Origin of the sequence: Streptomyces sp. NPDC052107 (genome assembly GCF_040680215.1) — a bacterium.
Lineage (GTDB): Bacteria > Actinomycetota > Actinomycetes > Streptomycetales > Streptomycetaceae > Streptomyces.
Window position 1 is genome coordinate 57,322 of sequence record NZ_JBFAWG010000015.1, and the last position, 54,609, is coordinate 111,930.

At 70.5% G+C, this 54,609-nt stretch carries 59 protein-coding genes and 2 pseudogenes (2 of these 61 cut by a window edge); 20 read left to right on the plus strand and 41 right to left on the minus strand.

Features of this window, described 5'->3' with window-relative positions; all coding sequences use genetic code 11:
- The 11 genes in view from nuoK to AB0M27_RS18940 are tightly spaced (at most 20 nt apart) and all read right to left on the minus strand, a layout consistent with a single transcriptional unit that may run on beyond the window.
- A protein-coding gene (gene nuoK, locus AB0M27_RS18890; protein ID WP_023547474.1) for an NADH-quinone oxidoreductase subunit NuoK crosses the window boundary here: on the minus strand, nt 1-212 show its 5' portion. Its footprint begins 88 nt before the window's first position; only the first 212 of its 300 coding nucleotides appear in the window; its start codon is at nt 210-212; the stop codon falls past the left edge of the window.
- Entirely contained in the window at nt 209-1,051 is an 843-nt protein-coding gene (locus AB0M27_RS18895) for an NADH-quinone oxidoreductase subunit J (protein WP_365722987.1), read from the minus strand. The genes nuoK and AB0M27_RS18895 overlap by 4 nt, the downstream gene beginning before the upstream one ends.
- Nucleotides 1,048-1,650: an NADH-quinone oxidoreductase subunit NuoI gene (gene nuoI, locus AB0M27_RS18900; protein ID WP_365722988.1), complete on the minus strand. Its 603-nt coding sequence runs from the start codon at nt 1,648-1,650 to the stop codon at nt 1,048-1,050. The genes AB0M27_RS18895 and nuoI overlap by 4 nt, the downstream gene beginning before the upstream one ends.
- Nucleotides 1,643-3,007, minus strand: coding sequence for an NADH-quinone oxidoreductase subunit NuoH (gene nuoH, locus AB0M27_RS18905; RefSeq protein WP_365722989.1), 1,365 nt, complete (start codon nt 3,005-3,007; stop codon nt 1,643-1,645). Before nuoH ends, nuoI begins: the two co-directional genes overlap by 8 nt.
- Entirely contained in the window at nt 3,004-5,508 is a 2,505-nt protein-coding gene (locus tag AB0M27_RS18910) for an NADH-quinone oxidoreductase subunit G (protein ID WP_365722990.1), read from the minus strand. The genes nuoH and AB0M27_RS18910 overlap by 4 nt, the downstream gene beginning before the upstream one ends.
- The gene (gene nuoF / locus AB0M27_RS18915) at nt 5,505-6,854 is read right to left on the minus strand and encodes an NADH-quinone oxidoreductase subunit NuoF (RefSeq protein WP_365722991.1); all 1,350 of its coding nucleotides are present in this window, start codon (nt 6,852-6,854) and stop codon (nt 5,505-5,507) included. Before nuoF ends, AB0M27_RS18910 begins: the two co-directional genes overlap by 4 nt.
- A complete protein-coding gene (gene nuoE / locus AB0M27_RS18920; RefSeq protein ID WP_365722992.1) occupies nt 6,851-7,717 on the minus strand; it encodes an NADH-quinone oxidoreductase subunit NuoE in 867 nt (288 codons plus the stop codon). The genes nuoF and nuoE overlap by 4 nt, the downstream gene beginning before the upstream one ends.
- Nucleotides 7,714-9,039 carry an NADH-quinone oxidoreductase subunit D gene (locus AB0M27_RS18925; RefSeq protein WP_365722993.1) on the minus strand — a complete coding sequence of 442 codons (1,326 nt, stop codon included), beginning with the start codon at nt 9,037-9,039 and terminating at the stop codon, nt 7,714-7,716. Before AB0M27_RS18925 ends, nuoE begins: the two co-directional genes overlap by 4 nt.
- Nucleotides 9,036-9,782 carry an NADH-quinone oxidoreductase subunit C gene (locus tag AB0M27_RS18930; protein ID WP_365723095.1) on the minus strand — a complete coding sequence of 249 codons (747 nt, stop codon included), beginning with the start codon at nt 9,780-9,782 and terminating at the stop codon, nt 9,036-9,038. The genes AB0M27_RS18925 and AB0M27_RS18930 overlap by 4 nt, the downstream gene beginning before the upstream one ends.
- Before the next feature lie 20 nt (nt 9,783-9,802).
- Entirely contained in the window at nt 9,803-10,357 is a 555-nt protein-coding gene (locus tag AB0M27_RS18935) for an NADH-quinone oxidoreductase subunit B family protein (protein WP_143628055.1), read from the minus strand.
- Nucleotides 10,358-10,370: 13 nt separating this feature from the next.
- Complete coding sequence (locus AB0M27_RS18940; RefSeq protein ID WP_003992243.1) at nt 10,371-10,730, minus strand: NADH-quinone oxidoreductase subunit A; 360 nt, start codon at nt 10,728-10,730, stop codon at nt 10,371-10,373.
- A gap of 752 nt (nt 10,731-11,482) precedes the next feature.
- On the opposite strand from AB0M27_RS18940, the gene AB0M27_RS18945 reads away from it, so the two are divergent.
- Nucleotides 11,483-12,286: a C40 family peptidase gene (locus AB0M27_RS18945; RefSeq protein ID WP_365722994.1), complete on the plus strand. Its 804-nt coding sequence runs from the start codon at nt 11,483-11,485 to the stop codon at nt 12,284-12,286.
- Between the two features lie 151 nt (nt 12,287-12,437).
- Nucleotides 12,438-13,064, plus strand: a complete 627-nt coding sequence (gene def / locus AB0M27_RS18950) for a peptide deformylase (protein ID WP_365722995.1) — start codon at nt 12,438-12,440, stop codon at nt 13,062-13,064.
- A 7-nt stretch (nt 13,065-13,071) separates the two neighbouring features.
- Here the strand turns inward: def and AB0M27_RS18955 are convergent, their stop codons facing one another.
- Entirely contained in the window at nt 13,072-14,364 is a 1,293-nt protein-coding gene (locus AB0M27_RS18955) for a geranylgeranyl reductase family protein (RefSeq protein WP_365722996.1), read from the minus strand.
- A 97-nt stretch (nt 14,365-14,461) separates the two neighbouring features.
- Between AB0M27_RS18955 and AB0M27_RS18960 the strand changes: the two genes are divergently transcribed.
- The gene (locus AB0M27_RS18960; protein ID WP_365722997.1) at nt 14,462-14,980 is read left to right on the plus strand and encodes a GNAT family N-acetyltransferase; all 519 of its coding nucleotides are present in this window, start codon (nt 14,462-14,464) and stop codon (nt 14,978-14,980) included.
- A gap of 109 nt (nt 14,981-15,089) precedes the next feature.
- Complete coding sequence (locus tag AB0M27_RS18965; protein WP_365723096.1) at nt 15,090-15,398, plus strand: PASTA domain-containing protein; 309 nt, start codon at nt 15,090-15,092, stop codon at nt 15,396-15,398.
- A gap of 15 nt (nt 15,399-15,413) precedes the next feature.
- On the opposite strand, the gene AB0M27_RS18970 is transcribed toward AB0M27_RS18965, so the two are convergent.
- The 4 genes from AB0M27_RS18970 to AB0M27_RS18985 are packed head-to-tail and all read right to left on the minus strand — an operon-like array spanning nt 15,414 to nt 19,779.
- Complete coding sequence (locus tag AB0M27_RS18970; protein WP_365722998.1) at nt 15,414-16,109, minus strand: demethylmenaquinone methyltransferase; 696 nt, start codon at nt 16,107-16,109, stop codon at nt 15,414-15,416.
- A 23-nt stretch (nt 16,110-16,132) separates the two neighbouring features.
- Nucleotides 16,133-17,224 (minus strand): acyltransferase, encoded by a 1,092-nt coding sequence (locus tag AB0M27_RS18975; protein WP_365722999.1) that lies wholly within the window; start codon nt 17,222-17,224, stop codon nt 16,133-16,135.
- Nucleotide 17,225: 1 nt separating this feature from the next.
- On the minus strand, nt 17,226-19,475 hold the full coding sequence (locus AB0M27_RS18980) for a glycosyltransferase (RefSeq protein WP_365723000.1): 2,250 nt from the start codon (nt 19,473-19,475) through the stop codon (nt 17,226-17,228).
- A 19-nt stretch (nt 19,476-19,494) separates the two neighbouring features.
- A complete protein-coding gene (locus tag AB0M27_RS18985) occupies nt 19,495-19,779 on the minus strand; it encodes a hypothetical protein (protein WP_365723001.1) in 285 nt (94 codons plus the stop codon).
- Nucleotides 19,780-20,009: 230 nt separating this feature from the next.
- Here AB0M27_RS18985 and AB0M27_RS18990 point away from each other — a divergent pair, with 230 nt between their 5' ends.
- Nucleotides 20,010-20,978, plus strand: a complete 969-nt coding sequence (locus AB0M27_RS18990) for a chitinase (RefSeq protein ID WP_365723002.1) — start codon at nt 20,010-20,012, stop codon at nt 20,976-20,978.
- A gap of 95 nt (nt 20,979-21,073) precedes the next feature.
- On the opposite strand, the gene AB0M27_RS18995 is transcribed toward AB0M27_RS18990, so the two are convergent.
- The 5 genes from AB0M27_RS18995 to AB0M27_RS19015 all read right to left on the minus strand — a co-directional run bounded on the left by AB0M27_RS18995 (nt 21,074) and on the right by AB0M27_RS19015 (nt 26,521).
- Nucleotides 21,074-21,727, minus strand: coding sequence for a hypothetical protein (locus tag AB0M27_RS18995; protein ID WP_365723003.1), 654 nt, complete (start codon nt 21,725-21,727; stop codon nt 21,074-21,076).
- Between the two features lie 7 nt (nt 21,728-21,734).
- Complete coding sequence (gene mqnC / locus AB0M27_RS19000; protein WP_365723004.1) at nt 21,735-22,934, minus strand: cyclic dehypoxanthinyl futalosine synthase; 1,200 nt, start codon at nt 22,932-22,934, stop codon at nt 21,735-21,737.
- A 71-nt stretch (nt 22,935-23,005) separates the two neighbouring features.
- Nucleotides 23,006-23,749: an A24 family peptidase gene (locus AB0M27_RS19005; protein ID WP_365723005.1), complete on the minus strand. Its 744-nt coding sequence runs from the start codon at nt 23,747-23,749 to the stop codon at nt 23,006-23,008.
- A gap of 34 nt (nt 23,750-23,783) precedes the next feature.
- On the minus strand, nt 23,784-25,583 hold the full coding sequence (locus tag AB0M27_RS19010; RefSeq protein ID WP_365723006.1) for a serine/threonine-protein kinase: 1,800 nt from the start codon (nt 25,581-25,583) through the stop codon (nt 23,784-23,786).
- A gap of 89 nt (nt 25,584-25,672) precedes the next feature.
- The gene (locus AB0M27_RS19015; RefSeq protein ID WP_365723007.1) at nt 25,673-26,521 is read right to left on the minus strand and encodes a menaquinone biosynthesis protein; all 849 of its coding nucleotides are present in this window, start codon (nt 26,519-26,521) and stop codon (nt 25,673-25,675) included.
- Between the two features lie 298 nt (nt 26,522-26,819).
- Between AB0M27_RS19015 and AB0M27_RS19020 the strand changes: the two genes are divergently transcribed.
- Nucleotides 26,820-27,023 carry a cold-shock protein gene (locus AB0M27_RS19020; RefSeq protein ID WP_004984723.1) on the plus strand — a complete coding sequence of 68 codons (204 nt, stop codon included), beginning with the start codon at nt 26,820-26,822 and terminating at the stop codon, nt 27,021-27,023.
- A gap of 124 nt (nt 27,024-27,147) precedes the next feature.
- Here the strand turns inward: AB0M27_RS19020 and AB0M27_RS19025 are convergent, their stop codons facing one another.
- A complete protein-coding gene (locus AB0M27_RS19025; protein WP_365723008.1) occupies nt 27,148-27,735 on the minus strand; it encodes an XRE family transcriptional regulator in 588 nt (195 codons plus the stop codon).
- Between the two features lie 68 nt (nt 27,736-27,803).
- On the opposite strand from AB0M27_RS19025, the gene AB0M27_RS19030 reads away from it, so the two are divergent.
- Entirely contained in the window at nt 27,804-28,493 is a 690-nt protein-coding gene (locus AB0M27_RS19030; RefSeq protein ID WP_365723009.1) for an AzlC family ABC transporter permease, read from the plus strand.
- A complete protein-coding gene (locus tag AB0M27_RS19035; protein WP_365723010.1) occupies nt 28,490-28,804 on the plus strand; it encodes an AzlD domain-containing protein in 315 nt (104 codons plus the stop codon). The genes AB0M27_RS19030 and AB0M27_RS19035 overlap by 4 nt, the downstream gene beginning before the upstream one ends.
- A gap of 10 nt (nt 28,805-28,814) precedes the next feature.
- Here AB0M27_RS19035 and AB0M27_RS19040 read toward each other — a convergent pair whose 3' ends face one another.
- Nucleotides 28,815-30,467, minus strand: coding sequence for a serine/threonine-protein kinase (locus tag AB0M27_RS19040; protein WP_365723011.1), 1,653 nt, complete (start codon nt 30,465-30,467; stop codon nt 28,815-28,817).
- Nucleotides 30,468-30,552: 85 nt separating this feature from the next.
- Here AB0M27_RS19040 and AB0M27_RS19045 point away from each other — a divergent pair, with 85 nt between their 5' ends.
- Nucleotides 30,553-31,203 (plus strand): class I SAM-dependent methyltransferase, encoded by a 651-nt coding sequence (locus tag AB0M27_RS19045; RefSeq protein ID WP_365723012.1) that lies wholly within the window; start codon nt 30,553-30,555, stop codon nt 31,201-31,203.
- Here the strand turns inward: AB0M27_RS19045 and AB0M27_RS19050 are convergent.
- A complete protein-coding gene (locus AB0M27_RS19050) occupies nt 31,162-31,416 on the minus strand; it encodes a DUF397 domain-containing protein (RefSeq protein ID WP_365723013.1) in 255 nt (84 codons plus the stop codon). The genes AB0M27_RS19045 and AB0M27_RS19050 overlap by 42 nt on opposite strands.
- Nucleotides 31,413-31,819: pseudogene (locus AB0M27_RS19055) on the minus strand (DUF5753 domain-containing protein); the annotation flags it as partial. The gene AB0M27_RS19050 and the pseudogene AB0M27_RS19055, both read right to left, overlap by 4 nt.
- On the opposite strand from AB0M27_RS19055, the gene AB0M27_RS19060 reads away from it, so the two are divergent.
- The gene (locus AB0M27_RS19060; protein ID WP_365723014.1) at nt 31,746-31,928 is read left to right on the plus strand and encodes a hypothetical protein; all 183 of its coding nucleotides are present in this window, start codon (nt 31,746-31,748) and stop codon (nt 31,926-31,928) included. The pseudogene AB0M27_RS19055 and the gene AB0M27_RS19060 sit on opposite strands and share 74 nt — an antisense overlap.
- Nucleotides 31,929-31,967: 39 nt before the next feature.
- Here AB0M27_RS19060 and AB0M27_RS19065 read toward each other — a convergent pair whose 3' ends face one another.
- Nucleotides 31,968-33,866, minus strand: a complete 1,899-nt coding sequence (locus tag AB0M27_RS19065; protein ID WP_365723097.1) for a long-chain fatty acid--CoA ligase — start codon at nt 33,864-33,866, stop codon at nt 31,968-31,970.
- A gap of 399 nt (nt 33,867-34,265) precedes the next feature.
- Here AB0M27_RS19065 and AB0M27_RS19070 point away from each other — a divergent pair, with 399 nt between their 5' ends.
- Together AB0M27_RS19070 and AB0M27_RS19075 are read left to right on the plus strand one after the other, a co-directional pair.
- Complete coding sequence (locus AB0M27_RS19070; RefSeq protein ID WP_365723015.1) at nt 34,266-35,108, plus strand: MaoC/PaaZ C-terminal domain-containing protein; 843 nt, start codon at nt 34,266-34,268, stop codon at nt 35,106-35,108.
- 116 nt (nt 35,109-35,224) lie between these two features.
- Entirely contained in the window at nt 35,225-36,520 is a 1,296-nt protein-coding gene (locus tag AB0M27_RS19075) for a DUF6716 putative glycosyltransferase (protein WP_365723016.1), read from the plus strand.
- Nucleotides 36,521-36,617: 97 nt separating this feature from the next.
- Here AB0M27_RS19075 and AB0M27_RS19080 read toward each other — a convergent pair whose 3' ends face one another.
- From AB0M27_RS19080 to AB0M27_RS19120, 9 genes are all read right to left on the minus strand, one after another.
- Nucleotides 36,618-37,268 (minus strand): TetR/AcrR family transcriptional regulator, encoded by a 651-nt coding sequence (locus AB0M27_RS19080; protein ID WP_365723017.1) that lies wholly within the window; start codon nt 37,266-37,268, stop codon nt 36,618-36,620.
- Between the two features lie 10 nt (nt 37,269-37,278).
- Nucleotides 37,279-37,587, minus strand: a complete 309-nt coding sequence (locus tag AB0M27_RS19085) for a DUF4229 domain-containing protein (protein WP_365723018.1) — start codon at nt 37,585-37,587, stop codon at nt 37,279-37,281.
- Nucleotides 37,588-37,662: 75 nt separating this feature from the next.
- Complete coding sequence (locus tag AB0M27_RS19090) at nt 37,663-38,187, minus strand: GNAT family N-acetyltransferase (protein ID WP_365723019.1); 525 nt, start codon at nt 38,185-38,187, stop codon at nt 37,663-37,665.
- Between the two features lie 16 nt (nt 38,188-38,203).
- Nucleotides 38,204-38,866: a UdgX family uracil-DNA binding protein gene (locus AB0M27_RS19095; RefSeq protein ID WP_365723020.1), complete on the minus strand. Its 663-nt coding sequence runs from the start codon at nt 38,864-38,866 to the stop codon at nt 38,204-38,206.
- Between the two features lie 94 nt (nt 38,867-38,960).
- Entirely contained in the window at nt 38,961-40,124 is a 1,164-nt protein-coding gene (gene mqnE, locus AB0M27_RS19100) for an aminofutalosine synthase MqnE (protein WP_356307734.1), read from the minus strand.
- A gap of 41 nt (nt 40,125-40,165) precedes the next feature.
- Complete coding sequence (locus AB0M27_RS19105; protein WP_365723021.1) at nt 40,166-40,621, minus strand: Lrp/AsnC family transcriptional regulator; 456 nt, start codon at nt 40,619-40,621, stop codon at nt 40,166-40,168.
- Nucleotides 40,622-40,720: 99 nt separating this feature from the next.
- The gene (locus AB0M27_RS19110) at nt 40,721-41,368 is read right to left on the minus strand and encodes a UbiX family flavin prenyltransferase (RefSeq protein WP_365723022.1); all 648 of its coding nucleotides are present in this window, start codon (nt 41,366-41,368) and stop codon (nt 40,721-40,723) included.
- A 52-nt stretch (nt 41,369-41,420) separates the two neighbouring features.
- Nucleotides 41,421-42,323: a menaquinone biosynthesis prenyltransferase MqnP gene (gene mqnP, locus AB0M27_RS19115; RefSeq protein ID WP_365723023.1), complete on the minus strand. Its 903-nt coding sequence runs from the start codon at nt 42,321-42,323 to the stop codon at nt 41,421-41,423.
- A complete protein-coding gene (locus AB0M27_RS19120) occupies nt 42,320-43,777 on the minus strand; it encodes a menaquinone biosynthesis decarboxylase (protein WP_365723024.1) in 1,458 nt (485 codons plus the stop codon). The genes mqnP and AB0M27_RS19120 overlap by 4 nt, the downstream gene beginning before the upstream one ends.
- 88 nt (nt 43,778-43,865) lie before the next feature.
- Between AB0M27_RS19120 and AB0M27_RS19125 the strand changes: the two genes are divergently transcribed.
- Complete coding sequence (locus tag AB0M27_RS19125) at nt 43,866-44,420, plus strand: TlpA disulfide reductase family protein (RefSeq protein WP_365723025.1); 555 nt, start codon at nt 43,866-43,868, stop codon at nt 44,418-44,420.
- 7 nt (nt 44,421-44,427) lie between these two features.
- On the opposite strand, the gene AB0M27_RS19130 is transcribed toward AB0M27_RS19125, so the two are convergent.
- The gene (locus AB0M27_RS19130) at nt 44,428-44,916 is read right to left on the minus strand and encodes a DUF3515 family protein (RefSeq protein WP_365723026.1); all 489 of its coding nucleotides are present in this window, start codon (nt 44,914-44,916) and stop codon (nt 44,428-44,430) included.
- Nucleotides 44,917-45,030: 114 nt separating this feature from the next.
- Between AB0M27_RS19130 and AB0M27_RS19135 the strand changes: the two are divergent.
- Together AB0M27_RS19135 and AB0M27_RS19140 are read left to right on the plus strand one after the other, a co-directional pair.
- A pseudogene (locus AB0M27_RS19135) lies at nt 45,031-45,291 on the plus strand (PLD nuclease N-terminal domain-containing protein); the annotation flags it as partial.
- 26 nt (nt 45,292-45,317) lie between these two features.
- The gene (locus AB0M27_RS19140; protein WP_365723027.1) at nt 45,318-46,208 is read left to right on the plus strand and encodes a LysR family transcriptional regulator; all 891 of its coding nucleotides are present in this window, start codon (nt 45,318-45,320) and stop codon (nt 46,206-46,208) included.
- On the opposite strand, the gene AB0M27_RS19145 is transcribed toward AB0M27_RS19140, so the two are convergent.
- The 5 genes from AB0M27_RS19145 to AB0M27_RS19165 all read right to left on the minus strand — a co-directional run bounded on the left by AB0M27_RS19145 (nt 46,096) and on the right by AB0M27_RS19165 (nt 51,293).
- The gene (locus tag AB0M27_RS19145) at nt 46,096-47,052 is read right to left on the minus strand and encodes a DMT family transporter (protein ID WP_365723028.1); all 957 of its coding nucleotides are present in this window, start codon (nt 47,050-47,052) and stop codon (nt 46,096-46,098) included. The two genes, AB0M27_RS19140 and AB0M27_RS19145, sit on opposite strands and share 113 nt — an antisense overlap.
- Before the next feature lie 92 nt (nt 47,053-47,144).
- Nucleotides 47,145-47,900, minus strand: a complete 756-nt coding sequence (locus AB0M27_RS19150; RefSeq protein WP_365723029.1) for a hypothetical protein — start codon at nt 47,898-47,900, stop codon at nt 47,145-47,147.
- On the minus strand, nt 47,887-49,512 hold the full coding sequence (locus tag AB0M27_RS19155) for a VWA domain-containing protein (RefSeq protein ID WP_365723030.1): 1,626 nt from the start codon (nt 49,510-49,512) through the stop codon (nt 47,887-47,889). The genes AB0M27_RS19150 and AB0M27_RS19155 overlap by 14 nt, the downstream gene beginning before the upstream one ends.
- Nucleotides 49,509-50,810 (minus strand): hypothetical protein, encoded by a 1,302-nt coding sequence (locus AB0M27_RS19160; RefSeq protein ID WP_365723031.1) that lies wholly within the window; start codon nt 50,808-50,810, stop codon nt 49,509-49,511. Before AB0M27_RS19160 ends, AB0M27_RS19155 begins: the two co-directional genes overlap by 4 nt.
- Before the next feature lie 99 nt (nt 50,811-50,909).
- Nucleotides 50,910-51,293 (minus strand): transcriptional regulator, encoded by a 384-nt coding sequence (locus AB0M27_RS19165; protein ID WP_365723032.1) that lies wholly within the window; start codon nt 51,291-51,293, stop codon nt 50,910-50,912.
- A gap of 55 nt (nt 51,294-51,348) precedes the next feature.
- On the opposite strand from AB0M27_RS19165, the gene AB0M27_RS19170 reads away from it, so the two are divergent.
- The 5 genes from AB0M27_RS19170 to AB0M27_RS19190 all read left to right on the plus strand — a co-directional run.
- Nucleotides 51,349-52,323, plus strand: a complete 975-nt coding sequence (locus tag AB0M27_RS19170) for a zinc-binding dehydrogenase (protein ID WP_365723033.1) — start codon at nt 51,349-51,351, stop codon at nt 52,321-52,323.
- Nucleotides 52,324-52,565: 242 nt separating this feature from the next.
- Nucleotides 52,566-53,141, plus strand: a complete 576-nt coding sequence (locus AB0M27_RS19175; protein WP_365723034.1) for a DUF6232 family protein — start codon at nt 52,566-52,568, stop codon at nt 53,139-53,141.
- Nucleotides 53,138-53,488: a hypothetical protein gene (locus tag AB0M27_RS19180; protein WP_365723035.1), complete on the plus strand. Its 351-nt coding sequence runs from the start codon at nt 53,138-53,140 to the stop codon at nt 53,486-53,488. Before AB0M27_RS19175 ends, AB0M27_RS19180 begins: the two co-directional genes overlap by 4 nt.
- 175 nt (nt 53,489-53,663) lie before the next feature.
- Entirely contained in the window at nt 53,664-54,113 is a 450-nt protein-coding gene (locus AB0M27_RS19185; RefSeq protein WP_365723036.1) for a nucleoside deaminase, read from the plus strand.
- Nucleotides 54,106-54,609, plus strand: partial view of a 2-oxoglutarate and iron-dependent oxygenase domain-containing protein gene (locus tag AB0M27_RS19190; protein WP_365723037.1) — the 5' portion only. 462 nt of this gene lie beyond the right edge of the window; only the first 504 of its 966 coding nucleotides appear in the window; it begins with the start codon at nt 54,106-54,108; its stop codon lies off the right edge, out of view. The genes AB0M27_RS19185 and AB0M27_RS19190 overlap by 8 nt, the downstream gene beginning before the upstream one ends.

Consider the following 54,609-nt stretch of genomic DNA (forward strand, 5'->3'; position numbering starts at 1 on the left):
TCCGCGGCGGCGACGACCATCGTGAAGAAGGCGATGATCTGGCCGTCGAGGTTGCCGTGCATCCGGGAGAAGGTGACGAACGCGAGGTTGCAGGCGTTCAGCATCAGCTCGATGCACATGAAGACCACGATGGCGTTGCGCCGGATCAGTACGCCGGTCGCGCCGATCGTGAACAACAGGGCGGCGAGGTAGAGGTAGTTGACCGGGTTCACTTCGACGCCTCCTCGGGCCGCTTGAACGTCGCCGGTTCGATCCCCGTGCGCTCCAGGCGTTCCTCCGCGCGCTGCTCCAGCGCCCGCAGGTCGTTGAGTGCCTCCGCGGACACGTCACGGATCTGGCCGCGCTCGCGCAGCGTCTTGCTGACGGTCAGCTCGGACGGGGTGCCGTCGGGGAGCAGGCCCGCGATGTCGACGGCGTTGTGCCGGGCGTAGACACCGGGGGCGGGCAGCGGCGGCACGTACGTGCCCTCGCGGACGCGCTGTTCGGACAGCTCGCGCTGGGTCTTGGCACGCTCGGTGCGCTCGCGGTGGGTGAGCACCATGGCACCGACGGCGGCCGTGATCAGCAGGGCGCCGGTGATTTCGAAGGCGAAGACGTACTTGGTGAAGATGAGGGAGGCGAGGCCCTCCACATTGCCGTTCGCGTTCGCCCGGCCGGTGCCGGCGAACTCCTTCAGGGAGGCGTTCCCGATGCCGGCGAGCAGCAGGACGCCGAAGCCGACCCCACACAGAAGGGCGAGCCAGCGCTGGCCCTTGATGGTCTCCTTCAGCGAGTCCGCGGCCGTGACGCCGACGAGCATCACCACGAACAGGAACAGCATCATGATCGCGCCGGTGTAGACGACGATCTGCACGATGCCCAGGAAGTAGGCGCCGTTGGCGAGGTAGAACACCGCCAGGACGATCATGGTCCCGGCCAGGCAGAGCGCGCTGTGCACGGCCTTCTTCATGAAGACGGTGCCCAGGGCGCCGATCACCGCGACGGTGCCGAGGACCCAGAACTGGAAGGCCTCACCGGTGGAGGTGGTGTAGGCGGCGAGCTGTGGGCTCATGCGTCCACCTCCTGGTCTTCCGGCTTATCGCCCTTGGAGACGGCGGTCTGGCGGACCGTGCCGGGCGCGGCCTGGGTCACCAGGCCCCGGTAGTAGTCCTGCTCGTCGGTCCCCGGGAAGATCGCGTGCGGTGTGTCGACCATGCCCTCTTCGAGGCCGGCGAGGAGCTGTTCCTTGGTGTAGATGAGGTTGGCGCGGCTGGAGTCGGCAAGTTCGAACTCGTTGGTCATCGTCAGCGCGCGCGTGGGGCACGCCTCGATGCACAGGCCGCACAGGATGCAGCGGGCGTAGTTGATCTGGTAGACGCGACCGTACCGCTCGCCCGGCGAGTAGCGTTCCTCGTCGGTGTTGTCGGCGCCCTCCACGTAGATGGCGTCGGCGGGGCAGGCCCAGGCGCACAGCTCGCAGCCGACGCACTTCTCCAGGCCGTCCGGATGGCGGTTGAGCTGGTGCCGTCCGTGGAACCGCGGAGCCGTGGTCTTCTTCTGCTCCGGGTACTGCTCGGTCAGCCGCTTCTTGAACATGGCCTTGAAGGTCACGCCGAAGCCGGCCACGGGATTCTGGAAACCGGGCTTGGTCTCCTTGGGCTCCTCAGCCATCGGACGCCTCCTTTCCATCCGAAGATCCGTCACTGACGGTGTCCGACCCACCACTGACAATCAGCTCCCGCTCACGGCGCGAGCGGCGCCTGGGCACCGGCGGCAACTCCTGTCCGGGCAGCGGCGGTACGGGGAATCCGCCCGCCATCGCGTCGAATCCGGCCTCCTCGGCGGCGGGCTGCTCGGCCGCCTTGGCCTTCTCCCGGAACATGTCGACGACGAAGGAGATCACCGGCAGGGCGAGAACCGCGCCGACGACCGGTAGTGCGATGCTCGGGAAGTCGTAGTGCTCGTTACGCAGGACCCGTACGGTCGCCACGAGCATCAGCCAGGTCACGGAGACCGGGATGAGGACCTTCCAGCCGAGCTTCATCAGCTGGTCGTAGCGGACGCGAGGGAGCGTGCCGCGCAGCCAGATGAAGAAGAACAGCAGCAGCTGGACCTTGATCACGAACCAGAGCAGCGGCCACCAGCCGTGGTTCGCGCCCTCCCAGACGGAGCTGATCGGCCAGGGGGCGCGCCAGCCGCCGAGGAACAGCGTGGTCGACACGGCCGACACCGTCACCATGTTCACGTACTCGGCGAGCATGAACATCGCGAACTTGATGGACGAGTACTCGGTGTTGAAGCCGCCGACCAGGTCGCCCTCGGACTCCGGCATGTCGAAGGGGGCGCGGTTGGTCTCGCCGACCATCGTGACGATGTAGAGGATGAACGAGACCGGCAGCAGCAGGATGTACCAGCGGTCGTGCTGCTGCTCGACGATCGTGGACGTCGACATCGACCCCGAGTACAGGAACACGGAGGCGAACGCGGCGCCCATGGCGATCTCGTAGGAGATCATCTGCGCGCAGGAGCGCAGGCCGCCGAGGAGCGGGTAGGTGGATCCGGAACTCCAGCCCGCAAGGACGATGCCGTAGATGCCGACGGAGGCGATCGCGAGGATGTAGAGCATCGCGATCGGCAGGTCGGTCAGCTGCATCGTGGTGCGGGTGCCGAAGATCGAGATCTCGTTGTCGGCCGGGCCGAAGGGGATCACCGCGATCGCCATGAAGGCCGGGATGGCCGCGACGATCGGCGCCAGGACGTAGACCACCTTGTCGGCGCGCTTGACGATGATGTCTTCCTTGAGCATCAGCTTCACGCCGTCGGCGAGCGACTGGAGCATGCCCCAGGGGCCGTGCCGGTTCGGGCCGATGCGCAGCTGCATCCAGGCGACGACCTTGCGCTCCCAGACGATGGAGAACAGCACGGTCACCATCAGGAAGGCGAAGCAGAACACGGCCTTGATGACGACCAGCCACCAGGGGTCGCGGCCGAACATCGAGAGGTCTTCAGCTGCGAGGTACGGGCTCATGCCTCCACCTCCTTGGGGGCCTGTTCGGCGGATGCCGCCGGGCCGATGCGGACGAGTGAGCCGGGCCGTGCCCCGGTGTCGGAGGCGACGCCGGCGCCGACGGAGTTCAGCGGAAGCCAGACCACCCGGTCGGGCATCTCGGTGATCCGCAGCGGCAGTTCGACGGTGCCGGCGGGGCCGGTGACGGCGAGGGCGCCGCCTTCCTTGACGCCCGCCTCGGCCGCCGTCGCCGCCGACACGCGCGCGTGTGCGGCGTGCCGGGTTCCGGCGAGCGCGTCGTCGCCCTCCTGGAGGACGCCCTGGTCGAGGAGGAGCCGGTGCCCGGCGAGTACGGCCTCGCCGGCGGCGGGGCGGGGCAGCGCGCCCGCGGACTCCTGGGGGGCGGAGGCGCGCGGGCCGTCCCAGGAGCCGAGCCGGTCGATCTCCGCACGCGTGGTGCGCAGATCCGGCAGGCCCAGGTGGACATCCATGGCGTCGGCCAGCATCTGCAGCACGCGCGCGTCGGTCGGTGCCAGGCGACGGGTCATCTGGTCGGGCTTGAGGGCGGCGTCGAAGAACCGCACCCTGCCTTCCCAGTTGAGGAAGGTGCCCGCCTTCTCGGCGACCGCGGCCACCGGCAGGACGACATGGGCGTGCTCGGTGATCTCGCTGGGCCGCAGCTCCAGCGACACCAGGAAGCCGACGCTGTCGAGTGCCTCCCGCGCGCGTGCCGGGTCGGGCAGGTCGGCGACCTCCACTCCGGCGACCACGAGGGCCGACAGTTCGCCGGTGGCGGCGGCCTCGACGATGTGGTGGGTGTCGCGGCCGTAGCGCAGCGGGAGTTCGGCGAGCCCCCAGACGGCGGCGACCTCCTCCCGCGCACGCGGGTCGGTCGCCGGACGGCCGCCCGGCAGCAGCGACGGCAGCGCGCCCACCTCGACGGCACCGCGCTCACCGGCCCGGCGCGGGATCCACACCAGCTGGGCGCCGGTCGCGGCGGCGGCGCGTACGGCGGCGGTGAGGCCGCCGGCCACCGCGGCGAGCCGCTCACCGACGGCGATGACCGCGCCCTCGGTGCGCAGCGCCTCGGCGGCACGGGTGCCGGGCTCCTCCAGGCCGACGCCGCTCGCGAGGGCGTCCAGCCACTCGGTCTCGGTGCCGGGCGCGGCCGGCAGCAGGGTGCCGCCCGCCTTCTGCAGGCCCCGGGTGGCGTGTGTGGCCAGCGCGAACACCTTCTGCTTGCGCTTGCGCCAGGCCTTGCGCAGTCGCAGGAAGACGCCGGGCGCCTCCTCCTCCGACTCGAAGCCGACCAGCAGGACTGCGGGCGCCTTCTCCAGGGAGGTGTAGGTGACGCCCGTACCGTCGAGGTCCCGGCCGCGGCCTGCCACCCGGGAGGCCAGGAAGTCTGCCTCCTCGCCGCTGTGCACGCGCGCGCGGAAGTCGATGTCGTTGGTGTCGAGCGCCACGCGCGCGAACTTGCTGTACGCGTAGGCGTCCTCGACCGTCAGCCGGCCGCCGATGAGGACGCCGGCCCGGGAACGAGCGGCGGTCAGGCCCTGGGCGGCCGCCTCCAGGGCTTCCGGCCAGGACGCGGGTTCCAGGACGCCGTCGGCGTTTCGGACGAGCGGGGTGTCCAGGCGGTCCTTCATCTGCGCGTACCGGAACGCGAAGCGTCCCTTGTCGCAGATCCACTCCTCGTTGACCTCGGGGTCGTTCTCGGCGAGCCGGCGCATGACCTTGCCGCGCCGGTGGTCGGTGCGGGTGGCACAGCCGCCGGAGCAGTGCTCGCAGACCGACGGCGAGGAGACGAGGTCGAAGGGGCGGGAGCGGAACCGGTAGGCCGCCGAGGTGAGCGCGCCGACCGGGCAGATCTGGATGGTGTTGCCGGAGAAGTACGACTCGAACGGGTCGCCCTCGCCGGTGCCGACCTGCTGGAGTGCGCCCCGCTCGATCAGCTCGATCATCGGGTCGCCCGCGATCTGGTTGGAGAAGCGGGTGCAGCGGGCGCACAGCACGCACCGCTCGCGGTCGAGCAGCACCTGCGTGGAGATCGGTACGGGCTTTTCGTAGGTGCGCTTCTTGCCTTCGAAGCGGGACTCGGCGTTGCCGTGCGACATGGCCTGGTTCTGCAGCGGGCACTCGCCGCCCTTGTCGCAGACCGGGCAGTCCAACGGGTGGTTGATGAGCAGCAGCTCCATCACACCCTGCTGGGCCTTCTCGGCGACCGGCGAGGTGAGCTGGGTCTTCACCACCATGCCGTCGGTGCAGGTGATGGTGCAGGACGCCATCGGCTTGCGCTGGCCCTCGACCTCGACGATGCACTGACGGCAGGCGCCGGCGGGATCGAGCAGGGGGTGGTCGCAGAACCGGGGAACCTCGATGCCGAGCTGCTCGGCGGCCCGGATGACCAGGGTGCCCTTGGGCACGCTGATCTCGATGCCGTCGATCGTCAGCGTGACGAGGTCTTCCGGCGGGACCGCCGCCTGTCCCCCACCCGTGGGAGCACTGGTGGTCACGGTCATGCGTTCACCTCCGGGCGGTCCGCCCAGGCCGTCGACTTGTCCGGGTCGAAGGGACAGCCCCGGCCCGTGATGTGCTGCTCGTACTCCTCGCGGAAGTACTTCAGCGAGGAGAAGATCGGGGACGCGGCGCCGTCACCGAGGGCGCAGAACGACTTGCCGTTGATGTTGTCGGCGATGTCGGCGAGCTTGTCGAGGTCGGGCATGGTGCCCTTGCCTGCCTCGATGTCCCGCAGCAACTGCACCAGCCAGTACGTCCCTTCGCGGCAGGGCGTGCACTTGCCGCAGGACTCGTGGGCGTAGAACTCGGTCCAGCGGGTCACCGCCCGCACCACGCAGGTCGTCTCGTCGAAGCACTGCAGGGCTTTCGTGCCGAGCATGGAACCCGCGGCGCCCACTCCTTCGTAATCAAGAGGGACGTCGAGGTGCTCGTCGGTGAACATCGGCGTCGAGGAGCCGCCCGGCGTCCAGAACTTCAGGCGGTGCCCGGTCCGCATGCCGCCGCTCATGTCGAGGAGTTGGCGGAGCGTGATACCGAGCGGGGCCTCGTACTGGCCGGGGCTGGCGACATGGCCGCTGAGCGAGTAGAGCGTGAAGCCCGGGGACTTCTCGCTGCCCATCGACCTGAACCAGTCTTTCCCGTTTTTCAGGATCGCGGGAACCGACGCGATCGACTCGACGTTGTTCACAACAGTCGGACAGGCGTAGAGGCCTTCCACCGCAGGGAAGGGGGGACGGAGCCGCGGTTGACCACGGCGGCCTTCGAGCGAGTCCAGCAGTGCGGTCTCCTCACCGCAGATGTACGCGCCGGCGCCCGCGTGCACGGTGAGCTTCAGGTCCAGCCCGCTGCCCAGGATGTTCTCGCCGAGGTAGCCCGCCGCGTAGGCCTCGCGCACGGCCTCGTGCAACCGCCGCAGGACGGGGACGACTTCACCACGCAGATAGATGAAGGCATGCGACGACCTGATGGCATAACACGCGATCACAATGCCCTCGATGAGGCTGTGCGGGTTCGCGAAGAGGAGCGGGATGTCCTTGCAGGTCCCGGGCTCCGATTCGTCGGCGTTGACAACTAGATAGTGCGGTTTTCCATCACCCTGCGGAATGAACTGCCACTTCATTCCGGTCGGGAACCCCGCGCCGCCGCGGCCGCGCAGACCGGACTCCTTGACGTACGCGATCACGTCGTCCGGTGACATGGCGAGCGCCTTGCGGAGCCCCTCGTACCCCTCGTGCCTCTGGTAGACGTCCAGAGTCCAGGACCGGTCCTCGTCCCAGAAGGCCGACAGCACGGGTGCGAGCAGCTTCTCGGGGCTCGTGTCCTTGACCTCGGGTACCACGGTCATCACTCCCCCTCCTCGGCGGTAGGCCCTGCCGGATGGGCCGGGTCGGAGGCCGATGTATCCAGCGGCGCGTCATGGGAACTGAGGTGTTCGGCCGGCGACGGCTCGTGCACCTTGCCCTGCGGTTCCTCGTGGGGACCTCCGCGCGGATGGACCACGCGCGCGGGTGCGGCCTCTCCCCTTGCCAGGCGAAGGCCCACCAGCGACGCCGGTCCCGCACCTCCGCCCTCCTCGACGGCCCCGGGCCGCTCGTCGGGGAAGCCGGCCAGGATCCGCGCGGTCTCCTTGAACGTGCACAGCCGCGCCCCGCGCGTGGGCTGTACGGGCCGTCCCGCGCGCAGGTCGTCGACCAGGCGCTTGGCGCTGCCCGGCGTCTGGTTGTCGAAGAACTCCCAGTTGACCATCACGACCGGCGCGTAGTCGCAGGCCGCGTTGCACTCGATGTGCTCCAGCGTGACCTTGCCGTCGTCGGTGGTCTCGCCGTTGCCGACGCCCAGGTGCTCCTGAAGGGTCTCGAAGATCGCGTCTCCGCCCATCACCGCGCACAGCGTGTTGGTGCACACGCCCACCTGGTAGTCGCCGGACGGCTTGCGCCGGTACATGGTGTAGAAGGTGGCGACGGCGGTGACCTCGGCCGTGGTCAGGTCCAGCATGTCCGCGCAGAACTGCATTCCGGTGCGCGTGACATGGCCCTCCTCCGACTGCACGAGGTGAAGCAGCGGAAGCAGGGCGGACCGGGAGTCCGGGTAGCGCGCGATGACCTCGCGCGCGTCCGCCTCCAGCCGGGCCCGGACGTCGTCCGGGTAGGCGGGCGCGGGCAGTTCGGGCATGCCCAGGCTGACGCCCCGCTCCGAAGAAGAGGTGGTCACCGGTCGACGCCTCCCATCACGGGGTCGATGGACGCGACGGCGACGATGACGTCGGCGACCTGGCCGCCCTCGCACATCGCCGCCATGGCCTGCAGGTTGGTGAAGGACGGGTCGCGGAAGTGGACCCGGTAGGGGCGGGTGCCGCCGTCGGAGACGGCGTGCACGCCGAGTTCGCCCTTGGGGGATTCGACGGCCGCGTACGCCTGTCCCGGCGGGACGCGGAAGCCCTCGGTGACGAGCTTGAAGTGGTGGATCAGGGCCTCCATGGAGGTACCCATGATCTTCTTGATGTGGTCGAGGGAGTTGCCGAGTCCGTCCGGTCCGAGAGCGAGCTGGGCGGGCCAGGCGATCTTCTTGTCGGCGACCATGACCGGGCCGGGCTGGAGCCGGTCCAGGCACTGCTCGACGATCCTGAGCGACTGGCGCATCTCCTCCAGGCGGACCAGGAAGCGGCCGTAGGCGTCGCAGCTGTCGGCGGTCGGGATCTCGAAGTCGTACGTCTCGTAGTCGCAGTACGGCTGGGTCTTGCGCAGGTCGTGCGGCAGGCCTGTGGAGCGCAGGATGGGGCCGGTGGCGCCGAGGGCCATGCAGCCGGCCAGGTCGAGGTAGCCGATGTCCTGCATGCGGGCCTTGAAGATGGGGTTGCCGGTGGCGAGCTTGTCGTACTCCGGGAGGTTCTTCTTCATCTTCTTCACGAACTCGCGGATCTGGTCCACCGCGCCGGGCGGCAGGTCCTGGGCGAGTCCGCCGGGGCGGATGTACGCGTGGTTCATCCTCAGGCCCGTGATGAGCTCGTAGAGGTCGAGAATCATTTCACGATCACGGAAGCCGTAGATCATGATCGTGGTGGCCCCGAGCTCCATGCCGCCGGTGGCGATGCACACCAGGTGGGAGGACATCCGGTTCAGCTCCATCAGGAGCACTCGGATGATCTTGGCGCGCTCGGTGATGTCGTCCTCGATGCCGAGGAGTTTCTCGACGGCGAGGCAGTAGGCGGTCTCGTTGAAGAACGACGTCAGGTAGTCCATGCGCGTGACGAAGGTGGTGCCCTGCGTCCACGTGCGGTACTCGAGGTTCTTCTCGATGCCGGTGTGCAGATAGCCGATGCCGCAACGGGCCTCGGTGACCGTCTCGCCCTCGATCTCCAGGATCAGGCGGAGCACTCCATGGGTGGAGGGGTGCTGGGGACCCATGTTGACGACGATGCGTTCGTCGTCCGCGCGGGTCGCGGACTGGACGACCTCGTCCCAGTCGCCACCGGTGACCGTGTAGACGGTGCCCTCGGTGGTTTCCCGGGCGGCTGCTGACTGGGTGCTGCTCACGAGTACGACCTCCGCTGGTCCGGAGCCGGGATCTGGGCGCCCTTGTACTCGACGGGGATGCCGCCGAGGGGGTAGTCCTTGCGCTGCGGGTGGCCCTGCCAGTCGTCCGGCATCATGATCCGCGTCAGGGCCGGGTGACCGTCGAAGACGATTCCGAAGAAGTCGTAGGTCTCGCGCTCGTGCCAGTCGTTCGTCGGATAGACCGAGACGAGGGACGGGATGCGCGGGTCGGCGTCGGGGGCGCTGACTTCGAGGCGGATCAGCCGGTTGTGGGTGATCGAGCGCAGGTGGTAGACGGCGTGCAGCTCGCGGCCCTTGTCGTGCGGGTAGTGGACGCCGCTGACGCCGGTGCACAGTTCGAAGCGCAGGGCCGGGTCGTCGCGCAGGGTGCGCGCGACACGGAGCAGGTGCTCACGCTCGATGTGGAAGGTGAGCTCGCCGCGGTCGACGACCGTCTTCTCGATGGCGTTCTCCGGGAGGAGTCCCTGTTCCTCCAGGGCGCCCTCCAGCTCATCGGCGACCTCGTCGAACCAGCCGCCGTAGGGGCGGGCCGCCGGCCCCGGGAGTCGGACCGAGCGGACCAGGCCGCCGTAGCCGGAGGTGTCGCCGCCGTTGTTGGCGCCGAACATGCCGCGCTGGACGCGGATCTCCTCGCCGCCCTGGCCGCGCTGGCCGGGGAGGTTGGAGGCGGAGAGGTCCTTCTCGGGGTTCACCCCGTTCGCGGACCCGTTCACGCCGCCCATGCCGTTGCCGTTCGCGTCGCTCACCGCAGCAGCCCCTTCATCTCGATCGTGGGCAGGGCCTTGAGCGCCGCTTCCTCCGCCTCGCGGGCGGCCTCCTCGGCGTTGACGCCGAGCTTGGCGGACTGGATCTTCTGGTGGAGCTTGAGGATCGCGTCCATCAGCATCTCGGGGCGGGGCGGGCAGCCCGGCAGGTAGATGTCCACCGGGACGATGTGGTCGACGCCCTGGACGATCGCGTAGTTGTTGAACATGCCGCCCGAGGAGGCGCAGACGCCCATGGAGATCACCCATTTCGGGTTGGGCATCTGGTCGTAGACCTGCCGGAGCACCGGCGCCATCTTCTGACTGACCCGGCCGGCGACGATCATCAGGTCGGCCTGGCGCGGTGAGCCGCGGAAGACCTCCATGCCGAAGCGCGCCAGGTCGTACCGGCCGGCGCCGGTGGTCATCATCTCGATGGCGCAGCAGGCGAGGCCGAAGGTGGCCGGGAAGACGGACGCCTTGCGCACCCAGCCCGCGGCCTGCTCGACGGTGGTCAGCAGGAAGCCGCTCGGCAGCTTTTCTTCGAGTCCCATGTCCTAAGGCCCCTCAGTCCCATTCCAGGCCGCCGCGCCGCCATACGTACGCGTACGCGACGAAGACGGTGAGCACGAAGAGCAGCATCTCCACGAGCCCGAAGATCCCCAGGGCGTCGAACGTGACGGCCCAGGGGTAGAGGAAGACGATCTCGATGTCGAAGACGATGAAGAGCATCGCCGTCAGGTAGTACTTGATGGGGAAGCGCCCGCCGCCGGCCGGCGTGGGGGTCGGCTCGATACCGCACTCGTAGGCCTCGAGCTTGGCGCGGTTGTACCGCTTCGGACCGATCAGCGTGGCCATGACCACGGAGAAGATCGCAAAGCCTGCCCCGAGGGCTCCCAGTACGAGGATGGGCGCATACGCGTTCACCGCTCCTCGCTCCTCTCAGTCGGCACTGACTGCTGGCGGTTGCACTGGTGCACTGCGCTCACTTCCGCCTCACAGGCCCCACGAGCCCCGCCGTCCCGGGCGAAGATCGAGAACATGTGAAGCAGGTCACAAGCCCAGTTGCCACGCATCTTATGCCCGTCACTCTGTGATCTGCGACACGGGGTATTGCACGAGCTTTGTGATCTCCACCACCTGACGAAGGATCATGAAGTCGGATTATGAGTGATCTTCATACGCGAAGCGTTCAGTTGATCACGAGAAGTGACATTCTTGCTCGTCATCGCAGGCCGGAGGGTGCGTCTCCATATCAAGAGGGTTCCGGCGCATGCAAATTGGTGCTGGACGTGGGTGCCTGATAGAGGGACGCGTTCACACATCAGGGGGAGGTGCGGGACGCGATGTGGACGCGGGTCCGGACGCGTGCACGCGTTCACGAGCTCCTCGCGCACGGGACGCCGCGTTTCCGGTGACCGTTCCGTGACCTCCGCCACATCAATGAGAGGCACCTGAGAACCGGGCTTGGCCAACAACCCCAACCAGTGGTAGGCGGGGGGCAATTCGGACGTAATGATCAAAGACCGTGATCAAGCCCTTGATCACGGGCGTCCGCAATGTCCGTTACGGCGTCAATAAAGAGCGACGCACCCGGGATTTCAGGTCTCGATTGAGCAACTGTGGCGCAGCACACGTTTCTTGAAGATATGAAGGAGCCCCTGATACCGGTTGTTCCCATGTCCCACACCGCTCACATACGCAGCCACCGGAAGCCCCGCCGCAGCGCGTCCACTCTCGCGATGCGGGCCGGAGTTGCCGGTGGCGTCCTCAGCACCCTGGCAGTCGCCGGCGCGTCCGGCTCGGCGAACGCTGCCGAGCCGGTGACGCAGACCCTCGAACTGCCCACCCTGACGGCCGACCTGGCCGCTCAGGCCGCCAAGTCCGCGGACGCCACCCAGCAGGCCGCCGCGAACTACCAGCTGCAGGCCGAGCGTGACGCGGCCGCCGCAAAGGCCGCGAAGCAGGCCAAGGCGGACCTCGCGGAGGCGAAGCAGAAGGCCGCCGAGGCCAAGAAGAAGGCCGAGGAGGCCGCCCGCAAGGCCGCCGCCGAGCGTGCCTCGCGCACCGCGGCGCGGACGACGCTCGCCGCCACGGACAGCGGCAGCACCTCCACGAGCACGGCCACCGGTTCCGCCGCGGCCGTCATCTCCTTCGTGAAGGCGCAGATCGGCAAGTCCTACGTCCTGGGCGCCTCCGGCCCGAGCGCCTACGACTGCTCCGGCCTGGTGCAGGCCGCCTTCAAGCAGATCGGCGTCAGCCTGCCGCGCGTCTCCCAGGACCAGTCGACCGCCGGCACGCAGGTCTCGCTGAGCAACCTGCAGCCGGGCGACATCCTCTACTGGGGCAGCGCGGGCAGCGCGTACCACGTGGCGGTGTATGTCGGCGACGGTATGTTCGTCGGCGCGCAGAACCCCTCCACCGGCATCGTCGAGAAGCCGCTGTCGTACGACCCGCCGACCGGCGCCGTGCGGGTGCTCTGACCGCACCACGCACCTCTCACGCGCGATAGGGCCGCAGCCGCTCGGGGGCAGCGGCCCTTGCGTCGTTCCCGGCGCCACGGAGCGCCGCTCCTGACATGCTCTGCTCGGGCCGCCGTCCGGCGGTCCGGCCATGAGCGAAGGAGACCACGGCATGCCACGCGTGTTCGTACAGGGAAGGCCCGCCGACTACTACCCCCGCCACGCCCCCGAGGCCGGGCGCGGCGCGGTGCGCCGGATCACCGAGGTCGGCGAGGAGGTCCTGCACAAGCCGTGCCGGGACGTCACGGAGTTCGGACCCGACCTCGCCGCACTCGTCGACGACATGTTCCTCACCCTGTATGTCGCCGAAGGAGCGGGGCTCGCGGCGAATCAGGTGGGGGTCGATCTGCGGCTTTTCGTGTACGACTGCCCCGATGATGAGGGAGTCCGGCATGTCGGGCACATCGTCAACCCGGTGCTCGAAACGCCCACGAGCGGGCGCCGGTTGCTGGACGAGGGCGAAGGCTGTCTGTCGGTTCCGGGTGCCGTGATGGCCGTACCGCGGCCGGACCGGGCCGTCGTGCGCGGGCAGGACAAGGACGGCAACCCCGTTGTCATCGAGGGCACGGGGTACGTCGCGCGCTGCCTCATCCACGAGACCGACCACACCAACGGGTACATCTACCTGGATCGGCTCTCCAAGCGGGAGAAAAAGGACGCGCTGCGGCAGATGGCGGACCGACGGGACGAGGTGTTCGCCCGCCGGGCCGCCCGCGCCAAGGAGCTGAGCCGGGCCTAGAAAGGGCTCACGCCTTCGGGGCCACCTTGCTCAGGCCGTTGATGATGCGGTCCATCGCGTCGCCGCCCGTGGGGTCGGTGAGGTTCGCGAGGAGCTTGAGGGTGAACTTCATCAGCATCGGGTGGGTGAGGCCGCGCTGGGCCGCGATCTGCATGACCTTCGGGTTTCCGATGAGCTTCACGAAGGCGCGGCCGAGCGTGTAGTAGCCGCCGTAGGTGTCCTTCAGGACGCGCGGGTAGCGCTGCAGGGCGATCTCGCGCTGGGCGGACGTGGCCCGCGCGTGGGCCTGGACGATGACGTCGGCGGCGATCTGGCCGGACTCCATGGCGTAGGCGATGCCCTCGCCGTTGAAGGGGTTCACCAGGCCGCCGGCGTCACCGACGAGCAGCAGGCCGCGCGTGTAGTGGGGCTGGCGGTTGAAGGCCATGGGCAGGGCGGCGCCACGGATGGGGCCGGTCATGTTCTCGGGGGTGTACCCCCAGTCCTCGGGCATGGAGGCGCACCAGGCCTTGAGGATCTCGCGCCAGTCCAGCTCCTTGAAGGAGGCGGAGGTGTTCAGCACACCCAGGCCGACGTTCGAGGTGCCGTCGCCCATGCCGAAGATCCAGCCGTAGCCGGGCAGCAGCCGGTCCTGGGGGCTGCGGCGGTCCCACAGTTCCAGCCAGGACTCCAGGTAGTCGTCGTCGTGGCGGGGCGAGGTGAAGTAGGTGCGCACCGCGACGCCCATCGGGCGGTCCTCGCGGCGGTGCAGGCCCATCGCGAGGGACAGGCGGGTGGAGTTGCCGTCGGCGGCCACCACCAGCGGCGCCTGGAAGGTGACCTCGCGCTTCTCCTCGCCCAGCTTGGCGGTGACACCGGTGATGCGGCCGGCACGGTCGTCGATGACCGGCCCGCTCACGTTGCAGCGCTCGAACAACCGCGCCCCCGCCTTCTGGGCGTTGCGGGCGAGCTGCTCGTCGAAGTCGTCGCGCTTGCGGACGAGTCCGTAGTTCGGGTAGGAGGCCAGTTCCGGCCAGTCCAGCTGGAGGCGGACGCCGCCGCCGATGATGCGCAGGCCCTTGTTGCGCAGCCAGCCGGCCTCCTCGGAGATGTCGATGCCCATGGCGACGAGCTGCTTGACCGCACGCGGGGTGAGGCCGTCGCCGCACACCTTCTCGCGCGGGAACTCGGTCTTCTCCAGGAGCAGGACGTCGAGGCCGGCCTTGGCGAGGTGGTACGCGGTCGTGGAGCCGGCCGGCCCCGCGCCCACGACGATCACATCGGCGGTGTTCTCGGAGAGGGGCTCGGTCTCGACGGTCACGGCGGGATCTCCCCAAGTTCGAAATCTGAGTGCCGACCGGCACTGGACATGGGCAGTCTATTCAGCAGAATTGATCACCCGGCTGAAGGGCTGCCCTGTGAACCGACCTCTCCCCGCGGTACGGCTGCGCGTTCCCACCCATGAGGACGCGATCGCCTGGCACCGGGTCTTCGACGACCCCGAGGTCATGGAGTTCTACGGCGGCAGACCGGCCGCGCTGTCGGTCTACGAGGAACTCACCGCGCGGCAGCGGCGGCACGACGCCGAACTCGGCTTCTGCCTGTGGAGCATGCTGGAGGAGTCCGGTGAGGTCATCGGCTTCACCGGAGCGCAGCCCTGGCAGCCAAAGTGGGGTCCGGCCGGCGAGGTAGAGATCGGCTGGCGGCTCGGCCGCGCGCACTGGGGCAAGGGGTACGTCACCGCGGCCGCGCGCGAGACGCTGCAGCGGGTGCGGACGGCCGGGGTCAAGGAGGTGGTGGCGATGGTCCGGCCGGGAAACGAGCGGTCGATCGCGGTGACCCGGCGGCTCGGCATGCGCCCGGCGGAGACCTATCCGCATCCCACCCTGGACGAAGACGCCCTGTGCTTCCGACTGAGTCTCGATCACCCAGAGTAGTCATCTGTCACAGAAAGACACCGACTCCTTCCGGCCGGGGCGCACGGGAGTTACCCTTCCAGTACCGCTGGGGGTGACATCTGTGCGCATAACACCCAAAACACCCGAAGTGCGCGTGCCGCGGCTGGTCGGACTGATGGCCGTGGACGCGCGCGAGACGGCCCAGGCGCAGGGCCTGTTCCTCAACGCGCCGGACCGCCCGGACTTCCACCTCGCGGTCGTCGACTACGTCGTACGCCAGTACCCGCAGCCCGGCGCCGAGGTGCCCCGGGACTCCATGGTGTACGTGTGGCTCGACTTCGGTGAGGGAGAGGGCGGCGGAGGCGTGCGCGAGCCACGCATCCCACGACCGCCCAGGGGCGGACTGCAGCGCGAGCTCGGTGAGCCCGGGGACGCCTTCGAGACGATCAACCGCTAGGCGCCGTAAAGGGCCTCAGCTCTCCTTGAAGCCCCGGTGCAACGCGACGACGCCGCCGGTGAGGTTGCGCCAGGCCACCTTCGACCAGCCCGCCTTGCGCAGCCGTTCGGCGAGGGCGGGCTGGTCGGGCCAGGCGCGGATGGACTCGGCGAGGTAGACATAGGCGTCCGGGTTCGAGGAGACCGCCCGCGCGACCGGCGGCAGCGCACGCATCAGGTACTCGGTGTAGACGGTCCTGAAGGGCGCCCAGGTCGGGTGCGAGAACTCGCAGATCACCACCCGTCCGCCGGGCCGGGTCACCCGGTACATCTCCCGCAGCGCCGCGTCCGTGTCCTGGACGTTGCGCAGCCCGAAGGAGATCGACACCGCGTCGAAGGTGTCGTCCTTGAACGGCAGCCGCGTCGCGTCGCCGGCCGTGAACGGCAGCCAGGTGTGCTTCTTCTTGCCGACCTGCAGCATCCCGAGCGAGAAGTCGCACGGGACGACGTACGCGCCCGTCCGCGCGAAGGGCAGCGAGGAGGTGGCCGTACCGGCGGCCAGGTCGAGGACCTTCTGCGCGGGGCGCGCGTCGACGGCCTTCGCCACCTCCTTGCGCCACACCCGGTCCTGGCCGAGCGACAGCACGTCGTTGGTCAGGTCGTACCGTTCCGCCACGTCGTCGAACATCGAGGCGACTTCGTGCGGCTGCTTGTTCAGGGAAGCGCGGGTCACCCGGCCATTCTTGCAGCCCGCCCTCACGGCAGGAGCCTGGGTTGCCTTCGTGCCGCGACGTCCTCCACCCAGCCGCACAGCAGCACGAGGACGGCGATCAGGATCCAGCCGATGCCGAACATGAACCACTGGCTGTCCAGCGGCAGGTACCTCTCGAAGGCGGGCACGTTCCAGAACCGGTCGATCAGCGGGACGGCCAGGACCAGGGCGATCTCGTGCCAGAGGTAGATCGTCACCGCGCGCGCGTTGAAGACGGTGACCGTACGGTCCAGCCGCCGGAACCGGGTGAGCCGGGCGAAGTCGATCCGGAAGTACGTCTTCGCCCACATCAGCAGCGTCACGAAGCCCGCCGACCAGAAGGCCTGGGCGAGGGGGTTCTCGTCGAGGTCGTAGGTGCCGAAGTCGGCCTGGTGGAAGAAGGCGTACCAGGCGCCGTAGGCCATCGCGGCACACGACAGGACGCAGACGAGCGCCGGTCTCGTCCGCTGGAGCACGCCGTCGCGGTGGGCGAAGCCGAGGATCCAGCAGAAGAGGTACGTCGACAGGTCCCACAGGGCGCTGCCGAAGCGGTTGTCCGGACCCGACCAGAGGAAGTTCAGGACCAGGACGGGAGTGAGGGAGAGAAGCAGCACGGGGACCGGCGCCTTGCGGAAGATCCACAGCAGGGCCGGGGAGAGCAGGACGAACCACAGGTAGGTGCGCAGGTACCAGAGGATCTCCCAGGCCTGCTCGCCCCACGCGTTGCCCGGTGGGTCGCCGAGCGGCACGACCCAGTAGACGATCTGCCAGCCCGGCATCCAGTCGTGGATGAGCATGGCGAGCACCACGAAGAAGCCCCAGAACCAGAAGGGCGGCAGGAGCCTTCTGAGCCGGCTCCTCAGGACCGACAGCGTCGGGCGCTGAAGGGACTTCGCCATCAGGGTGCCGGCGAGGGCGAACATGACGCCCATGGAGGGGAAGAAGAGACCGCACCAGGCCCAGCCGAAGGTGTGGTACGTCACGACCCTGATCAGCGCCAGGGCCCTGAGGGTGTCGAAGTAGCGGTCCCGTCCGGCGGGCTCGGGGTGGGACGGTCCTGCGACGGGAACGCCCGCGGTTCTGCTGTGTGCTCCCATCTCAGCTCATCCCCGCCGGAGTCCCGACCTCGCCCGTGCGCTTGAGCTTCTGCCAGCGCAGGCGGCCGCCGGTGAGGGCGGTGATGCAGGAGTGGATCAGGACGAGGTACATCATCTGGCGGTAGGCCAGTTGCTGCAGGGGCATCATCAGCAGGTAGCGGTACTTCTCGCGGTCCAGGCGGAAGGCGTAGGCGGCGCACGTCAGCTGGATTCCCAGCACCGCCAGCCAGGCCAGCAGGGCCGCCCGGAAGTCGACGAAGATCATCGAGTAGAGGGTGAAGACGTCGATCAGCGGGGCGAGGACGGGCGTGACGATCTGGAAGATCACTACCAAAGGCATGCCGACTCGGCCGAAGCGGCCCGAAGCGCCCTTGTCCGTCAGGGACTTGCGGTGCTTCCACAGGGCCTGCATGGTGCCGTACGACCAGCGGTAGCGCTGGGACCAGAGCTGTTTCAGCGAGCCCGGCGCCTCCGTCCAGGCCTTGGCGTGCTCCTGGTAGACGACCCGCCAGCCCGCGCGGTGCAGGGCGATGGTGATGTCGGTGTCCTCGGCGAGGGTGTCCTCGCTCATCCCGCCGACCGCGAGCACCGCCTCGTGCCGGAACGCGCCGATCGCGCCAGGGATCGTCGGCATGCAGCGCAGCAGGTCGTACATGCGCCGGTCGAGGTTGAAGCCCATCACGTACTCGATGTGCTGCCAGGCACCGATGACCGTGTTGCGGTTGCCGACCTTGGCGTTGCCGGCGACCGCGCCGACGGACGGGTCGGCGAACGGCTGCACCAGGTGCCGTACCGTCTCCGGCTCGAAGACGGTGTCGCCGTCCATCATCACGACGATGTCGTACGAGGCGCTCCGGACGCCGTTGTTCAGCGCGGCCGGCTTGCCCGCGTTCTCCTGGCGGATGACCCGGACGTTGGTCATGCCCAGCGACTCGGCCGCCGCGCGCGCGATCTCGGACGTGCCGTCGGTCGAACCGTCGTCGACCACGATGATCTCGATCGGATGGGTGCTCCGCGCCAGCGACTGCAGGGTGTTGGCGATGCACTCCTTCTCGTTGTACGCCGGGACGATCACGCTCACCGGCCGGGCGACCGGCAATCCCCAGCTGAACCGGCGTCTGTTGCGCTGTCGGTGGTGGCGGCGGGCCAGGATCACCATCGTCCCGAAGCGGCCCATCACGGACACGCCCACGATCGCCAGCCCGACGGAGAGCACCGGCAGCGTCCACTCGGCGACGGCGACGGCCGCGACGAGCGCCTTGCCCTCGTAGAGGGTGATGCCGGTGGCCGTGTGGTGGGCGGCCTGGAGACCACCCTGTCGGGCCGGCACCGCGCTGACGTCCGGCACCACCGCCCGCCGTTCGGCGGCGCGCTGTTGCTCCAGGACGCCGCTGATGGTGGTGAAGGTGTAGCCCTTCGCCTTCATCTTCTCGATGTACGTCGGCAGCGCCTCGATCGTCTGCGAGCGCTCACCGCCCGCGTCGTGGAAGAGGACCGAGGCGCCCTTGGTGCCCTTCGGAGTGGCCCACTGGACGATCTTCGACACGCCGGGCCGCTTCCAGTCGTCGCTGTCGGTGTCGACGAAGACGCTGGTGTACCCCTCCTTGCCGAGCTTCTGGTAGACGGGCCAGCTGTGGTTGTCGATGGCGTCGGTCTCGGAGGAGTACGGCGCCCGGAACAGGGTCGTGGTGATGCCCGCCGCGCCGGCCAGGGCGAGCTGCGTCTGCTCCATCTCCCGCTTGATGCGGGCATCGCTCTGGTACGACAGGTCGACGTGCGTGAAGGTGTGGACGCCGACCTCGTTGCCCTGCCCCACCATCGTCTTCACGATGCCCGGATAGCGCGACACCATCGAGCCGACCAGGAAGAAGGTGCCGGGCACGTCGTACTTCCGCAGGATCTCCAGGACCTTGGGGGTCCAGGTCGGGTTCGGGCCGTCGTCGAAGGTGAGCGCGATGGTCTTGGCCGGGACGGAGACCGTGGTGGCCTGTCCGCCCCGGAAGGTGAGGATCGGGCCGCCGTTCAGGATCTTGTCGGGGACCTTGCCGGAGCCGGCACCCGTGCGTATGCGCTGGTCGCCGCCGACCTCGGCGCGCAGATAGCCGTCGAGCAGCATCACACAGGTCAGGGCCAGCAGGAGAAGAAGCGCGAGGATGACGCGGGGACGCTGGAGCGCCGCGGCCCTGCCTGCCGCGCGTTCGATACGGGTGGGGGCGCGCCGGCGGCCGCGCGAGGATGTCGGAGTGGTCATGACTGCCGCTGCACTCCGGTCAGTTGACGCCTGCGGAGGCGGATGCGGGTGGGGAGGAGAAGGAGGAGGGAGTGCCGGTCGGCAGGTCGGCCTGGCGGCCGATGCCGCCCCGCGGCCGTACGCCGTCCGGAGCCCGGCCGTCGCCGGCGGCGCCGAAGGGCAGCAGGGAGGACGGGTTGAGGGAGGTGCCCCAGCCCATGAAGGCGGCGGCGAGCACGCCCGCGTAGGCGAGGCAGACGGCGCCGACGAGCAGGCCGACACGGCGCAGTACCTTCGAACGGCGTCCGGTGGAGTCAACGAACACGGGCCCCTCAGTGGACCCGTTGCCATGTTTGCGGCGGCGACCATGCCGCGCGATGCGACTTTCGATGGCGGGTTCGGATTGCATTCCTCGGATATTAGGCGGCCTTTATGTGTGCTTTTCCGGCAGATTCTTGTGAAACACCCATGAGCATCTGCGCAACCTGGCACTTCGCTGAGTCTTTTCCGAGGCGCCCGCTTCCGTGCGATGGGGCGTGAGAGAGTGCCAACACGATGAGGAATTCACTGACGTCGATCGCCGGGGTCACCGGTGCGTTTGCATTCGCCATCGCAGGGTGTTCCGCGAGCTCGCCCTCGCCCTCGACACTCGCCTACGCCCCCTACGTCAGCGCCACCGAGGCGGCGGACACCGACTCCGCCGGTTCGCCGTCGACGTACAACCTCGCCTTCGTCATCTCCGATGGCAGCGGCTGCACGCCGACGTGGAACGGCACCGAGGCGATCGGCGACCCGGCCGTGAAGTCCCGGACAGCGCGCCTGAAGAAGGACGGCGCCGACGTCCGTGTGTCCTTCGGCGGGGCGTCCGGCAAGGAGCTGGCCGCGACCTGCGACAGCGCCGCCGAACTGGCCACCGTCTACGGCAGGGCCCTGGACGCGGCCGGCTCCAGCCGGGCCGACTTCGACATCGAGGGCGACGAACTGACCGACTCCGCGTCCGTCGCACGGCGTTCACGGGCGATAGCGCTGCTCCAGAAGCAACGGCCGGATCTGAAGGTCTCCTTCACCCTGCCGGTGATGCCCTCGGGCCTCGACTCCGACGGCCTCGCGCTGCTGGCGTCCGCGAACACGTATGACGTCCAGGTCGCCACGGTGAACCTGATGACGATGAACTACGGCGAGTCGTACGCCGGTGACATGGGCGACTACGCCGTCACGTCCGCCGAGGCCGCGCACGCCCAGTTGAAGAAGGTGTTCGGGTTGTCGGACGCCGGGGCGTGGCGGGGGATGGCGCTCACCTCGATGATCGGGGTCAACGACGTGGCCGGGGAGACGTTCACGCTGTCCGACGCGGCGCAGGTACGGAAGTTCGCGGAGGAGAAGGAGATGGCCTGGGTGTCCATGTGGTCCACGTTCCGGGACCGGCGGTGTGCGGACGGGGAGTCCGGTGCGGACGACGCGGCGACCGACTGCAGCGGGGTGAGCCAGAGTTCGGGGGCGTTCGGGGAGGCGTTCGCGGGCTGAGGCGGGCGGGGCGTCTGCCCGGGGGAGGGCGGGGCGAAGGTGCTCCTGCGCGGGGCAAGGCGGGCGGGGCGCTGCGCGCTGGGAGGTGCCGCTGGTCAGCGGCGGCGGTACAGCAAACGGCCCTCGACGACCGTCGCCACGCAGGTACCCGCCCCGCGCTCGACGAGGGCGTCTTCGTCCGGCACGTCGAACACGGCGAAGTCCGCGCACATGCCCTCGTGCGGCAGGATCGGCATGAGGATCGCCTCGGCGAGGGATCGGACCCCGGCCAGCGGGTCCAGGGCCGGCGGGCCCGGGGGATCCTCGAAGCGTTCCTCGCTCGTCAGCCCGGCCCGGTGCACGGCGTCGGCCACGGACGGCCGCCACAGGTCCCCCGCCACCGCCACCGTCCCGTGCGCGAGCATCCGCTGCACGCCGCGCCGGGCGCTCGCGCCCCACCGCGCGTCGGTCATGCCGAGGGCGGCCAGGGCCGCCGCGTCCGTGATCGGCTCGGCGCCGAGTTCGCCGGCCTCGCGCGGGTCGGGGTGGTAGGCCTGCTCCAGCAGTTCGGGCCCGTACCGGTTGAGCAGCCCGGGCGCGATGAGGCCCGGCCACCGGCGTACCCGGGCCGACGGATGCGCGGCGGCCAGTTCCACGTACGGGCCGACGGAGGCGATCTCCCGGCCCTGGACCAGGATCGCCCCGTCGGGCATCGGCGACCACCGCGGATCGCCGGTGACCAGCAGGTCCGCGGTGTGAATCGTCAGCAAATCGGCCTCAGTTGGAGGCCAGCAGCTTCAGCTCGGGGTGGGCCGTGCCGCCCTCGATCGCCGTGGACGAGATGTGGGACATCACCCGCTCGTCGACGGGGTCGTTCGCCGGGTCGTCGTGGACGACCAGGTGCTCGTAGGTCGTGGAGCGCTGCGCCGGCACCCGCCCCGCCTTCCTGATCAGGTCGATGATCTCCAGGCGGTTGGAGCGGTGCCTGGCGCCGGCCGAGGAGACCACGTTCTCCTCCAGCATGATCGAGCCGAGGTCGTCCGCGCCGTAGTGCAGCGACAGCTGGCCGACCTCCTTGCCCGTGGTCAGCCACGAGCCCTGGATGTGCTGGACGTTGTCGAGGAAGATGCGGGCGATCGCGATCATCCGCAGGTACTCGAAGAGGGTCGCCTGGGTGCGGCCCTTCAGGTGGTTGTTCTCGGGCTGGTAGGTGTACGGGATGAAGGCACGGAAGCCGCCCGTACGGTCCTGTACGTCCCGGATCATCCGCAGGTGTTCGATGCGCTCGGCGTTCGTCTCACCCGTGCCCATCAGCATGGTGGAGGTGGACTCCACGCCCAGCCGGTGCGCGGTCTCCATGATCTCCAGCCAGCGCTCGCCGCTCTCCTTCAGCGGGGCGATGGCCTTGCGGGGCCGCTCGGGGAGCAGTTCCGCGCCGGCGCCGGCGAAGGAGTCGAGGCCGGCCTCGTGGATCCGGGTGATGGCCTCCTCGACCGACACCCCGCTGATCCGGGCCATGTGCTCGACCTCGGACGCGCCGAGCGAGTGGATGACGAGCTGCGGGAAGGCGTCCTTGATGGCCTTGAAGTGCCTCTCGTAGTACTCCACGCCGTAGTCCGGGTGGTGGCCGCCCTGGAACATGATCTGGGTGCCGCCCAGCTCGACCGTCTCCGCGCAGCGGCGCAGGATGTCGTCGAGGTCGCGGGTCCAGCCCTTGTCCTTGTCCTTCGGGGCCGCGTAGAAGGCGCAGAACTTGCACGCCGTGACGCACACGTTCGTGTAGTTGATGTTCCGCTCGATGATGTACGTCGCGATGTGCTCGACGCCGGCGTACTTGCGGCGGCGTACGGCGTCGGCGGCGGCGCCCAGCGCGTGCAGCGGGGCGTCCCGGTAGATGTCGAGCGCCTCCTCGGGCGTGATGCGTCCGCCCGCTGCGGCTCGGTCGAGCACGGACTGGAGGTCGGCCTTCTCGGTCACCGGGCGTCCCTTTCGTCAAGGGTTGTGGACGGACTGACTCAGCCTACGCCAGCGGTTTCACCGTAAGGACGTCAGGCCGCGTACGCGCCGATCAGCAACCCGGCGAAGGCGCCGGCCAGCAGGAACGGCCCGAACGGGATCGTGGTCTTCCGGCCCGCCCGCCGTACGACGACGAGGGCCGCGCCGTACAGCGCGCCGAGCAGAAAACCGGCGAAGGCGCCGAGCAGGACGGTGGACCAGCCGTACCAGCCGAGTACGGCGCCCATGCCGACGGCCAGCTTCACGTCGCCGAAGCCCATGCCGGCCGGGTTGATGCGGTACAGCGCGTAGTAGCCGGCGCCGAGCGCGAGGGCTCCGTACAGCGCGGTGAGCCAGTGGCCGGCGTGCTCGGGCAGCAGGGCGGCGAGGCCCAGCAGGGCGAGGGCGGAGGCGGCGAGGGGCAGGGTCAGTGGGTCGGGCAGCCGCTGCACCCGGAAGTCGACCACGGCCAGCAGCACGCCGACCGGCGCGAGCAGCAGCCACACCGCCAATTCCGGCCGGGTGCCGGTGGCGGCGGCGAGGGCGGCGCAGGTCAGGGCGGTGACGAGGGAAGCGGGGAGGGCGGCAGTGGGGGGGTCGTCCGTGCGGCGGGCCTCTCCCCCGCAGGCGGCGCACGCGAGCCGGCCGATCCAGCCGCGGATCGGGTGGCCGTCCGGGCAGCGGTCCCGCCAGGGCTCACCGGACGGTACGGCGAAGCGGTAGACGGCGCGGGGCAGCAACCCGCCCACGAGCGCGCCCCACACCGCGGCGACGGCCACCAGCGCCCCTGTACTCATCCGGTCCCCCCGCTCCCCGTCGCACTAACCGTGCTCATCCGACCTTCGACAGCCGCGCCACCGGGTTGCCCTCGGCGGAACTGTCCGACGTGAACCTCAGGTCGTCGCCGACCGGGGTCAACTCGACCTGGTGCGGGGTGGGTACGCAGTGGCCGGGGTTGTCCTTGGCGCCGGTCGAGGTCGCGAGGACCTGAGTCTTCGTCACCTTCTTCAGGGTGAGGATGTCGGTGCAGACCTGGCCGATCTGGTCGGTCTGCCGGAGCTGTCCCAACTCCTTTCCCACGGCGGCCTGATGGACGGTGAGCCGGAAGGTGCCCTCGGGCAGGTTGCCGCCGAGGCCGGTGGCCTGTCCTTCCCAGGTGCCGAGGTAGCGGGCCGGGATCGCACCGGGCCCGGAGCCCGTGCCGGTGGCGCCGGTGGAGGCCGCGGTCGGCGCCCAGGAGGGGGAGGGGCCGGTGCCCACTCCCTTGTCGCTCCCGTCCTGTCGGGCCCAGGGCTGGAGCAGCACGCCGACACCCAGGGTCGCCGCGGCCAGCGCACCGGCGACGGCCAGCACCACCGTGCAGCTCAGCCGGCGCCCACGGCCGCCCTCGACCGGCGCAGAGGCCGCCGCCACGCTGACGGAGAACCGGCCGGGCGGCACCGCGTCACGCGGCGCGGGCACGACGGTCGGCGCCCCGGCGACCGCCCCGTCCACACCGGTCGGCGCTGCCGAGGAAACCCCGTCAACGCCGGTCGCTGCAGCCGGTCCCCCCGAATTCATCACCGGCGCGGGCCCGAAAGCCCCGGCTCCGCTGAACGAGTTGAGCTCCGCAGGGGCAGGGGCAGGAGCAGGGACGGAGGCAGAGGCCGGTGCCGCACCCGAAGCCGGCGCCGGGATCGAGGAGCCCGTCACCGCAGGGCTGTCGAAGGGCGCCGGGCCCGAGGGTGCCGTCTCCCCCGTGTCGAGGTTCAGGAGGCGTACGGCGCTGCGGCTGACCTGTTCCACCAGCGGGCCCGGCAGCCAGCCGCCGGTGATCAGGCGGGCCGCGCCCTCGGGGGCGAGGCGGTGGCTCACCTCGGCGGGGGTGGGCCGGGAGGCCGGGTCCTTGGCCAGGCAGGCTGCCGCCACCTCCCCCAGCTCACCGGCGAGCGAGCCGAGTTCGGGCTCCTCGTGGACGACCTTGTAGAGCAGTGCGGCCGAGGAGTCGCCGCGGAAGGGCGGTTCGCCGGTGGCCGCGTGGACGAGGACCGCGCCGAGGGAGAAGACGTCGGCGGCGCCCGTGACGCCCTTGCCGAGGATCTGCTCGGGTGCCATGTAGCCCGGGGAGCCGATCGACACACCGGTGGACGTCAGGGACGCCGTACCGTCCATGGCCCGCGCGATGCCGAAGTCGATCAGCAAGGGGCCGTCGAGGGTCAGCAGGACGTTGGAGGGCTTCACATCCCGGTGCAGCAGGCCCAGTTCGTGTACGGCCGTCAGTGCCTCGGCGAGGCCCGCGCCCAGGGCCCGTACGGTGTGCGCGGGCAGCGGGCCGGTGTCCGTGACGGCCGCGGCGAGGGACGGGCCGGCCGCGTAGGCGGTGGCGACCCAGGGCACCGGGGCGTCAGGGTCCGCGTCCAGGACGGGTGCGGTCCAGGCGCCGCCGACCCGGCGGGCGGCCGCCACCTCGCGCCGGAAGCGGGCGCGGAACTCCTCGTCCAGCGCGAAGTGCGGGTGCACGATCTTCACGGCGACGGTACGGCCGCCCGCGCTGCGGCCGAGGTAGACCCGGCCCATGCCACCGGAGCCGAGCCGGCCGAGCAGCCGGTATGGCCCGACGGTGGCCGGCTCGTCCCTGTCCAGCGGCTGCATGACGCGCTCCCCCCAACGCCTCGGACCCAAGGTCGCAGACCCGAGGCCGCTGCCTCAACGGCTACTGGGTTCAGCCTAGTGACGCGTCCTCACCGCTGCAGCAGGTCCACCTTCACGTCCGCCGGGAAACCGGTCGTCGGGCCGACGCGGCGGGCGAACTCGGCGACGGCCTCCAGTTGGGGGGTGCCGAAGCGGAAGTCGAGGGTGGTGAAGTACTGGGCCAGGGTCGCCTCGTCGAAGGACTCCCAGCGGGCCGCCTGTTCGGCGACCTTGGCGACCTCCTCCAGGGAGAGGTTGCGGGAGGCGAGGAACGCCTCGTGGACCTGGCGGGTGATGAGGGGCTCGCGTTCCACGTAGTCGCGGCGGGCCGCCCAGACGGCGAAGACGAACGGCAGGCCGGTCCACTCCTTCCAGAGCGCGCCGAGGTCGTGGACTTCGAGGCCGTAGCGCGGGCCGTCGAGCAGGTTCGCGCGCAGCGCCGCGTCGCCGATGAGGACCGCCGCCTCCGCCTCCTGCATCATCAGGCTGAGGTCGGGCGGGCAGGTGTAGTAGTCGGGCTGGACGCCGTAGCGCTCGGCGAGCAGGAGCTGGGCGAGGCGGACCGAGGTGCGGGAGGTCGAGCCGAGGGCGACGCGGGCGCCGTGCAGGCGGTCGAGCGGGACCTGCGAGACGATCACGCAGGACATCACCGGGCCGTCGCAGCCGACGGCGATGTCCGGGAAGGCGACCAGGTCGTCGGCGTTGCGCAGGAACTCGACCAGCGTGATGGGGCCGATGTCGAGGTCGCCGCGCACGATCTGCTCGCTGAGCTTCTCCGGGGTGTCCTTGGTGAGCTCGAAGTCGAGTAGGGTGCCGGTTCTCGCGAGCCCCCAGTAGAGGGGCAGGCAGTTCAGGAACTGGATGTGGCCGACGCGCGGCCGGGTGCGAGAATTGTCCACATCGCGAGACTAGACCCCGTGCTGTACGGCGCCGGGACCGCCCCCACCCTCGCCACGCCGTCAAATGGCCCAACGGATGTTCAAACTTCCGGGTGAAGTGATCTTGACCTCTATTGCTTTCGGCTGCCCGCGTGCTAGGCTCGCCGCAAGTTGCAGTTTGGTTTCCCTTGCAGTACAGAGCCTGCGGAGCATGTGACCGCGGGCTCTCGTCGTTTTCAGAGTTATGCAGTTGCGCAGCACCGTTTCGCACGTGCAGGTTCTGGAGCAGGGCAACCCTTTGTGAGCCCAAGGAGGGCTTATGGCTACCGGAACCGTTAAGTGGTTCAACGCCGAAAAGGGCTTTGGCTTCATCGCCCAGGAGGGCGGCGGCCCCGACGTCTTCGTTCACTACTCCGCGATCAACGCCACCGGCTTCCGCTCCCTCGAGGAGAACCAGCAGGTGAGCTTCGACGTGACGCAGGGTCCGAAGGGCCCGCAGGCGGAGAACGTCACCCCCGTCTGATCACTGCCTGATCGCAGAACCTGAGTGCAGTACCCAAGGAGCCCCGCGCCGTTCCGGCGACGGGGCTCCTGCCTTGCTCCCGTCCTTTCGCGCCCGCGCCGTTGATGAATTCTGTGCGAATTCCCTACGTGTGCTGCATGACGAGGACGAAGGTCGTACCCGGTTCCAGTGCCTCGTACGAGTGCGCCACGTCCCCCCGATAGGTCATGTAATCGCCGGGCGCCAGTTCGGCCTCCTGCCCGGCAGGTCCCGCCTTCATCCGACCCGAGCCGACGATCAGATGTTCGACCGTGCCGGGGATGTGCGGGTCCGACATGCGGGCCGCCCCCGGTTCGGCGCGCAGGCGGTAGATGTCCCGTCGGGCCCCGGGAGGGCTCGCGGACAGCAGGGTGGCCACGTAGTTCGCCTGCTCCGAGGCGACCTCCGGGCCCTCGCTGGCGCGGATCACCTGGACCTGCGGCGCGGGCGGCTCGACCAGCGCGCTGAACGGCACCCCCAGCGCGACGGCAAGCGCCCAGAGCGTCTCCACGTTCGGATTCCCGCTCGCCGCCTCCAGCTGGGAGAGCGTGGACTTCGCGATTCCGGCGCGTTTGGCCAGCTCGGACAGGGACAGGCCGGTGCGGGCCCGCTCGCGCTTGAGCGACGCGGCGATCCACTCCAGCGGGAGCCGGGCGGAGGTCCGGGGAGGCGGCTCGGACATGCTGTCGGACATGCTGTTCGCTCCATCGGTACGATCGTTCGGCTTGACGGACAGCCGCTCTTCGTTCCAGTGTAGAAAACATGCGTTCGGTACAGCGAACATCCGATGACATGTCCCTGATACGTGACAGCTCGCTCGTCTGGCTCGCCAGCGGCATCGTCGGCGTCTCGTTCGGCGCCGTCTCGGTCGCCGGCGGGCTGCCGGTATGGGTGCCGGTGCTGATGTCCCTGGTGGTGTACGCCGGTTCGGCCCAGTTCAGCGCGGTGGGGGTGCTGCTCGCCGGGGGCGGGCCGATCGCCGCCGCGGCGACAGGGCTGCTGCTCAACACGCGCACGGCCGCGTTCAGCCTCGCGGTGGCGGACATCATCGGCACCGGCCGGGCGAGCCGTCTCCTCGGCGCGCACCTGGTCACCGACGAGACGGTCGCCTTCGCCCTCGCCCAGTCCGACCCGGTACGGCAGCGGAGGGCGTTCTGGATCTCCGGGCTCGGCCTGTTCGCCGTGTGGAACATCGGGGTGCTGGCGGGCGGGCTCGCCGGGGGCGCGCTGGGGGACACGGCCCGGTACGGGCTCGACGCCGCGTTTCCCGCCGTACTGGTGGCGCTGGTGCTGCCCCAGCTGCGGACGGACGCGGCAGTACGGCGGTCTGCCCTGCTCGGCGCGGTCATCGCCCTCGCGCTGACGCCCGCCGTACCCGCCGGAGTGCCGGTGCTGCTCGCACTGGCGGGGCTCTTCCTGCACCGCCGGCAGCCCGTGGAGGCCGCCGTATGAACGCCGCCGTCGTCGTGATCCTCGCGCTGGCTCTGGGCACCTACGCCTTCCGGCTGGTGGGGCCGGTGCTGCACGGGCGGGTCGAGATACCGGCCCGGGCGCAGGAGCTGGCCTCGGCCGGGGCGGTGGTGCTGCTCGTCGCCCTGCTGGCCACCGGTGCGCTGACGGAGTCCGGCGGCTTCGCGGGCTGGGCCCGCCCCGCCGGAGTCCTGGCCGGTGGTGTCCTCGCCTGGCGCCGGGCGCCGTTCCCGGTGGTGGTGCTCGGCGCGGCGGCGACGACCGCGCTGCTGCGGCTCGCCGGGGTGGGCTAGCCGGGGTGGACTAGGCCGCCTTCCGCCAGATCGTCAGGTCTCCCTGGAGGAAGGCGATGTCCGGCACCGCGGTGGACTTCGTCTGGATCACGTACAGCCCGATGTTCCCCTCGGCGTCCTTCATGCAGATCTCGGTGCCGTTCGCCGCCGCGGCGAGCGGCAGGTTGTGGCTCTTGGCGTGATGGAGGAAGAGTCGGCACTCGTCGAGGGTGGTGCCGTGCCCGCCGGCCATCAGGACGAACACGGTGCTGTCGCTCTTCAGTTCGCAGCCCGCCGACTCGCAGCCGAAGCGGACGTCCCCCTTGCGGTTCTTCAGCTGCGGATCGGAGCGCTTGAGGTTCAGCGAGTTCTTCGCGTCCAGCCAGACCAGGGGGAACCCCTCCGGCCGCGGGTCCCGGGGCGAGGCCGACGAGGACGCCGCATCCCCGGATGCGCCGAGGCCACCGTCACCGGTCCCCGGCGCCGACGAGTCCGGCGCGTTTGAGGAGGAGCCCGGCGCGGACGACGACGACCGTGCGGCCGGTGCCGTGGCGGACGTCCCGGAGCCCGCCGTGTCCCGGTCACCGGCCCTGTCCCTCGCGTCCATGACCGACCACGCCAGGGCCGTCACCAGCAGGGCGCCTCCCGCCACACCGGCGGCCGCGATCAGTGCGGCGCGCCGCCTGCGGGCCTTCGGCTGCGCGGTGGTCGGCTGCGGCCACCCGGCCGGCGACTGCGGATACCCGATCAGCGGCCGCGGGGAGACCGGGGTGGGATCGGGCACCGGGGCCGGGACCACGACCTGCGGCCCGGTGATCTCCCGCCACACGGCCGGTCCCGAGCCCGCGTCGGCGTCCGCCCCCAGCCGCTTCCGGCACCACTCCACGATCTCCGCCGCAGTGGCCCGCTCGGCCGGATCGGCGGCCAGGCAGCGGGCGAACAGCGGACGCAGCGGCTCGGGCAGCAGGGACAGGTCGGGTTCGGAGTGCACGATGCGGTAGAGCATGTTGACGCCCGCACCGTCGCCGTAGAGCGGCCTGCCCAGCGCCGCGAACGCCGCCGTCTGGCCGAGCGCGAAGACATCGGTCGCCGCCGTGACCTCGTCCCCGGACGCCTGCTCCGGGGCCATGAACGCGGGCGTGCCGATCGTGTTTCCCGTCGCCGTGTACGACGTCCCGTCGGCGGCCAGCGCGATACCGAAGTCGATCACCCGCGGCCCGTCGGCGGCCAGCAGCACGTTCGACGGCTTCAGATCCCGGTGCACGATGCCCTCGGCGTGGATGGCCTGCAGCGCCTCCGCCACCCCCGCCATCAGCCACAGCACCGCCGGCACCGGCAGCGGTCCGCGCCGGGCGACGGCCTCCGCCAGCGACGGCCCCGGCACGTACAGCGTGGCCAGCCAGGGAGGCACGCCGTCCGCGTCGGCGTCGATCAGCTCGGCGGTGTACGCCCCCCGGACCCGCCGGGCCGCCTTGACCTCCCGCGCGAACCGCCGCCGGAAGTCCGGATCATCGGCCAGCTCCGGCCGCACGACCTTGATCGCCATCGGTCGGCCGCCGGGCGTGTGCGACAGGTAGACCCGGCCCATACCCCCCGCGCCCAGCCGCGCGGCGAGCCGGTACCCGGCCACCACCGGCGGATCGTCCACCTGCAGTGGCTGGAAAGCGTCTGTCGCCTGGTCCATCGGCCCTCTCCCCCCGTTCCGATCACTTGACCGAACGGCAGCAGCCTAAAGGGGCCTGTCAGTGCGGGTCGTTACGGTCCTCCCCATGACCGACACCCAGGACCTCCTGACCGCCACCCGCACCTTCTACGACACCATCGCCGAGGACTACGCCGACCACTTCCGCAACCCGCTCGCCGACAGGCCGCTGGAGCGGGCGCTGCTGGGCGCGTTCGCCGAACTCGTCGGCCCGGCCGGGTCCGTCGCCGACCTCGGCTGCGGTCCCGGCGTCGTTACGGCCCACCTCGCGAGCCTGGGCCTGACCGTCTTCGGGCTCGACCTCTCCGAGTCGATGCTCACCATCGCCCGCCGCGAGTATCCCGCTCTTCGGTTCGAGCAGGGGTCGATGCTGGAGTCGCCTTGTGCCGACGGTTCCCTCGCCGGGGTCGTCTCCTGGTACTCCAGCATCCACACACCTGTGGACGAACTGCCCGCGCTGTTCGCCGAGTTCCACCGTGCGCTCGCTCCCGGCGGCCACCTCCTGCTCGCCTTCCAGGCCGGCGACGAGGCGCTCCGCTTGGTTCAGCCGTGGGGGTACCCGGTGACGCTGGACTTCGAGCGACGCCGCCCCGAGTTCATGGCGGGGCTGCTGACCGACGGCGGTTTCGCCCTCCGCGCCAGCACCGTTCGCGAACAGGACGCCGCGCTGGCGGAGTCAGCTCCGCAGGCGTTCCTGCTCGCCCAGAAGAAAGGCTGACCAGGCGGCGGGGGTGACGGTGAGGTGGGCGGCGGCGGGCTGCTTCGAGTCGCGGATGTGGATGGCGGTGGGGTGGGTGGCCACTTCGAGGCATTCGCCGCCTTCGCCACCGCTGTGGCTGGACTTGCGCCAGGAACAGGCAAGTTCGAGGCACTGCCCGCCCTCGCCGTCGCTGTGGCCCGACTTGAACCAGGTCAACTGTTCTATGGTCATCGCCCTTCCAGCATCTTCTCGGTCAGGTCCAGGGACTCGTGCGGGTTGAGAGCCTGGGCCCGGATGATCCCATAGCGAGCGACGGGAACGCGGACCTCTTCACGGTCGATGATCAACTTCGGGTACCCCTGGGTCTCCATGTACGCAACTGCTCCTGCCCCTTCGGGATCAGCAAGGTGAAGGAGCCGCCAAGTGAGGGGTGTTCCTCCCGTCCCGTCGGCATCACCTGTACCTGCACATTCCGCATGCGCCCGATCCGCAGCAGCTGGCGGAGCTGCTCCCTGTGCACCTTCGGTCCGCCGATCGGCCGCTCCAGCACGGCCTGTTCCATGACGAAGCTGAACTCCGGCGGCGGCCACTGTTCGAAGATCTGCTGGCGCGAGAGCCTGTCTGCCACCCGCTTGTTGAGTTCGTCAGCCCGGCCCCGAGGAGCACCCGGTCAGCGCGGCGCCTGCGCCCTCCTGGCCGCCCTCACCCTCTGGACGGCCCGCACCCACGAGGGCCTGCGCTGACCGCCGGTTCGCCGGTTCATGGCCTTGGTCTTGGCGCCCTCAGGGGCCGGTGGGCCGGCCGTAGAGGCCCTCCACCTCGGGTGCGAAGTCGGTCATGATCTGCTCGCGGCGGAGTTTCATCGACGGGGTCAGGTGCCCGGCCTCCTCGGTGAAGTCCACGGGCAGTACGACGAAGCGGCGGATGGACTCGGGGCGGGAGACCAGCTTGTTGGCCTCGTCGATCGCGCGCTGCAGGACGGCGTCCAACTCCGGGTCTCCGGCGAGCAGTTCCGGCGGAACCGGGTGCTTGCCGATCATCTGGCGCCAGTGGGAGACGCCGTCGGGGTCGAGGGTGATCAGTGCGGCCACGTACGGGCGGGCGTCACCGACCAGCATCACCTGGGAGATCAACGGGTGCTGGCGCAGCCAGTTCTCCAGCGGGGCCGGGGCCACCGACTTGCCGCCCGCCGTGATCAGCAGTTCCTTCTTGCGGCCGGTGATGGTGAGGTAGCCCTCGTCGTCCAGTTCGCCGATGTCCCCGGTCGCGAGCCAGCCGTCCCGGGTCGCGGGGACGACTCCGCCGGCCTGCGGGTCCCAGTAGCCGCGCAGGACGTGGTCGCCGGAGACGAGGATCTCGCCGTCGGCGGCGATGCGGACCCGGGTGCCGGGCAGCGGCCAGCCGACCGTGCCCAGGCGGGGCTTGAGCGGTGGTGTGACGGTGGTGGCACCGGTGGTCTCCGTCAGGCCGTAGCCCTCGAAGATCTCGATGCCGGCGCCCGCGTAGAAGGCGGCCAGACGCCGGCCGAGCGGGGAGCCGCCGCAGATGGCGTACCGGACGCGACCGCCCATGGCGGCCCGGAGCTTGCGGTAGACCAGCGGGTCGTGGAAGGCGCGGGCCGTCTTCAGGGAGCGGCTCGGGCCACCGCCGGTGCCGGTCTGCCGGGACTCCAGCGCCTCGCCGTAGCGGACGGCGACCGCCGCGGCCCGGTCGAAGGCGGCGACCCGGCCGCCCGACTCGGCCTTCGCGCGGGCCGAGTTGTACACCTTCTCCAGCATGTACGGGATGGTCAGCAGGCAGGTTGGCTTGAAGGCGGCGAGGTCCGGCAGCAGGTCCTCGGCGGCCAGGCTCGGCGCGTGGCCGAGACGGACCCGGGCCCGGACGCAGGCGATGGCCACCATGCGCCCGAAGACATGGGACATCGGCAGGAAGAGCAGGACCGACGGCTCCTCGCCCTTGTCCTTGAAGACCGGGTAGAGCAGTTCGATGGCGTTGTCGACCTCGGCGAAGAAGTTGCCGTGCGAGAGGGCACAGCCCTTGGGGCGGCCGGTGGTGCCGGAGGTGTAGATGAGGGTGGCCAGGGTGTCGGGGCCCAGCATGCCGCGCCGTACGGCCACTTCGCCGTCCGGCACCTGCACACCGGCCTCGGCGAGCCGGGTCACGTGCGCCTTGTCGATCACCCAGAGATGGCGCAGGTCGGGCAGGTGCTGGAGTTCGGGGCCGAGGGCGGCGGCCTGGGCGGCGGTCTCGGTGATCAGGGCGACCGCGCCGGAGTCGTGCAGGATCCACCGGGTCTGGAAGACGGAGGAGGTCGGGTAGATCGGCACGGTGACCAGACCGGCGGCCCAGGCGGCGAAGTCGAGCAGCGTCCACTCGTACGTCGTACGCGCCATCACGGCGATACGGTCGCCCGGCACCAGCCCCTCGGCGATCAGTCCCTTGGCCACGGCAAGGACTTCCTCGGCGAAGTGCGCGGCCGTCATGTCCGTCCAGCGGCCGTCGGGGAGCCTGTGGCTGAGCACCGTCCGGGCGGGGCCCGACTCGGCGTTGTCGAACGGCAGGTCCGCCAGCGAGCCGTGTTTCACCGGGGGCACGAACGGCGGTACGGACACTTCCCGTACGGCGCCGTCCAGGCGCTGGACCCAGGGCTCCACTAGGACCGGGCGGCCGTCGTAGTCGATGGCGGAGACGGGGGTGCCGGAGGAGACGGGGGTGTTCGGGAAGGGGGTGGACACGGGCGGCTCCTCTGGCGTGCGCGTACCTGCGGTGCCTTGGCGGAAAGGGGTTACCGCAGGTTAGGGAGGTGATCGTACGGGTCCGCCGTGAGGGGGTTGTGCGGGTTCGGGGAGGGTCCGGGGCCGGGGGTGTGCAGCCTCAAGGGGTATGTGACGGGTGCTCATGTCCGGCGGGGTTCTCGCCGTTGGGGTTCCTCCGTTGCCAGGTGCGGGTGTGGGGTCGGTCGCTCGCGCCCACGCGGCGGAGCCGCCGGTCGATACAGCCTCGCGCCCCTTGGGTGGGAACGCGTGACGTAGACTTACCGACGGTAACCTTACTTCAGGGTAAGAAGATGGGGGCTGGGCGTGGTGGGCGAGTTGCTGCATCTCACGGGCGGCGTGTTGCGCTCCCCCTTCAAACGGCCTTCCCTGGAGGCGGAGTTCCCGAGGCACCGGCTGGTGTTGCCCGGCCTGCGGGTGGACCTGGCCCGGCTGGCGGCCTACGAGCGCGTCTGCGGCTTCCCCACCGGTGACAGCGCCCTTCCGGTCACCTACCCGCACGTCCTCGGCTTCCCGCAGGCCATGCGGCTGATGAGCGACGGGGCCTTCCCGCTGCCGCTGCTGGGGCTCGTCCACACCTCGATCGAGATCACCCGGCACACCTCCCTTCCGGCTAGCGGGGAGTACGAACTCGCCGTGCACGTCGAGGGACTGGCCCCGCACCGGCGCGGCACCGAAGCCACGATGGTCACCGGGATGCGGGCCTACGGGGAGGTGGTATGGGAGTCGCGGAGCACGTACCTCGCGCGGCATCGCACCGACGGGGTCGCAGAACCCCGGGAAGAGCAGCCGGTCCCGCTGCCCGTCGTCGCCTCGTGGCGGCTCGCCGGGGACGTGGGCCGGCGGTACGGGGCCGCCTCCGGCGACCGCAACCCCATCCACCTGTACCCGCTCACCGCCCGCCTCTTCGGTTTCCCGCGGGCCATCGCGCACGGCATGTGGACGGTGGCCCGCTGCCTGGCCGCCCATGGCACACCCGACGCGGCCGAGGTCCGGGCCCGGTTCCGGGCGCCGGTGCTGCTGCCCGGGACCGTGACCTACGGCGCGGACGGCACCGGCCGCTTCGAGCTGCGCGGTGCGGGAGACCGGCTTCACCTGTCGGGAGAGGTGCGCCCGCCGTCCGGAGAACACCGGCCCTCCTGGAGCTGAACTTCCGGCGAACAAGCTGTGAGTCACGGGGAGTTGAGAGCGAACCCACGGGAACCTGCGGGAATTTCCCAGCTTCCTCCCAGCTCTCCCTCATACCCCGTTCTTACTTTCGCCGCATGTCTCCCAGACTCAGCCGCATCACCGTCCTCGCGGACTCCGACACCCGCTGGAAGTGGGGCGCCGCCGTGGCCCGGCAGCTCGCCCCCGAGCACGTCCTGGACGCCGTCTTCCTGCGCTCCCGCACCACCCCCACCGAACGCCAGCTCGCCGAGGTCGGCATCACACCCGACTCCCGGCGCGAGCTGACCGCCGCCGAACTCGTCGACGACCCGCAGGTCGCGGACGCCGACCTCCTCGTCCTCGCCGTCACCGGCGGCGCGGTCCTCGCCCTCATCCACAGCCTGGGCCGCGCCTGGGAGGACCGGGCCCACCGGCCGGTCGTCGTCTCCGGATACGTCGGCGTGGTCTACGAGAAACTGGTCGACGGCCTCCTCACCCGGGCCGGCACCGATGTCGTCCTCGCCAACTCCCGCTACGACACCGGGCGTTTCCGCACCGCCTTCGCCGGGGTCGGCGTCGACCCGGACTCGGTGGTCGAGTGTGCCCTCCCCTTCCTGGACGGCACGCCCTACGCGCCCTCCGCCGACCGGCCGTTCACGCTGACCTTCGCCGTCCAGCCGTCCGTGCCGAAGGGGCGGGCGGCCCGTACGCACCTGCTGGAGCGCGCCGCCGCGCACGCCCGGCGACATCCCGAGCGCGAGGTGCTGATCAAGCTGCGCAGCCTGCCCGGCGAACAGACCACCCACACCGAGGCCGACCCCTACCAGCACCTCGTGGAGGAACTGGCCGAGCCCGCCCCGGCCAACCTCCGGCTGGTCTACGGCCACATGGGCGAGATCCTGGACCGCACCGACCTGCTGGTCACCGTCAGCTCCACCGCAGCGCTGGAGTCCATGCACCGGGGCATCCCGACCGCGATCCTCACCGACCTCGGCGTCCGCGAGGCGCACGGCAACCACTACTTCGTCGAGTCCGGCTGCCTCGCCTCGTGGGACGACCTGGACGCGGGGTCGCTACCGCGGGTTCGGCCGGAGTGGGCTGCGGCGCAGGGGATCGGGGTGGCCGACCCGTACGCCGGGGCTCGCGCGCGGATCGCCGGCCTTCGCTCCGCGGGTTCGCTGCCGGTGCTGCGGCCGTACTACACGCCGCAGCGGGCGGGGCTGTATCTGGAAGGGTTGCTGCGGCGGCACGGGCTGGGCTTGGACGGGCGTCCGCTGCCGGAGACGCCTGTGGCGGACGGGGGTGTGCGTACGGTGATCCGCCGGGCCGCCGGGCGGGGGGCGAAGACGTTGTACGGGGTGGGGCGGAAGCGGGTTGCGCCAGCGCTGCGGAAGTGGGGGGCGGTGGGCTGATCGCCGCAGGGGTGTGTCGCCGTTGCCGGGGTGCGGGTTCGTCGTGGCTGGTCGCGCCCACGCGGCGGAGCCCCATACCGCTACAGCCCCGCGCCCCTCAGGTTTCTTCAGCCGGCGCAGTCCACACACGGCCCTGCATCAGGTTGCCCAGGCCCGACCAGGCGAAGTTCATCAAGGTGGACGCCGCCTGGCGGGCCGTGACGCCGGGCGTGCTGTTGGCCCACGCGGCCAGCGACTCCGCCGCGCCCACCAGGGCCTCGGCCAGGCCCGCCACCTCGTGTTCGGGAAGGTCGGGGTCGCGGTGGGCCTCCCTTGCGGCGATCGCGACCAGGCGGGTCACGAACGCGACGATCTCCCTGCGCATCGCGGCGGCCTCGGCCGCGAAGGGCTCGCCGTGGGTGCGGGCCTGCAGGTGGAGCACGGACCAGGCGTCGGGGTGTTCGGCGGTGTGGGCGAAGAAGGCCTGCAGGCCGTCCCAGAGCCGGCGGTCGGCGGGGAGGTCCGTGTGGACGCCGGCGCGGACGGCCTCCGTGAGGGCGCTGGCCTCACGCCGGATGCAGGCGGTGAAGAGGTCTTCCTTGGAGTTCAGGTACAGGTAGACCAAGGGCTTGGAGACACCGGCGAGCTCGGCTATCTCGTCCATGGAGGCGGCCATGTAGCCGCGTTGCCCGAAGATGCGTACGGCGGCGTCGAGCATCTGCCGCTCGCGCACCGCACGCGGCATCCGCTTGGTCTTCGCCCCACCCATGAGGGCAAGACTAGTTGGACGCGGCTGCCCCGCCCTGCGCCCTCGCGGTGTCGTCGGCGCCGTCCTCCTGGCTGCGGTTGGCGTCCAGGTTGGCCTTCATCCGGTCGACCCTGGTCACGATCTGCACCGAGGCCCGGTCCCGCTCCTTGCGCAGCACCACCCAGCTGATCGGCGCCGACAGGACCAGCGCGAGCAGCAGCACCCACAGGCCGTTGGAGCCGCCGAAGCCGCGCGGGAAGATGCCGGAGTAGACGGCTCCCCAGACGACCACGAGGCAGCCGGCGAAGATGCCGAGGCGCATCAGCGTGTAGCGGAGCATCTCAATCCACTCGTCCGATTCCAAAAGGGGTCATCGTCCAGTGAAGCACGGGCGGCGAGGGATCTTGCAGCGGGGTCAGTGGAGGGGGAGCAGCATGATGACGTCGTCGCGGTCGTCGCCGGGCGCCACCCGGATGGCACCGGGCACCCGGCCGACCTCCTTGTAGCCGCAGGAGCCGTAGAACCGCTCCAGGCCGAGGCCGCCCCGGCAGGTCAGCCGGATCGCGTCGATGCCGTCGAAGGTGCGGGCCGCGTCCGCGGCGGCCGCCAGCAGGTCGCGGCCGTACCCCTTGCCCTGATGCCCCGGGTGGACCATCACCGTGTACAGCCACACCCAGTGCGTCTGGAGCCGGTGCGTGTCGAAGGCGAAGAACGCGGTCGCGGCCGGCTCGCCCGTCTCGTCGCACCCGACCAGCAGCCGGTGCCGCCCCTCGGCCATGCCCACGAAGTGCCGCACCAGCTCCGGCCGGATGTCCTCCCGGCTCACCGGCGGCACGAAGCCCACGGCGCCGCCCGCGTCGGAGACGTCCGTCCACAGGTCGAGGATGCCGTCGCGCAGGGCCGGGGTGATGGCGGGGTCCAGCGTGAAAGTAAGTGGCATGAGGGCAGTGTAGCTATTACCCGAGGACCCGTGCAGCCACTTTCAGATCGGCGACCAGCCCTTGGTACGCGGCCTTCCTGTCCTCGTCGTCCTGAGCCCGCAGCACGGAGGACGGGTGCACGGTGGGCACCAGCCGCTCGAGCCGCCCGTGGATCTCCCGCTCCAGGACGGTGCCGCGCACCTCGCCCACCCGGAACGACGACCCCAGCAGCGCCTTCCCGGCCGTCGCGCCCAGCACGACGATCAGCTCGGGCTCGACCAGCGCCAGCTCCGCCGCGAGCCAGGGGCCGCAGGCGGTCATCTCCCTCAGGCTCGGGGCCTTGTGGATACGGCGCTTGCGGGGTTCGGCCCGGGTGAACTTGAAGTGCTTGACGGCGTTGGTCACGTACGCGTCGCCCGGATCGATACCGGCCTCCGCGAGGGCTCGGTCGAGCATCCGCCCGGCCGGGCCGACGAACGGCTTGCCCTGGCGGTCCTCCTGGTCGCCGGGTTGTTCGCCGACGAGCATCACTCGGGCGTGCGCGTCGCCCGCGCCGAACACCGTCTGCGTCGCGTTCTCGTGCAGGGGGCAACCACGGCAGTCGGCCGCGGCTTTGCGCAGGGCGGCGAGACTGGCGCCCTCGGGGACGAAGGGTGCGGCGGTGTACTGCTCCTCAGGGGCGGCTGCACGTGGTGTCACGGGCCACGAGTACCCCGCGCGGTACCCATGTCACCAACCGAGTCGGGTGGTCGGTGGGCACAGGCGCAGGTCCAGGGGGCGGAGCCCCCTGGGGTCACACCCGCATCGGCTGCGGGGACTCCCGGCGCGCCGGGTCCGGACCGTCGTACTCGCGGATGATCTCGTACCGCGTGTTCCGCTCCACCGGGCGGAAGCCGGCGTCGCGGATGAGTTCCAGCAGGTCCTCGCGGGTCAGCTTGTTGGGCGTGCCGAAGTTGTCCGCGTCGTGGGTGATCTTGTACTCCACGACCGAGCCGTCCATGTCGTCCGCGCCGTGCTGGAGGGCCAGCTGGGCGGTCTGCACGCCGTGCATCACCCAGAAGACCTTCACGTGCGGGACGTTGTCGAACAGCAGGCGGGAGACCGCGAAGGTCTTCAGCGCCTCCGCGCCGGTCGCCATCTGGGTACGGGCCTGGAGGGTGTTACGTACCTTGCCGTCCTTCATGTCCACGAAGTCGTGCTGGTAGCGCAGCGGGATGAAGACCTGGAAGCCGTTCGTCTCGTCCTGAAGCTCGCGCAGCCGGAGGACGTGGTCGACGCGGTGCCTCGGCTCCTCGATGTGGCCGTACAGCATGGTGCACGGGGTCTTCAGACCCTTCTCGTGCGCCAGGCGGTGGATCCGCGACCAGTCCTCCCAGTGGGTGCGGTGGTCCACGATGTGCTGCCGGACCTCCCAGTCGAAGATCTCCGCGCCGCCGCCGGTGAGGGACTCCAGGCCCGCGTCGATCAGCTCGTCCAGGATCTCCGAGGCGGACAGACCACTGATCGTCTCGAAGTGGTGGATCTCCGTGGCCGTGAAGGCCTTCAGGGACACGTTCGGCAGGGCTGCCTTCAGCTCCCTGAGCGACCTCGGGTAGTAGCGCCACGGCAGGTTCGGGTGCAGGCCGTTGACGATGTGCAGCTCGGTGAGGTTCTCCGACTCCATCGCCTTGGCGAGCTTCACGGCCTCCTCGATGCGCATCGTGTACGCGTCCTTCTCGCCCGGCTTGCGCTGGAAGGAGCAGTAGGCGCAGGAGGCCGTGCACACGTTGGTCATGTTGAGGTGCCGGTTGACGTTGAAGTGGACCACGTCACCGTTCTTGCGGGTGCGCACCTCGTGGGCGAGCCCGCCGAGCCACGCCAGGTCGTCCGACTCGTACAGCGCGATGCCGTCCTCGCGAGTCAGCCGCTCACCGGAGCGGACCTTCTCCTCCAGCTCGCGCTTGAGCCCGACGTCCATGCCAACACGCCCTTTCTACGACAGCCCGACCAACCGTATCCCTAGACCTCTTCGGGCAGCTCCCCGACCCGGTTCTCCCACTTGGTGGAGAGCACGATCGTGGTCCGGGTGCGCGAGACGCCCTTGGTGCCGCTGAGCCGGCGGATGATCCTCTCCAGGCCGTCCACGTCCGCCGCCCGCACCTTGAGCATGTAGGAGTCGTCGCCGGCGATGAACCAGCAGTCCTCGATCTCAGACAGGTCCCGCAGCCGCTGGGCGACGTCCTCGTGGTCGGCGGCGTCGGAGAGGGAGATGCCGATCAGCGCGGTGACGCCGAGGCCGAGGGAGGCCGCGTTCACCGTGGCGCGGTAGCCGGTGATGACGCCGGCCGCCTCCAGACGGTTGATGCGGTCGGTGACGCTCGGGCCCGACAGGCCGACGAGCCGCCCCAGCTCCGCGTACGAGGCCCGGCCGTTCTCTCTCAGGGCCTGGATGAGCTGCCTGTCCACCGCGTCCATGCGATCGAAGCCTTCCGCTGAAGAGTCTGAAGAGGTCTGAAGAGGTTTCTGATGAAGTCTGAAGAGGTTCCTGCGGTGATGAGCGGCACTGCCTGTGCGCTACTGGTCCGTGCCGCCGCCCAGTTCGCCCTTCCAGCGCCGGTACAGGCCGTGCCCGACGCCCGCCGCGTCCAGCACCCGCCCGGCGACGAAGTCCACCAGGTCCTGGATGTGGGTGGCACCCGCGTAGAAGGCGGGCGAGGCCGGTACGACGCTCGCGCCGGCGTCGTCCAGCGCCACGAGGTGCCTCAGGGTCTGGCCGTTCAGCGGGGTCTCGCGTACGGCCACGACCAGGGGGCGGCGCTCCTTGAGGGTGACGCTCGCCGCCCGCTGCAGCAGATCCTTGGACAGGCCCAGCGCGACGCCCGCGACACAGGCCGTCGAGGCGGGCACGATCAGCATCCCCTTGGCCGGGTACGACCCCGAGGACGGCCCGGCCGCGAGGTCGCCCGCGCTCCAGTACGACACCCCGCTGATGTCCACGTCGAAGGTCCCGGGCTTGCCGTCGGCGCCCCGGGCCAGCCATTCCCGCAGGTCGTCCTGCCAGTGGGCGTCCCGGAACGAGATGCCCGTCTCGTCGAGCAGCGTCAGCCGCGAGGCCCGGCTGACCACCAGGTCGACCGCCTCCCCCGCCCCGAGCAGCGCCCGCAGCACAGCCGCCGCATACGGCGTCCCGGACGCACCGGAGACCCCCACGATCCAAGGCACGCGCTGCGATTCTCCTGCGTTCACACTTTGAGCGTACCGGCGGACCGAACCGTCAGGCGGTCAGCCCCCGCACCAGCAGGTCGAGCAGCGCGCACCCGAACAGGGCGATGCCGATGAAACCGTTGACGCTGAAGAAGGCCCTGTTCAGGCGGGACAGGTCGTGCGGCCGGACGATCGAGTGCTCGTAGAGGAACGCGCCCGCGACGATCAGCAGGCCGAACCAGAAGAAAACACCCGCGCCGGTGACGAGGCCGTACCAGACGAACAGGGCCGTCGTGATCGTGTGGCAGGCGCGGGCGCCCCAGATCGCCACCGGGATGCCGAAGCGGGCCGGTACCGACATGACACCGATCTCGCGGTCGGTCTCCACGTCCTGGCAGGCGTAGATCAGGTCGAAGCCGCCGATCCAGATGCCGACGGCGAGACCGAGGATGGCCGCGTCCCAGTCCCAGGTCCCGGAGATGGCCAGCCAGCCGCCCACCGGCCCCATCGCCTGGGCGAGGCCCAGGATCGCCTGCGGGAAGTTCGTGAACCGTTTGCCGTAGGGGTAGATCACCATGGGGATCACCGCCACCGGCGCCAGGGCCAGGCACAGGGGGTTGAGCAGGGCCGCCGCGCCCAGGAAGATCACCAGGGCGATCAGGGCCCCGGTCCAGGCGTGCCGGACCGACATCGCGCCGGTCACGAGCTCGCGGTGGGCCGTGCGGGGGTTGCGGGCGTCGATCTCGCGGTCGATGATCCGGTTGACCGCCATCGCGAACGTGCGCAGGCCCACCATGCAGACGGTGACCAGCAGCAGCCGGCCCCAGTGGATGTTCCGGTCCCACTCGTACATCGCCGTGAGGGAGGCGATGTAGGCGAAGGGCAGCGCGAAGATCGAGTGCTCGATCATCACCAGGCGCAGAAAGGCCTTCGTGCGTCCCGGCTGGGGGATCGCGGCGGAAGCGCTGCTCACAGGCCGTACTCCTTCCAGCGGCGGTCCACCAGGGCCGCCGTAGCCGGGTCCGACAGGACCATGTCCGGCCAGCCCCCGTCGCGGGTGTAGCCCTCCTCGGGCCACTTCTTCGTCGCGTCGATCCCCGCCTTGCCACCCCAGAACTGCTGGTAGGAGGCGTGGTCGAGATGGTCGACGGGGCCTTCGACGACCGTGAGGTCACGGGCGTAGTCGGTGTTGCCGAGGGCCCGCCAGGCGACCTCGCGCAGATCGTGCACGTCACAGTCGGAGTCCACGACCACGATCAGCTTGGTCAGGGACATCATGTGCGCCCCCCAGATCGCGTGCATCACCTTCTGCGCGTGCTTGGGGTACTTCTTGTCGATCGAGACGATCGCGCAGTTGTGGAAGCCGCCGGCCTCGGGCAGGTGGTAGTCCACGATGTCCGGGACGATGATCTTCAGCAACGGCAGGAAGAAGCGTTCCGTGGCGCGGCCGAGCGGGCCGTCCTCCGTCGGGGGGCGCCCGACGACGATCGACTGCAGCAGCGGGCGCTTCCGCATGGTCACGCAGTCGATCTTCAGCGCCGGGAACGGCTCCTGCGGGGTGTAGAAGCCGGTGTGGTCGCCGAAGGGGCCCTCGGGCAGCATCTCGCCGGGCTCCAGCCAGCCCTCCAGGACGACCTCGGCGTTCGCCGGGACCTGGAGCGGGACGGTCTTGCAGTCGACCATCTCGATCCGCTTGCCCGCGATGAACCCGGCGAACAGGTACTCGTCGATGTCGCCGGGCAGGGGCGCGGTGGAGGCGTAGGTGACGGCCGGGGGGCAGCCGAAGGCGATGGCGACGGGCAGCCGTTCGCCCCTTCTGGCGGCCACCTGGTAGTGGTTCCGGCTGTCCTTGTGGATCTGCCAGTGCATGCCGATGGTGCGCCGGTCGTGGCGCTGCAGGCGGTAGAGCCCGAGGTTGCGGATGCCCGTCTCCGGGTCCTTGGTGTGGGTGAGCCCCAGGTTGAAGAAGGAGCCGCCGTCCTTCGGCCAGGTGAACAGCGCCGGGAGCCGGTCGAGGTCCACCTCGTCGCCGTGCAGGACGACCTCCTGCACCGGGGCGCCCGCGGATTTCACCTTCTTCGGCGGCACGTGCGTCATCGCGCCGAGCTTGCCGAAGGCCTCGCGCACGCCGACGAAGCCGTGCGGCAGCTCGGGCCGCAGCAGGCCGCCGATCTTCTCGGAGATCTCGCCGTACGACTTCAGGCCCAGCGCCTTCAGCAGGCGGCGGTCGGTGCCGAAGACGTTCATGGCGAGGGGCATCGCCGAGCCCTTCACGTTCTCGAAGAGCAGGGCCGGGCCGCCGGACTTCTGTACCCGGTCGACGATCTCCCCGACTTCGAGATACGGGTCGACCTCGGCCTTGATGCGCTTGAGGTCGCCCTCGCGCTCCAGCGCCCGCAGCAGGGAGCGAAGATCGTCGTAAGCCATGAGGCCCAGTATCGCCGACGGACCGCTTTGTCCCCGCGCCCACCCCTGCCCTGCCGGGTGTCCGGGGCGGCTGGGATACTCGGCGATCATGAGACGCCGTCGCGTGTCACCGGGCCTGGCCGCACTGCTCGCGCTCGCCGCGTGTACGCCGCAGCAGGACAAGGACACCTCCGTCGATTCCCTGCCGACCCGCATCCCCGCCACCGACCGCCAGGCCGCGCCCGACCTCTCCGGCGCCGCCCTCGACGGTGGCCGGGTCCGGCTGTCCGACTACCGCGGCAAGGTCGTCGTCCTCAACGTCTGGGCCTCCTGGTGCGGCCCCTGCCGCGCCGAGGCGCCGGAACTGTCGCAGGGGCAGCGGCACTTGGCGGCCAAGGGGATCCAGGTGCTGGGGGTGGACACCGACGCCGACCGGTCCCACGGCCGGGCGTTCGCGAGCGACCACCGGCTGTCGTATCCGAACCTGTACGACGCGGACAGCCGGCAGCTCGTGCACCGGCTGCCCGGCAAGTACCTGGGGCGGGCGCTGCCGTACACGCTGTTCATCGACCGGCACGGGAGGATCGCCGCCCAGGCCCTGAGCAGGCTCACGGAAGCCGACGTGCGCGCCCTCACGCGTCCGCTGCACGGCGAGAAGAGCTGAGCCGGGCTCAGTCACCGTCCAGGCAGCGGTCGCTCTGCCGCACCGGTGCGACCAGCCGGCTCAGTTCCATGAGTACGGCGTCGGTCTGCCGGACCGAGGCGGCGAGCGTCACCTCCACGGCGGGCCTGCGGCCGTAGGTGACGAGGAGGCTCCGTCCGTCGCGCGCGGCGACCCGGCGCAGCACCCAGTCCACGCCGTTCACGGAAATGCACGAGTCCTCGGTGGGTGCGGGCGGGTGGAGGCCGCAGCGCAGCCGCACCGTGCCATGGCCCCAGGCCGCCAGGCCCTCATAACCGACCCGGTCGCGCCGGTCGCCGCCCAGGCGGTCCGGGTAGTGCGCGGCGATCCGCGCGCACGCCGGGTCCTTGGCGAGCGGCGGCTGCCGCATGCCGTACACCGGCGAGGCCAGCTCCCGCGCCACCAGCACCCCGGCCAGGGCCAGCCCTCCCGCGGCCACCCCGGCCGCCGCCCATCTCCTGTGCGAGCCCGTCCTCATCTCGGCCACCTCTCCCCCGGTCCCCGGGTGGCGATCACGGAACATCCATCATGGCCACCCGATACCCTGGCCCGGTCACCGGGCCCGTCTCACTTCGTCGGGGGATTGCACGCCATGCTCAGGTATCTGCCGTTCCTGCTGGTGCTGGCGCTGTGGATCTACGCCTTCGTGGACTGCCTGAACACCCCCGAGGAAGAGGTGCGGCATCTGCCGAAGGTGGTGTGGGTGATCATCATCCTGCTCTTCGGCGAGGTGCTGGTCGGCCCGGTCGCCTGGCTGATCACCGGCAAGGTGCGGCAGCCGGTCCCGGCGGGCGGTGCCACGCCCGGGCAGTGGGTCGCCCCCGACGACAACCCCGAGTTCCTCCAGTCCCTGAACAAGGACGACCCCAAGAAGGGCTGATGGAACTCCGGCTGCTCGTCACCTTCGAGAAGGTCGCCACGGTGCTGAGCTTCACCCGGGCCGCGGCCGAACTGTCGTACGCGCAGTCCAGCGTGACCGGTCAGATCCGCGCCCTGGAATCCTCCCTCGGGGTCGAGCTGTTCGACCGGCTCGGCAGCCGGATCCGGCTCACCGAGGCCGGTGAGCGGCTGCTGCCGTACGCCCGGCAGATCATCGAGCTGGCCGAGGAGGCCAGGGCGACGGTCGTCGAACCGGAGGAGCCCTCCGGCACCCTCACGGTCGGGACCATGGAGTCCCTGACCTCCTACCGGCTGCCGCCCCTGCTGGAGTACTTCCACCACCGCCACCCCAAGGTACGTCTCGCGCTGCGCACCACCATCGGCGACGAGACCCGGCAGGCGCTGCGTCAGGGCACGTACGACGTCGGGTTCCTGATGGAGGAGGAGACCGAGCACCCGGGGCTGGAGAGCGTGGTGCTCGCGGTGGAGCCGCTGGCGCTGGTCGCGGCACCGGGGCACGCACTGGGCGCCTCCCCCGTGCCGACCGCCGCCCTGACGGAGCAGCCCCTGCTGGCCACCGAGCCCGGCTGCGCCTACCGGGACCTGTTCGAGCGGGAGCTGAAGTCCTTCGGCGACGTGGAGTTCATGGAGTTCGGCACGATCGAGGCCACCAAGCGCGCGGCGGCGGCCGGCCTCGGGATCGCGCTGCTGCCCGAGGTGACGGTCGCCGCCGAACTCGCGGAGGGCTCTCTCGTACGACTGGACTGGGAGCCGCCGTTCACGCTTCGCACGCAGCTGGCGTGGCGGGCCGGGAAGCGGCTTCCGGCGCACGCCCGGCAGTTCGTGGAGCAGGCGCGGCGGCTGGTCGCCGAGCAGGACGGGCCAGGGTGACCTTCAGGCTCGCCATCACGATCAGCGGCACGCCGAGCGCCTGGACGAGCCCGATGTGGTGGCCGTAGACCAGCCAGTCCATCAGCATCGCCACGGCCGGGTAGACGAAGGCCAGCACGGCGATCTTCGCGGTCGGCAGCCGGGCGTACGCGGCGTACATGAGGACGTACATCACCCCGGTGTGGATCAGGCCGAGCCCGACGAGCCAGCCCCACCGCCAGCCGGTGCCGCTCATCGCGCCGAAGTCCGCGAAGGGCAGCAGGAGCGGGATGCCGACGAGGACCTGGACGAGGGCGATCAGGTGCGGGCGGACACCGGTGATCCGCTTGGTGACCAGGGTGGACAGGCCGTAGAGCAGGGCGGCGAGGAGGGCCTGGCCGATGCCGAGCAGATAGGTGCCTCCGCTCGCGAAGTCGCCGGGGGTGACGCCCGAGACGAGGACCAGCCCGGCGAAGGCGACGGCGATCCAGCCGACCTTCGCGGCGGTGATCCGCTCGCGGAACAGCAGGGCACCGAGGAGGACCACGTAGAAGGGCTGGGTGTGGTAGACGACCGTGGCGACGGAGATGGACGTGTTCTCGTACGACGAGAACAGCAGCACCCAGTTGAAGACGATGAACACCCCGCCCAGGACGGCCAGTCCGAGGGTGCGGCGGGTGAAGCCGTGGTCGCGCAGCCAGCCGCGGGCGGCGACATAGCCGCCGAGGGCGAGGGCGCCGAACAGGACGCGGAAGAAGACGACGTCGAAGGGCGAGGCGCCCGACTCGACGACGAAGACACCGAGGGTGCCGGAGAGCATCATGGCGGTGGTCAGCTGGGCCGTGCCCCTGGTCTCTGAGGTCATGCCGATGACGCTACGAACGGCCCCCGGTGCCGGTCCACGCGCCAGTGCGGGGCGCTGCCGATGGGGTTATCGGCGGTGCCGATACCCGCAGTTCACTGGAAGACGGCCACCGGGTACTGCAGCACGACCTCGCGGGTGTCGGGGCGCCAGGTCGTCACCTTGCCCAGGCAGTGGGCCTGGAACTGGCCCTCGGGCAACTGCCGGCCCGGGGGGCGCAGCCCGGCGGGACGCAGCACCACCCGCAGGTGCGCGGACTGCTCGCCGTCTCCGTAGAGCGCCCGCATCACCAGGGTGTCGCCCTGGGTCTCCTGGGCCTCGAACCGGCCGGTGATCATGACGAACTCGCCGATCTCGCTGAGCACCACCTCGCTCGTCACCCCCGCCCCGAGGAGTGCGCTGTTCGGTCTGACCGTCGCCTTGGTCTGCCGCAGCCGCACCTGGGCGAGCCCGTCCCCCCGCTCCAGGACGGACAGCAGCAGGCCGATCACCTGTATCGGCTGGCTGTCCTCGACGTACTTGGCGACGATCTCGGTGGTTCTGTCCCCGGTGAGCTGGAACATCAGGGACAGCACCGGAATCGCCGCCAGACAGCCGGTGTTGCGCACGTTGCGCTCCTCGACCTCCTTGCGCAGCGCCGACCGGCGGTTGCCCATCTTGAACACGTCCATGACCGCGTCGTTGTCCAGGTACAGCGGCAGGTAGTGGGAATCCTCGGGTGTCTTCCTCATCCGCACCAGGGCCCGCCGGACGAAGAGCACGGTCAGCACGAGCAGGCCGGCGAAGGCCGCCAGCCACCATGTCATCGCGCCCCACCAGGCGCTCCACCAGGTGCCGTCAAGAACAGCCACGGATCTCCTTGAACGCGGTGGACAGGGACGAGTGACGGGCGTCGACCATGCGGCCGCCGGTCACCGAGGCGACCTGGCGCAGTTCGGCCGCGTCGGCGTCGCCGAAGTGGACGGGGTAGGTGTGCACGGCGCGGGTGTCGGCGGGCCGGGCCCGGTAGCGGCTGACGAAGGTCGCGCGGTCGATGCCGGCGTTGTTCTCGCCGTCGGTCATCAGCACGATGGCCACGGCCCGCCCCGGGTCCTCGCGCAGCGCCCGCTCGGCGGCGCCGTAGCCGTGGTCCAGGGCGGACCAGACGGCCGTCGAGCCGTCGTAGCCGCCCTCGGCGACGAAGTCCGTGAGGGCCTTGAGGTCGGCGCCGCCGTGCACGGTGACCGTGCGCTCGTCGAGCGGGCGCCCGCCGAAGCGGATCACGGTCAGCCGCTCTCCCTGGTAGAAGCGCACGAACTTGCCCGTGGCGGAGGAGTCCGCCCCGCTGAGCCCCGCGAACGCGGCCCTGAGCGCGGTGGTCCGGGCGCCACGCATGGAGGCGGAGAAGTCGAGCAGGAAGATCACCTGGTCGGCGACGCGGCGCCGGGGGTCGCCGTAGTCGGCCAGCAGCCGGTCGAGGACGGCCGGGTCGTCGGGGAAGTACAGGGCGTTGTCCAGGGGCGCGGTGAGCCGGGGGTCGCGGGTCACGGCGGTGCTGACCGGGCGGCGCAGCGTCCGCCGCATGATCTCCCGCTGGTGGTCGGCGGCGGTCAGCCACTTCACCACGCGGTCGTAGGCGTCCCGGTGGCGCTGGTCGAGCAGGAGCAGCGGATAGTCGGACAACACCATGCCGTCGGCGGGGTGGACGATCTCCAGGGGCTGCTTGAGGCGGCCGGAGGCGTTCAGGGTGAGCAGTTCGGACTCGTAGGTGATCAGGGCGTTGGTGCGGCCGGGGTGCTCGGCGAAGGCGTCCAGCAGGGCGTGGGAGCTCTCGGCCGTGAGGGTCTGCCCGGAGCGGAAGCCGCGCAGCCGGTCGCAGCTGACATCCTGCGGGCGCAGCGCGCTGCCGGTGCCGGCCGCGGCGGTGGCGACCCCGACCAGCGCGGCGAGCCCGCTGTTGCTGTGCCGGGGGTCGGCCATGCCGAAGCGTACGGTGCCGGTGGCGGCGGCGTCGGCGAGGTCCGCCCAGGACAGGCGTCCGCCGGGCGCCTTGGCGCGCAGCGTGCGGGCCACGTCCCCGGTGAGGCCGACGACGACCGGGGAGCGCATGATCGAGGTGCTCTGCACGAGGGTGGCCGGGTGGGTCCCGGCGGCGGCCTTCTTGGCCTTCAGGCGGAAGTAGCGGTCGGAGGAGAGCCAGGCCAGGTCGTAGGAGCGGCGGCCGGTCAGCAGGGTGTCGCTCGCGTCGTTGGTCGCCCGGTAGTCCAGGTCCAGACGGACCCCGGTGTCCTGCCTGATCCGGGCCAACAGCGGTTCCATGTCGGTGAGTTCGTCGCTGGCCAGGACGTGCAGGGTGGTGTCGAGGCCGCCGCCCCCGCCGGTGCAGGAGACGAGACCGCCGAGCGCGGCGAGCAGGACCAGGCAGAGGGCGGCGGGGAGGCCACGGGCCCGGCGCAGGGCGGCCATCGGTCCGCGGGCGGTCATGGCGCCTCCTGGCCGGCCGCCGCCTTGGCCACCGGGTGGCAGTCGCCGACGATCTCGATCATCTTCTCCAGCAGGTCCAGCCGGGGCAGCACGGCCTTGGTGTCGTCGTCCGACAGGACGGGCGCCTGGATGTGGTGGTCGGTGAGGAACCGGGTCAGCGAGTCGCTGGTGGCGGAGGCGCCCTCGGCGTCCCGGACCCGGAAGCCCAGCTCCATGGCCCGCTTCTGCAGCGCCGGGTCCTTGCTGATCAGGTCGCCGAGCCGGTCGCCGTCCGGGGTGAGCGCGATGAGCTGCGGCTCGGTGATGAACCGGGCCGACGGATAGAGCAGCACGCGCTCGCTGTCGACGTGCCCGGTGCCGGCCTGGGCGGCGATCTGGTGGGCCAGGAACTGGTGCTCGTAGATCACCGCGATCGGCGCGATGCTCTTGCCCTCGGCGGAGACGTAGGTCTCGTTCTTCTCGGAGGACGGCATGCCCTGGTCGTTGAGGAGGAGCCTTATCCGCTCCGCGAACCGGGTCGCCTCGGTCGTGTCCTGCGGGATGTCGTCGTGGTTCCAGACATAGGAGACGAGCCCCAGATAGGTGCCGGCGGAGTTGGCCTCACAGATGTCGGAGGTCTGGGCGAGCACCTTGTTGCCGTTGTGGATGCCGTGCCGGTCGATGCCGATGTGGTGGCCGTTGCGGTCGGTGCCGAGCGACTCCCAGCGGCGGTCGTCGGCGGTCGCCCGCAGGAACTTCCGCATGTTCAGCGAGTAGTAGAGCGGCTTGGAACCGGTCGGCACCCCCGGTAACGGGCTGGCGATCCCGGCGTCCTGCAGCGTCTCGGCGTACTCCCGGTAGGTGCCGAGCACGACCGGGCTGACGAACGGGCGGTACGTCGTCGCCGGGTGGCCCTCGGCCGCGCGCTTCCTGGTGATCAGGTCGGCGGCGGGCTGGCCGGAGGGGAACACGACGTCGTAGCCGTCGTAGCTCTGGGCGGCGATCCCCCGCGAGCCCATGCGGGTGATGTGCACCCGGAAGCCGTGCCGGACGAGCAGCCGCTGGACCTCGGGATCCTCGAAGTAGTCGGCCTTCGAGGCCATTTTGGCCTCGATCGTGACGATGCGGGTGAAGGGCAGGCCGACATGGCCCTGGGCGAGGACGACGATCGCGCACAGGGCCGTGACGGCGGCGACGGCGCGCGGGAACCACCGGCGCGCGGTGGAGCCGCGCGTGGGCGGGACCGCCGGCTCCCCGACCCGCAGGCGGGGCTCGCCGGTCTGACGGGGTCTGTCGGTCTCGGCTCTGTCTGTGGCCACCCGTGTCTCCTGCGTCAGCGGAGACAGGATCGTCCGCCGACCGGACGATGACCGATGGAACGCTCAACCAACCACAGAGAAAAGTAATGTGAAGAACCGTCAGGAAAGTTCGCCGGTACGCAGGACGAGGTCGAGCAGCCCCGGGAAGCGGGCGTCGAACTCGGCCCGGCGCAGGCGGTTGACCCGCCGGGGACCCTCGTCCCGCTGCTCCACCAGACCGGCCCCGCGCAGCACCGCGAAGTGGTGGCTGAGGGCGGCCTTGCCGACCGGCACGTCGAAGCTGCCGCAGCTGCGGGTCCAGTCTCCGGACCCGGCCAGCTCCCTGACCAGGGTGAGGCGCACGGGGTCGGCGAGGGCGGCGAGCGCCGTGAGGACGGGCACCGCGTCGGGGTGGATGTGCTCCGGGGCGGCCCGGTGACTGCCGGTGGTCACGCCACGCTCCCCTCTTCCGCTTCCGCTTGCCGAGTGTTCGATGAAAACCATACACTCTCGACTGTTCGCTTTTGATTGAACAATCGAGTCGAGCCAGGGGTGTGGCATGCGCGCGGTGGAGTTCCAGGAGTACGGCGGTCCCGAGGTGCTGCGTGCGGTGACGGCCGAGGCGCCACAGCCCGGCCCCGGGCAGGTGACCATCGACGTGGCCTACGCCGGCGTGAACTTCGCCGACCTCAAGGCCCGCGCGGAGGGCTACCGGGTGCCCGCGCTGCCGTACGTCCCCGGCCTGGAGGTGTCCGGCCGCGTCCGCGCGCTCGGCGCCGGCGTCACGGACCTGGCCGTCGGCCAGGAGGTGGTCGCGCTCACCGAGGGCGGCGCGTACGCGGAGGTGGCCGTGGCCGAGGCGACGACCGTCCTCCCGGTCCCCGCCGGCCTGGACCTGCGCACCGCCGCGACCCTGCCGACGGTCCTGCCCACGGCCTACGCCCTCGTCCACACCGTCGGCCGGCTCCAGCCCGGCGAGTCGGTCCTCGTCCAGGGCGCGGCCGGCGGAGTCGGCACGGCGGTCGGGCAGCTCGCCCGGGCGGCGGGCGCCGGGGCGGTGTACGGCGTGGTGTCCTCGGCCGCGAAGGCCACCCACGCCAAGAGCCACGGCTACGACGAGGTGTTCGTCGGCGCCTTTCAGGAGCCGGTGCGCGAGGCGACCGGCGGACGCGGCGCCGACCTGGTGCTGGACCCCGTCGGCGGCGACACCCTGCGCGCGGGACTGGCCTCGCTGGCGGTCTTCGGGCGCCTGGTCTCCTACGGCAACGCGAGCGGAGCCGAGCCGTGGAGCGTGGGCCAGCCCGAGCTGTACCCGCTCGGCGTCTCGGTCTCCGGCTTCTCCATCCTGGCCCTGGCCCGGACCGCGCCGGACGCGCTGCGCCGGCTGTCGGAGCGGGCGTTCGCGAAGGCGGTCGACGGCACGGTGCGCCTGCCGGTGACGGCCGAGTTCCCGCTGGCCCAGGCGGCGGAGGCACACCGGCTGATGGGAGGACGGTCGAGCACGGGGAAGCTGCTGTTGCGGGTTACCGGCTGACTCTTCGTCAACTATGCCTCGGACGGCAGCACTTCGCAGTACATAACGACTTGCCATCCCCGACGAGGAATGTTGTTAATGGTCGTCACTGAGTTGCGAGGGATCGCCTGACCTCTGGGGGACAGAAGCAGATGCAGCACGGCCAGCCACCCGAGCGCCCGGCCCAGGAACCACCGATCTCGGGGGCCGCCCCTCCGGCGCCGCCCACCGTGCCGCCGACCGCGCCCGCCACGCCACCGTTCATGCCCGACGTCCCCGCGCCGTCGCCGCATCCGGCGCCGTTCGGCGTCGAACTGCGGGTCAGCAAGCGGATCCTGTGGATCGGCGCGGCAGTCTACCCGCTGCACAACATCGCCCGCGTCTACGCCTTCGTCATGCGCCCCCGGCGCAAGGAGGCGGTGCTGCGGTTCCTGCGGTACACCGCCGGGACCCTGGTGGTCGGGTTCATCGCGATGCTGCCGGGCCTGCCGGTCGTCGCCCTGAGCGGAGGGGAATCCGGCGGCGGTTACGTCGGCTTCATCTGGCTCCTGGCCATCGCCGCGGAGATCTACTTCTTCATCGAGATGATGTCCGTCCTCACGGCCTCCCCGCACCACGTCCTGGCGGTCGAGACCTCGGGCGCGTCCACCGCGCTGGTCACCAGCCAGGACCCTCGCTACCTGGACCAGCTCGTCGGCCAGATCTCCTACGCCATCGATCATCCGGACACCGAGTTCAAGGTGACGGTGGGCAGCCTCACCGTCTCGCCGAAGAACTACTACTTCGGCGACAACGTCAACATGTACGGAGGCAGCGGAAACGTGGGGATCGGCGCATGAGCGGCTCGAACTACTACTACGGCGACAACGTGAACATGTACGGCGGCCAGGGCAACCAGGGCATCGTCAAGAATCAGGGCGCCGGCGCCGGGCAGCAGGACCCGGCCCTGGCCGCCGCTCTCGCCGAACTGAACGGACTCCTCACCCGGTTGCGGACGCAGGTGTCGGAGCCCGACGCCCAGCTGCTGGACGAGTCCCTGCCCGCCCTCAGCCCCGACGCCGCCGTGCCCGCGCTGGAGCGGCACCGGGCGCTGAGGGCGATCGCCGGGATCGCCGCCGCCGTCGGCGTGGTCGGCCAGCCGGTGGCCGACGCCGTACGGGCCGTCACGGCGATGATCAGCGGATAGCCCGTACGGCGGCACCGGGGTGAGCGCCGCGAGGGTTCCGGCCGGCCGCCGGTCACGGGTCCGTCGTGGCCGCTCGCCCCGCGCGGCGCAGCCGCACATCAATACACCCCGCGCCCCTTCGTGGCGCCCCGCGCCCCCGTTGCCCCGCCCTCCCCCCGCCCAGCACAGTGAAGCCATGGACGAACGACAGGCCCGCGCCTGGCTCGCCACCGCCGTGGAGGAAGCCCGCGCCGGACGCGCAGAGGGCGGCATCCCCATCGGCGCCGCGCTCTACGCCGCCGACGGCACGCTGCTCGGCCGGGGCCGTAATCGCCGGGTTCAGGACGGTGACCCCTCGACGCACGCCGAGACGGCCGCGTTCCGCGCGGCGGGACGGCAGCGCACGTACCGTGGCACGACCATGGTCACCACCCTCTCCCCCTGCTGGTACTGCAGCGGCCTGGTCCGCCAGTTCGGCATCTCCAGGGTGGTGATCGGCGAGGCCACCACCTTCCACGGCGGCCACGAGTGGCTGGCCGAGCACGGCGTGGAGATCCTGGTCCTGGAGGACCCCGAGTGCGTCGCGGTGATGCGTGCCTTCGTCAAGGACAACCCCGAGCTGTGGAACGAGGACATCGGTGACTGACACGCGTGTTCCCACCATCGACCTGCGGCCCTGGCTGGCCGGTGACGAGGAGACCCGCGCCGCCCTCGCCCGTACCGTCGACCAGGCGCTGCAGACCGCCGGGTTCCTGCTGGTCACCGGGCACGGGGTGGAGCCGGGGCTGCGGGCGGGGATCCGCCGGGCGGCGCGGGAGTTCTTTCTGCTGCCCGTCGAGGTCAAGCAGCGGTACGAGGCGAAGGTCGGCGGCCGGGGCTGGCTCGGGCCCGGCGCCGAGGCCAACGGCTACGCGGAGGGCACCGAGACCCCGCCCGACCTGAAGGAGTCGCTGACCTTCGCGACGGACGAGCCTTTCGACGATCCCGTCGTCAACGCGCAGTGGTACGCGCCCAACGTCTGGCCGGCCGAGGTGCCCGCACTCCAGACCCTCTGCAAGGAGTACCTGGCCGAGATGGCCGCCCTGGAGAAGGAGCTGCTGTCGCTGCTCGGATACGCGCTGGGGCTCGAACGCGACTTCTTC

Coding starts and splice junctions, on each gene's coding strand:
- AB0M27_RS19085 (WP_365723018.1), bottom strand. CDS start 37,587: ATGCTCCGCTACACGCTGATGCGCCTCGGCATCTTCGCCGGCTGCCTC.
- AB0M27_RS18910 (WP_365722990.1), bottom strand. CDS start 5,508: ATGACCGTGACCACCAGTGCTCCCACGGGTGGGGGACAGGCGGCGGTC.
- AB0M27_RS19105 (WP_365723021.1), bottom strand. CDS start 40,621: ATGGACGCGGTGGACAGGCAGCTCATCCAGGCCCTGAGAGAGAACGGC.
- AB0M27_RS19170 (WP_365723033.1), top strand. CDS start 51,349: ATGCGCGCGGTGGAGTTCCAGGAGTACGGCGGTCCCGAGGTGCTGCGT.
- AB0M27_RS18975 (WP_365722999.1), bottom strand. CDS start 17,224: ATGGGAGCACACAGCAGAACCGCGGGCGTTCCCGTCGCAGGACCGTCC.
- AB0M27_RS19140 (WP_365723027.1), top strand. CDS start 45,318: ATGGAACTCCGGCTGCTCGTCACCTTCGAGAAGGTCGCCACGGTGCTG.
- AB0M27_RS18990 (WP_365723002.1), top strand. CDS start 20,010: ATGAGGAATTCACTGACGTCGATCGCCGGGGTCACCGGTGCGTTTGCA.
- AB0M27_RS19175 (WP_365723034.1), top strand. CDS start 52,566: ATGCCCGACGTCCCCGCGCCGTCGCCGCATCCGGCGCCGTTCGGCGTC.
- mqnE (WP_356307734.1), bottom strand. CDS start 40,124: ATGGACGTCGGGCTCAAGCGCGAGCTGGAGGAGAAGGTCCGCTCCGGT.
- AB0M27_RS19165 (WP_365723032.1), bottom strand. CDS start 51,293: ATGGTTTTCATCGAACACTCGGCAAGCGGAAGCGGAAGAGGGGAGCGT.
- AB0M27_RS18935 (WP_143628055.1), bottom strand. CDS start 10,357: ATGGGACTCGAAGAAAAGCTGCCGAGCGGCTTCCTGCTGACCACCGTC.
- AB0M27_RS19145 (WP_365723028.1), bottom strand. CDS start 47,052: ATGACCTCAGAGACCAGGGGCACGGCCCAGCTGACCACCGCCATGATG.
- AB0M27_RS19180 (WP_365723035.1), top strand. CDS start 53,138: ATGAGCGGCTCGAACTACTACTACGGCGACAACGTGAACATGTACGGC.
- AB0M27_RS18945 (WP_365722994.1), top strand. CDS start 11,483: ATGTCCCACACCGCTCACATACGCAGCCACCGGAAGCCCCGCCGCAGC.
- AB0M27_RS19050 (WP_365723013.1), bottom strand. CDS start 31,416: ATGACCATAGAACAGTTGACCTGGTTCAAGTCGGGCCACAGCGACGGC.
- AB0M27_RS18980 (WP_365723000.1), bottom strand. CDS start 19,475: ATGACCACTCCGACATCCTCGCGCGGCCGCCGGCGCGCCCCCACCCGT.
- AB0M27_RS19020 (WP_004984723.1), top strand. CDS start 26,820: ATGGCTACCGGAACCGTTAAGTGGTTCAACGCCGAAAAGGGCTTTGGC.
- AB0M27_RS18895 (WP_365722987.1), bottom strand. CDS start 1,051: ATGAGCCCACAGCTCGCCGCCTACACCACCTCCACCGGTGAGGCCTTC.
- AB0M27_RS19025 (WP_365723008.1), bottom strand. CDS start 27,735: ATGTCCGACAGCATGTCCGAGCCGCCTCCCCGGACCTCCGCCCGGCTC.
- AB0M27_RS19125 (WP_365723025.1), top strand. CDS start 43,866: ATGAGACGCCGTCGCGTGTCACCGGGCCTGGCCGCACTGCTCGCGCTC.
- AB0M27_RS19030 (WP_365723009.1), top strand. CDS start 27,804: ATGCGTTCGGTACAGCGAACATCCGATGACATGTCCCTGATACGTGAC.
- nuoI (WP_365722988.1), bottom strand. CDS start 1,650: ATGGCTGAGGAGCCCAAGGAGACCAAGCCCGGTTTCCAGAATCCCGTG.
- AB0M27_RS19035 (WP_365723010.1), top strand. CDS start 28,490: ATGAACGCCGCCGTCGTCGTGATCCTCGCGCTGGCTCTGGGCACCTAC.
- AB0M27_RS19045 (WP_365723012.1), top strand. CDS start 30,553: ATGACCGACACCCAGGACCTCCTGACCGCCACCCGCACCTTCTACGAC.
- AB0M27_RS19130 (WP_365723026.1), bottom strand. CDS start 44,916: ATGAGGACGGGCTCGCACAGGAGATGGGCGGCGGCCGGGGTGGCCGCG.
- nuoH (WP_365722989.1), bottom strand. CDS start 3,007: ATGAGCCCGTACCTCGCAGCTGAAGACCTCTCGATGTTCGGCCGCGAC.
- AB0M27_RS19155 (WP_365723030.1), bottom strand. CDS start 49,512: ATGACCGCCCGCGGACCGATGGCCGCCCTGCGCCGGGCCCGTGGCCTC.
- AB0M27_RS19080 (WP_365723017.1), bottom strand. CDS start 37,268: ATGGGTGGGGCGAAGACCAAGCGGATGCCGCGTGCGGTGCGCGAGCGG.
- AB0M27_RS19075 (WP_365723016.1), top strand. CDS start 35,225: ATGTCTCCCAGACTCAGCCGCATCACCGTCCTCGCGGACTCCGACACC.
- AB0M27_RS19090 (WP_365723019.1), bottom strand. CDS start 38,187: ATGCCACTTACTTTCACGCTGGACCCCGCCATCACCCCGGCCCTGCGC.
- AB0M27_RS19185 (WP_365723036.1), top strand. CDS start 53,664: ATGGACGAACGACAGGCCCGCGCCTGGCTCGCCACCGCCGTGGAGGAA.
- AB0M27_RS19060 (WP_365723014.1), top strand. CDS start 31,746: ATGACGAAGCTGAACTCCGGCGGCGGCCACTGTTCGAAGATCTGCTGG.
- def (WP_365722995.1), top strand. CDS start 12,438: ATGCCACGCGTGTTCGTACAGGGAAGGCCCGCCGACTACTACCCCCGC.
- AB0M27_RS18930 (WP_365723095.1), bottom strand. CDS start 9,782: ATGGGCGGCGTGAACGGGTCCGCGAACGGGGTGAACCCCGAGAAGGAC.
- AB0M27_RS19010 (WP_365723006.1), bottom strand. CDS start 25,583: ATGCAGCCGCTGGACAGGGACGAGCCGGCCACCGTCGGGCCATACCGG.
- AB0M27_RS19120 (WP_365723024.1), bottom strand. CDS start 43,777: ATGGCTTACGACGATCTTCGCTCCCTGCTGCGGGCGCTGGAGCGCGAG.
- AB0M27_RS19005 (WP_365723005.1), bottom strand. CDS start 23,749: ATGAGTACAGGGGCGCTGGTGGCCGTCGCCGCGGTGTGGGGCGCGCTC.
- AB0M27_RS19040 (WP_365723011.1), bottom strand. CDS start 30,467: ATGGACCAGGCGACAGACGCTTTCCAGCCACTGCAGGTGGACGATCCG.